At 53.4% G+C, this 57,671-nt stretch carries 34 protein-coding genes, 2 pseudogenes and 1 riboswitch (1 of these 37 only partly in view); of the genes and pseudogenes, 26 read left to right on the top strand and 10 right to left on the bottom strand.

Annotated features, from left to right (window positions below; all coding sequences use genetic code 11):
• Positions 1 to 408 (bottom strand): annotated as a pseudogene (locus ACFSX3_RS13415) (hypothetical protein); the annotation flags it as partial.
• A gap of 183 nt (positions 409 to 591) precedes the next feature.
• A complete protein-coding gene (locus tag ACFSX3_RS13420; protein ID WP_209984921.1) occupies positions 592 to 1,419 on the bottom strand; it encodes an AraC family transcriptional regulator in 828 nt (275 codons plus the stop codon).
• A gap of 225 nt (positions 1,420 to 1,644) precedes the next feature.
• On the opposite strand from ACFSX3_RS13420, the gene ACFSX3_RS13425 reads away from it, so the two are divergent.
• From ACFSX3_RS13425 to ACFSX3_RS13525, 21 genes are all read left to right on the top strand, one after another.
• On the top strand, positions 1,645 to 2,304 hold the full coding sequence (locus ACFSX3_RS13425) for a ThuA domain-containing protein (RefSeq protein WP_209984919.1): 660 nt from the start codon (positions 1,645 to 1,647) through the stop codon (positions 2,302 to 2,304).
• 24 nt (positions 2,305 to 2,328) lie between these two features.
• Positions 2,329 to 3,432, top strand: coding sequence for a Gfo/Idh/MocA family protein (locus ACFSX3_RS13430; RefSeq protein WP_209984917.1), 1,104 nt, complete (start codon positions 2,329 to 2,331; stop codon positions 3,430 to 3,432).
• 905 nt (positions 3,433 to 4,337) lie between these two features.
• Complete coding sequence (treC, locus tag ACFSX3_RS13435; protein WP_209985186.1) at positions 4,338 to 6,062, top strand: alpha,alpha-phosphotrehalase; 1,725 nt, start codon at positions 4,338 to 4,340, stop codon at positions 6,060 to 6,062.
• Between the two features lie 92 nt (positions 6,063 to 6,154).
• A complete protein-coding gene (treP, locus tag ACFSX3_RS13440; protein ID WP_209984915.1) occupies positions 6,155 to 8,140 on the top strand; it encodes a PTS system trehalose-specific EIIBC component in 1,986 nt (661 codons plus the stop codon).
• 130 nt (positions 8,141 to 8,270) lie between these two features.
• Positions 8,271 to 8,990 carry a trehalose operon repressor gene (treR, locus tag ACFSX3_RS13445; protein ID WP_209984898.1) on the top strand — a complete coding sequence of 240 codons (720 nt, stop codon included), beginning with the start codon at positions 8,271 to 8,273 and terminating at the stop codon, positions 8,988 to 8,990.
• A gap of 219 nt (positions 8,991 to 9,209) precedes the next feature.
• On the top strand, positions 9,210 to 15,170 hold the full coding sequence (locus tag ACFSX3_RS13450; protein ID WP_209984896.1) for an immunoglobulin-like domain-containing protein: 5,961 nt from the start codon (positions 9,210 to 9,212) through the stop codon (positions 15,168 to 15,170).
• 309 nt (positions 15,171 to 15,479) lie between these two features.
• The gene (locus tag ACFSX3_RS13455) at positions 15,480 to 17,003 is read left to right on the top strand and encodes a glycoside hydrolase family 43 protein (RefSeq protein ID WP_379255883.1); all 1,524 of its coding nucleotides are present in this window, start codon (positions 15,480 to 15,482) and stop codon (positions 17,001 to 17,003) included.
• On the top strand, positions 17,000 to 17,995 hold the full coding sequence (locus tag ACFSX3_RS13460; RefSeq protein WP_209984894.1) for a glycoside hydrolase family 43 protein: 996 nt from the start codon (positions 17,000 to 17,002) through the stop codon (positions 17,993 to 17,995). Before ACFSX3_RS13455 ends, ACFSX3_RS13460 begins: the two co-directional genes overlap by 4 nt.
• A gap of 759 nt (positions 17,996 to 18,754) precedes the next feature.
• Positions 18,755 to 21,553, top strand: a complete 2,799-nt coding sequence (locus ACFSX3_RS13465) for an endo-beta-N-acetylglucosaminidase (protein WP_209984891.1) — start codon at positions 18,755 to 18,757, stop codon at positions 21,551 to 21,553.
• A 144-nt stretch (positions 21,554 to 21,697) separates the two neighbouring features.
• On the top strand, positions 21,698 to 23,524 hold the full coding sequence (locus tag ACFSX3_RS13470) for a cache domain-containing sensor histidine kinase (protein WP_379255889.1): 1,827 nt from the start codon (positions 21,698 to 21,700) through the stop codon (positions 23,522 to 23,524).
• Positions 23,517 to 25,034 (top strand): response regulator, encoded by a 1,518-nt coding sequence (locus ACFSX3_RS13475; protein WP_209984888.1) that lies wholly within the window; start codon positions 23,517 to 23,519, stop codon positions 25,032 to 25,034. The genes ACFSX3_RS13470 and ACFSX3_RS13475 overlap by 8 nt, the downstream gene beginning before the upstream one ends.
• A gap of 206 nt (positions 25,035 to 25,240) precedes the next feature.
• Positions 25,241 to 26,746: an ABC transporter substrate-binding protein gene (locus ACFSX3_RS13480; protein ID WP_209984885.1), complete on the top strand. Its 1,506-nt coding sequence runs from the start codon at positions 25,241 to 25,243 to the stop codon at positions 26,744 to 26,746.
• Positions 26,747 to 26,836: 90 nt separating this feature from the next.
• Complete coding sequence (locus ACFSX3_RS13485) at positions 26,837 to 27,763, top strand: ABC transporter permease (protein WP_209984881.1); 927 nt, start codon at positions 26,837 to 26,839, stop codon at positions 27,761 to 27,763.
• A gap of 29 nt (positions 27,764 to 27,792) precedes the next feature.
• Positions 27,793 to 28,710 carry a carbohydrate ABC transporter permease gene (locus ACFSX3_RS13490; RefSeq protein ID WP_209984878.1) on the top strand — a complete coding sequence of 306 codons (918 nt, stop codon included), beginning with the start codon at positions 27,793 to 27,795 and terminating at the stop codon, positions 28,708 to 28,710.
• 238 nt (positions 28,711 to 28,948) lie between these two features.
• Positions 28,949 to 31,243, top strand: coding sequence for a glycoside hydrolase family 3 N-terminal domain-containing protein (locus ACFSX3_RS13495; RefSeq protein WP_209984875.1), 2,295 nt, complete (start codon positions 28,949 to 28,951; stop codon positions 31,241 to 31,243).
• Between the two features lie 17 nt (positions 31,244 to 31,260).
• Positions 31,261 to 34,410 (top strand): alpha-mannosidase, encoded by a 3,150-nt coding sequence (locus tag ACFSX3_RS13500; RefSeq protein ID WP_209985176.1) that lies wholly within the window; start codon positions 31,261 to 31,263, stop codon positions 34,408 to 34,410.
• Positions 34,411 to 34,430: 20 nt separating this feature from the next.
• A complete protein-coding gene (locus ACFSX3_RS13505; protein WP_209984872.1) occupies positions 34,431 to 35,750 on the top strand; it encodes a glycoside hydrolase family 125 protein in 1,320 nt (439 codons plus the stop codon).
• A gap of 38 nt (positions 35,751 to 35,788) precedes the next feature.
• Positions 35,789 to 36,787, top strand: coding sequence for a glycoside hydrolase family 130 protein (locus tag ACFSX3_RS13510; protein ID WP_209984869.1), 999 nt, complete (start codon positions 35,789 to 35,791; stop codon positions 36,785 to 36,787).
• A gap of 6 nt (positions 36,788 to 36,793) precedes the next feature.
• A complete protein-coding gene (locus ACFSX3_RS13515; RefSeq protein ID WP_209984866.1) occupies positions 36,794 to 39,577 on the top strand; it encodes an alpha-mannosidase in 2,784 nt (927 codons plus the stop codon).
• 29 nt (positions 39,578 to 39,606) lie between these two features.
• Positions 39,607 to 41,097, top strand: a complete 1,491-nt coding sequence (locus ACFSX3_RS13520; RefSeq protein ID WP_209984864.1) for a beta-N-acetylhexosaminidase — start codon at positions 39,607 to 39,609, stop codon at positions 41,095 to 41,097.
• Between the two features lie 255 nt (positions 41,098 to 41,352).
• A complete protein-coding gene (locus tag ACFSX3_RS13525) occupies positions 41,353 to 42,234 on the top strand; it encodes a PhzF family phenazine biosynthesis protein (RefSeq protein WP_209984861.1) in 882 nt (293 codons plus the stop codon).
• Positions 42,235 to 42,256: 22 nt separating this feature from the next.
• Here the strand turns inward: ACFSX3_RS13525 and ACFSX3_RS13530 are convergent, their stop codons facing one another.
• Entirely contained in the window at positions 42,257 to 42,844 is a 588-nt protein-coding gene (locus ACFSX3_RS13530; RefSeq protein WP_209984858.1) for an NAD(P)H oxidoreductase, read from the bottom strand.
• Positions 42,845 to 43,013: 169 nt separating this feature from the next.
• Here ACFSX3_RS13530 and ACFSX3_RS13535 point away from each other — a divergent pair, with 169 nt between their 5' ends.
• Positions 43,014 to 43,385, top strand: coding sequence for a winged helix-turn-helix transcriptional regulator (locus ACFSX3_RS13535; protein ID WP_209984855.1), 372 nt, complete (start codon positions 43,014 to 43,016; stop codon positions 43,383 to 43,385).
• A gap of 36 nt (positions 43,386 to 43,421) precedes the next feature.
• Positions 43,422 to 44,864: a cardiolipin synthase gene (cls, locus tag ACFSX3_RS13540; protein ID WP_209984852.1), complete on the top strand. Its 1,443-nt coding sequence runs from the start codon at positions 43,422 to 43,424 to the stop codon at positions 44,862 to 44,864.
• Between the two features lie 899 nt (positions 44,865 to 45,763).
• Here the strand turns inward: cls and ACFSX3_RS13545 are convergent.
• Both ACFSX3_RS13545 and ACFSX3_RS33310 read right to left on the bottom strand, forming a co-directional pair.
• Entirely contained in the window at positions 45,764 to 46,738 is a 975-nt protein-coding gene (locus ACFSX3_RS13545) for a hypothetical protein (protein ID WP_209984849.1), read from the bottom strand.
• A gap of 234 nt (positions 46,739 to 46,972) precedes the next feature.
• Positions 46,973 to 47,250, bottom strand: a pseudogene (locus tag ACFSX3_RS33310) (IS4 family transposase); the annotation flags it as partial.
• A gap of 13 nt (positions 47,251 to 47,263) precedes the next feature.
• On the opposite strand from ACFSX3_RS33310, the gene ACFSX3_RS13550 reads away from it, so the two are divergent.
• Positions 47,264 to 47,689, top strand: coding sequence for a DUF1877 family protein (locus tag ACFSX3_RS13550; protein WP_209984846.1), 426 nt, complete (start codon positions 47,264 to 47,266; stop codon positions 47,687 to 47,689).
• 29 nt (positions 47,690 to 47,718) lie between these two features.
• Here the strand turns inward: ACFSX3_RS13550 and ACFSX3_RS13555 are convergent, their stop codons facing one another.
• The 3 genes from ACFSX3_RS13555 to ACFSX3_RS13565 all read right to left on the bottom strand — a co-directional run bounded on the left by ACFSX3_RS13555 (position 47,719) and on the right by ACFSX3_RS13565 (position 51,565).
• Positions 47,719 to 48,153 carry a GNAT family N-acetyltransferase gene (locus tag ACFSX3_RS13555; protein WP_209984843.1) on the bottom strand — a complete coding sequence of 145 codons (435 nt, stop codon included), beginning with the start codon at positions 48,151 to 48,153 and terminating at the stop codon, positions 47,719 to 47,721.
• 296 nt (positions 48,154 to 48,449) lie between these two features.
• Positions 48,450 to 50,918, bottom strand: coding sequence for an MMPL family transporter (locus ACFSX3_RS13560; RefSeq protein WP_209984839.1), 2,469 nt, complete (start codon positions 50,916 to 50,918; stop codon positions 48,450 to 48,452).
• Between the two features lie 29 nt (positions 50,919 to 50,947).
• Entirely contained in the window at positions 50,948 to 51,565 is a 618-nt protein-coding gene (locus ACFSX3_RS13565; RefSeq protein WP_209984837.1) for a TetR/AcrR family transcriptional regulator, read from the bottom strand.
• Between the two features lie 582 nt (positions 51,566 to 52,147).
• Positions 52,148 to 52,330: riboswitch (cyclic di-AMP (ydaO/yuaA leader) on the top strand.
• A 712-nt stretch (positions 52,331 to 53,042) separates the two neighbouring features.
• On the opposite strand from ACFSX3_RS13565, the gene ACFSX3_RS13570 reads away from it, so the two are divergent.
• Both ACFSX3_RS13570 and ACFSX3_RS13575 read left to right on the top strand, forming a co-directional pair.
• Entirely contained in the window at positions 53,043 to 53,597 is a 555-nt protein-coding gene (locus ACFSX3_RS13570) for a hypothetical protein (protein ID WP_209984835.1), read from the top strand.
• An 18-nt stretch (positions 53,598 to 53,615) separates the two neighbouring features.
• Positions 53,616 to 55,046 (top strand): flotillin family protein, encoded by a 1,431-nt coding sequence (locus ACFSX3_RS13575; protein ID WP_209984832.1) that lies wholly within the window; start codon positions 53,616 to 53,618, stop codon positions 55,044 to 55,046.
• Positions 55,047 to 55,181: 135 nt separating this feature from the next.
• Here the strand turns inward: ACFSX3_RS13575 and ACFSX3_RS13580 are convergent, their stop codons facing one another.
• Together ACFSX3_RS13580 and ACFSX3_RS13585 are read right to left on the bottom strand one after the other, a co-directional pair.
• A complete protein-coding gene (locus ACFSX3_RS13580) occupies positions 55,182 to 57,476 on the bottom strand; it encodes an alpha-galactosidase (protein ID WP_209984830.1) in 2,295 nt (764 codons plus the stop codon).
• 82 nt (positions 57,477 to 57,558) lie between these two features.
• Positions 57,559 to 57,671, bottom strand: partial view of a LacI family DNA-binding transcriptional regulator gene (locus ACFSX3_RS13585; RefSeq protein WP_209985173.1) — the 3' end only. Its footprint extends 883 nt past the window's final position; the window shows 113 of its 996 coding nt (coding positions 884-996); its start codon lies off the right edge, out of view; the stop codon is at positions 57,559 to 57,561.

The raw sequence follows: 57,671 nt of genomic DNA on the forward strand, positions 1-57,671 counted from the left end.
TGGACCGGTAGGTCCGGTTGGCCCCGTGGTCCCTCCACCGTTATGTTCTCCAAGCAGTTCTTCAGATACTAAGCGGTGAGCGGTGACCAGTTGACCAGTACTACTCTTGCCCCACACCGAAATTTGAACGACATTGCTCAACTCAGTCACACTATCAGATGTAACAAATATAAATTCAAAACCATTAAAATCAGCATAATAATTCTTCGTAATGACTTGATTTGCTGCAAGCTGGACAACTTCGCTAACGTACAAGACCCTTGTTCCCGCATTTAGATAATACCCCTGAATAGATACAGAGAACGCCGAGCTCACGCTGCGATTATCGATTTTAACGGTAACCTGCTGAGTAGGCCTCACTCCGCTAACCGGGTTATTTTCGATCGGTCCTGTTGATAAAAAGGCCATTGCTTGATCACTTCCTGTCCGTATATTTGAATTTCGTTCCATCAGCAGCACACTTAATGATTAATATAGTAATATTCAGACTTACTGGTTTGGTGTGGACTTAGGAAACCCCATATAACCGCAAAAAACCCGCAAGGATACTCTCCTGTGCAGGCTGTTACTTTTTCTTTAGCCTATTTCAAGTTAACGCAGCTCGCTCGGTGTCCGCTGCTTGACCTGCTTGAATACACGGTTGAAGGTGCGGATATTGGTGAAGCCGCATTCCAGGGCGATATCCAGAATGCTTTTATCGGTGCCCAGCAGCAGCCGTTCCGCCTGGTTGACGCGGATGCTGTTCAGGTACGCTATGTAGCTCATGCCTGAGATGCTTTTGAAGAAGCGGGAGAAGTAGAACAGACTCATATTGGCGTGACGGGCAGCGTCGGCCAGGGTGATGGGGTGCATGTAATGGACATCCAGGTACTCCAGCACCTCCTGCATAATCTTCATATTGGTAATGCGCCGTTTATCCTTGTGCGGATTGACGATGTCCAGCGGCATCTGCCGCAGAATGAGCGCACACAGCTCGTGCAGGAGGCCGGTCACCAGCTGTTCGTGATGCGGAAGCTTCTCCAGATGCTCCTTAAGCAGCTCCTGCATAATCACGGGCAGCCGGGGGTTGCCTTCAACCGGGTCAGATTGGGTCTTGTCTACAAAAGGGGAGGTAAGCCGCATATTCAGCGGCCAGCCCGCAGGAAACCCGATCAGTGAAGGATTGAAAATCACCAGCAGCAGCTTGGACTCGCTGTTCTTGCTGTCATAATAATGAATATCTCCGCTGCTGCATACGGCCAGATCTCCTGCGGTCAGCACCCGAGTCTCGGAGTTGATCCCCATCCGGATCGAACCCTCCAGTACATAGACAATCTCCAGATCATGGTGCCAGTGGGCCAGGAAATCGATATTGCGGCTCACAAAGGCAGTGAAGGGGAACGCTGTTCCATACGTCCGGTTCTCGTGAAAAGCTCTCATGGTTACTCCTGTTCTCGTCCTTCCCGGATGTTCAGCAGGAAGCGGTTTCAGTGATTAGATGCTTTGTGCATAATGCAGTCTTAAATTTAGCAAAAAATGACCATTCCTACAAGCAAAATGACGAGCAAGAAGGCTCGTAATGGATTACAATTTCTTCAGGAAGACCTGATCTGAATCAATCTATAACCCAAACTTGGATAAATAGGACAAAAAGGAGAGCTTGATATGGCAAAGAAGGCATTGATTGTAAAAGGTGGATGGGACGGGCATGAACCGAATGAGGTAGGGGCGCTTTTTGCAGATATCCTTACGAATGAAGGCTTCGAGGTTGAAGTCTCTGATACGCTGGACAGCTTCAATGATGCGGAGGCGCTGAAGGCGCTGAACCTGATTGTACCGGTCTGGACCATGGGCGAAATCAAGGGGGAGCAGTGCTCGGCGGTTCTGGCGGCTGTGGCTTCCGGTGTAGGCATCGCGGGCTGTCACGGCGGGATGTGCGACTCCTTCCGTACCAATACGGAATGGCAATTTTTGACCGGATCGCAATGGGTGGCACATCCCTTCAACGATGGGGTGGATTATGAAGTGAACATCGTGAAATCCGGCTCCAGCCCGATTGTAGAAGGCATGCAGGACTTCATGGTGAAGTCGGAGCAGTATTATCTGCATGTCGATCCGGCGGTGAATGTACTGGCTACCACTACTTTTGTAATGAGTGAAGGGGAGCATTCGGCCAATGGTGTAATCACAATGCCGGTGGTCTATACGAAGAAATGGGGCCAGGGCAAGGTATTCTATAACGCGCTTGGACATCATGCGGATGTGTTCGATATCCCGGAGGCCAAGGAACTGATGCGCCGGGGCTTCTTGTGGGCAGCCAAATAAACGAAGGACAAGGTGGGAAACAGCGTGCGTAAAGTAAAAATCGGGATTGTCGGCTGCGGGAATATCAGCGGCATTTATTTTGAGAATTTGACGGGAACCTTCAAGAATACAGAGGTCTACGCTTGTTCGGATCTTAACCTGGAGCGGGCGCAGCAGGCCGCAGAACAGTACGGGGTTCCGAATGTGTGGACGACAGCGGAGCTGCTGGCTTCGGAGGAGATTGAGATTGTCGTGAATCTGACCACGCCCAATTACCACTTCGAGGTGTGTAAGCAGGCGCTGCTGTCAGGCAAGCATGTATATGTGGAAAAGCCGCTGTCCCTGTCGCTTGAACATGGGAGCGAATTGGTGGAGCTGGCTAAGGAAAAAGGATTGTTCATCGGCTGCGCGCCGGACACCTTCCTCGGAGCCGGCCTGCAGACCTGCGCGAAGCTGATCGCGGACGGATATATCGGAGAGCCGGTAGCGGCGACAGCCTTCATGCTCTGCCACGGACATGAGAGCTGGCACCCGGACCCTGAGTTCTATTACCAGGCCGGCGGCGGCCCGATGTTCGATATGGGACCGTATTATCTGACGGCTCTGGTATCTTTGCTTGGTCCGGCCACTACGGTATGCGGCATGACCAAAACCTCCTTCCCCACCCGGACGATTACGAGTGAGAAGAAGTTCGGCAAGGTGGTGGATGTCGAAGTGCCTACGCATGTGGCCGGAACGATTCAGTTCGCCAGCGGTGCCGTGGCTACGATGATTACCAGCTTCGATGTCTGGCACAGCACGCTGCCGCGAATCGAAGTCTACGGCTCGCTGGGCACCTTGATTGTGCCGGACCCGAATACCTTCAGCGGACCCATCCTGCTGCGTCCGGCCCATAGTCCGGAATTCAAGGAAATCCCGGTGGTTCACAGCTATGAAGGCAACAGCCGGGGCATTGGCGTGGCAGATATGGCCCGCTGCATCGAGACCGGAGAGACCCCGCGCGCAAATGGCGAGCTGGCGAATCATGTGCTGGAGATCATGCACGCCTTCCATACCAGCTCCGATTCGAAGCGCTATGCCGAGCTGACCACCACCTGCGAGCAGCCGAAGCCGCTGGCTCCGGGACTGATTAAGGGATATTTGGAGTAAACGAGAGTAAGAGAGTTATAGAGATAAAGAGGTATAGAAAGATACAGAGAGATACAGAGAGATTCAAAGAGGTATAAAGAGGTACAGTGAGGTAAAGAGGGCTAGTAATAGGCAGCGTTTCTGTCTCCGGCATTCGGGGAGGGGGCGCTGTTTTTTTTATTGATTGGGAAATTATGAGTGTGCACCCGAATTCACCTAACGCTTGCTAAATAAGCTAATGAGGAGCAATAGTGCACCTGAATTTAGTGAGCGCGGGCTAAAAGAGGCAATGAAGAGCATTAGTGCACCTCATTATGCCGGATGCCGCCAGAAGTAGACGAATGGAGAAGGGGGAGGGCAATCAGCTGTGCACTTCGTCGCGCCAACTGCGGAACAAAGTCGTTGTCCCTCGCCACGCCACCGCTCCGCTAATTCTGCTTCAAATGCCCAGAGGCAGGGGAATGGAACCTAGTAGATGCTGTTTATCCAATTAAATTCCCTCTGAAGCCTATTTGACGGAATTTAAATGTACAATTTCCACCTACTGACCTTATATCCGCGAGCTTCCTGCCGCCAACTATCAATCAACTAACTACCCAGTAACTAACTATCTACCACTCCACCATCTACCAAATCACCCGTTAATCCCATGCTAATTATACTCCGCAAGGATAATTGGTAACCTGATTTGAACTGGCGGCAGCAATGCTGCGACTGCAGTTCGCTCTTGGCAGTCAGTATTACTATGCATCATCCTCCAATAGTCAGCTAGTCAACTCTGCAACATCTTCCAATAGTAAGCTAGTCAGCCATATTGACAACCTGTATATACAGGTTTACACTGTGTGAGGTGTTTGATCTTGTATATACAAGTGTAATGAATGACAATAAAGCGATTTTTGCTGGAGGACAACACAGAAATCTACATGGAGGTGCTAACTTTGAGCCAAGCCCGGCATTCGGAATGGTGGCGGCGGTCCACAGTGTATCAGGTGTACCCGAAGAGCTTCAAGGATACGACGGGTAGCGGAACAGGAGATATAAGAGGTCTGACGGAGAAGCTGGATTATTTGCAGGAGCTAGGGATTGATATCGTCTGGCTGCAGCCGGTATATGTCTCGCCCGGACATGATAACGGTTACGATGTTGCCGACTATGAGCGGATTAACCCGGATTTCGGTACGATGGAGGATTTTGACGAGCTTGTGGAGGAGCTGCACCGGCGCGGAATGAAGCTCATGACGGATATCGTTGTCAATCATACCTCGACGGAGCATGAGTGGTTCAAGCAGTCCATTTCCAGCAAGGATAATCCGTACCGCGATTATTATATCTGGAAGGACCCGGCGCCAGGCGGAGGAGTACCAAACAATTGGCAGTCGAAGTTCGGCGGTCCCGCCTGGCAGTACGATGAGGCGTCAGGCCAATATTACCTGACCCTGTTCGACAAGACTCAGGCGGATTTGAACTGGGAGAACGAGCAGGTCCGCCTAGCGGTGAACGGGATGATGCTGTTCTGGGCCCGCAAAGGGGTGGACGGCTTCCGTATGGACGTCATTAACTTAATCTCCAAGGACCAGCGTTTCCCGGATGATGACGGGAGTGTGCCGCCGGGCGACGGGCGGAAATTCTACACCGATGGTCCACGTGTCCATGAGTTCATCCGGGCAATGTACGACGAGGTATTTGGCCCGCATGAGTTGATCACGGTCGGGGAGATGTCCTCTACGACACTTGAGCAGTGCATTCGTTATTCCAATCCTGAGCGGCGTGAATTCTCTATGACCTTCAACTTCCATCATCTGAAGGTGGATTATCCGAACGGCCGGAAGTGGGAGCTGATGCCCTACGATTTCGAAGCACTCAAGCGGCTGTTCAGCGAGTGGCAGAGCGGGATGCAGGAGGGCGGGGGCTGGAACGCTTTATTTTTCAACAATCACGATCAGCCTCGCGCGCTCTCCCGGTTCACAGACGACACGGCGTACCGCGAGGAGCGCGCCAAGCTGCTTGCGACCACACTGCACGGATTACAGGGTACACCCTATGTCTATCAGGGAGAAGAGATCGGGATGCCAAATCCCAAGTGGCGGGGTATTGAAGAATTCCGTGATATCGAGTCGTTGAATATGTACCGGATTCTGTGTGAGCAGGGAGCAAGCCCCGGGGAGGCCCTCGCGATTCTTCAGGAACGTTCAAGGGACAACTCAAGGACGCCAATGCAGTGGGATGACAGCGTGAATGCAGGCTTCACCACCGGGACTCCTTGGCTAAAAGTGGATGAGCGGTATCCGGACATCAATGTGCAGAAGGAGCGGGAACTGCCCGATTCCATCTTCCATCACTACCGCAAGCTGATCGCTCTGCGAAAGGCGCATGCGGTCTTCACCGACGGCATCTACCGCAGACTGGACGAAGCACATCCCGAGGTGTTCGCTTATGCACGGATGGGGGACGGCGAGGCGCTGGTGGTGGTCTCGAACTTCAGCAGTAAGGAAATCACCTTCCGGCTCGCGGATCATCACTGGGCAGACTTAAGCGCAGCGGGTCAAGACAAGCTTCTGCTCGGCAATACGGGAGAGGGTCTTGCATTCACGCAAGAGCTGCGGTTAAGCCCGTACGCCTCATATATGTGGCTGATTAGTCAGAACTGAGGAAGCCATTCCTAAGGAAATATACTTATAGAAGCAATATCAACAAAAGCAATATCAACTAAGCATTTATCAACTACGCGAGGAGTGACAATATGGCTATAGACCGCAAAAATGTTGAAGAGATTGTCCGGGCGGTTGGAGGCAAGGAGAATATTGAGGTTGCGACGCATTGTGTGACCCGGCTAAGATTCTCACTCTATGACGAGAGTAAGGTGGATTCGGCGGCGCTGGACGCAAATGACCTCGTGAAAGGACAATTCTCTTCCCAGGGGCAATTCCAGATTGTAATCGGTCCGGGCACGGTAGATAAAGTATATGACGAGATGATTCAACTGACCGGCGGCTCCCGCTCCTCCAAGGATGAGGTGAAATCAGCCGCTGCCCGCAAGCAGAACCCGCTTCAGCGGGCGATCAAGACACTGGCCGATATTTTCATTCCAATTCTTCCGGCCATCGTTACGGCGGGTCTGCTTTTGGGGATCAATAACCTGCTGACCGGCCCGGGGATCTTCTTCAGCCAGTCACTGGTGGATGTCTATCCGCAGTGGAAAGATATTGCAGCGATCATCAATACGATTGCCAGCACGGCGTTTACCTTCTTGCCTGCGCTGATCGGCTGGGCCGCCGTGACCCGCTTCGGGGGCAGTCCGCTGCTTGGGATTGTGCTGGGTCTGATTCTGGTGCATCCAGACTTATTAAGTGCTTACAGCTATGCTAACGCTTCTACGGAAGGGACGGTTCCAACCTGGAATCTGTTCGGCTGGCATCTGGAGCGGATCGGTTATCAGGGGCAGGTCCTGCCGGTCCTGGTATCGGCCTATATTCTGGCCAGCATTGAGAAATTCCTGGATAAGCGGGTCCATGATTCGATCAAATTGCTCGTGGTCGCACCCGTGACTCTGCTGATTACAGGGTTCCTAGCCTTCACCATCATCGGACCGGTTACGTTCGGCATTGCGAATGCCATTACCTCCGGGCTGATCTATGTTTTCGATCATTTCGCCATACTCGGCGGCTTAATCTACGGCGGATTCTATTCGTTGCTGGTCATTACGGGCATGCATCACACCTTCCTGGCCGTGGATGTTCAGCTAATCGGCAGCGAAGGTGGTACCTTCCTCTGGCCGATGCTGGCGCTCTCCAACATTGCCCAGGGGGCGGCCGCACTCGCTATGATGTTCGTGATTAGAGAACAGAAGACGAAAGGGCTGGCGGTGACCTCCTCCGTCTCGGCCTTCCTTGGAGTCACTGAGCCTGCGATCTTCGGGGTGAATATCCGCTACCGCTATCCGTTCATCTTCGGAATGATCGGCTCCGCAATAGCCGGTGTGCTGCTCACCGTGAATCAGGTCCGGGCCACTTCCATTGGGGTAGGCGGGATTCCCGGCTTCCTGTCGATCTTCCCTAACCAGTGGGGCGTATTCTTCATCGGGATGGCGATTGTACTGATTGTGCCGTTTGTTGCCACGGTGCTGTATGGCCGGGCAGTTGTGCAGCGTGCAGCGAAAAGCCCGTCAGAGACAACAGACCTGACGGATGCTAAGCCTGCGGCCAAAAGCGGGGAACTGAACAGCCGCAGCTCCGTTCAAGGCTCGCAGGAGCAGGAGCCAGTGAATATTCTGGAGCTGGCGTCACCGCTGAGCGGAACTGCGGTACCGCTGGAGCAGGTTCCTGATCCTGCTTTTGCCGAGAAGCAAATGGGTGACGGGATTGCCATTGAACCATCGGAGGGCAAGGTATTCGCTCCATTCGATGCTACCGTTGCCCATGTGATTAAGAGCAAGCACGCGCTGATTCTGGAGCACGCCAGCGGAGTCCAGGTGCTGATCCATGTCGGGATTAACACCGTGTCGCTAAAAGGCGAAGGGTTCAAAGCGCGCAAGGAGAGTGGCGATAAGGTACAAGCCGGGGAGCTTCTCCTGGAATTCGATATGGAGGCCATCCGCGCCGCAGGATATCCATTAATCACTCCAATCATTATCCCTGCCGGGCAGGAGATGGTGGAGCGGATTGAGGAGCGGACCGGACCTGCCACCGCGAAACAGACAAGCATTCTGACCGTTCACCTGAAGGGTTGAGCTGAGCGGATCAGGCATACAATATAAGGAATGGAGGACAGCCCTGCGGGGCTGTTTTTCTACAATTATAAGAATTTATATACTCTGTCCTGCAGCCAGGGCGTGTTACAATATAGGGCGGTGATTATAAATGAGAGAGAATATATATTTACAGATCTATACGGAATATAGCAACCGTATTCATTCCGGCCAGCTTGCGCCCGGAACCAAGCTGCCCTCCGAGAGTGAGCTGGCGGAGGCTTATAAGACATCGCGGGAGACGGTGCGCAAGGCGCTGAATCTCTTGTTCCGTGAGGGCTATATTAACAAGATCAAAGGCAAAGGCTCGTTCGTGCTGGATATGACGCGGATGGATTTCCCGGTGACCGGACTGATTTCATTTCAGGAAATGTCCGGGACGCTGGGGGTTCCCTCGCGGACACTGGTGGAGGAGACGGTCCTGGAGCCGGCAGGCTCCCTGCTGGCCAGACAACTGCATATCGCCGAAGAGACTCCGGTGTGGAAGGTGATCCGTGCCAGAGAGATTGAAGGCGAGCGGATTATTCTGGACAAGGACTATTTCCGGTCCGATATCGTTCCCCTCCTCAGCAAGGAGATCGCAGCAGGCTCTATTTATGAATATCTGGAGACGGATCTGGGTCTTAAGATCAGTTATGCCAAAAAGCTGATTTCCGTCGAGCCCTCGACCGGGGAGGATCAGCGCCTGCTGGACCTGAAGCAATACCAGCATATCGTCGTAGTGCGGAACTATGTGTATCTGGAGAATACGGTGCTGTTTCAATATACGGAATCCCGGCACCGGCTGGACAAATTTCAATTTGTGGATTTTGCCAGAAGGGTTAGGCGGTGAATGCTCAGGAACAGGCTGGCGGATAAGCATTCCTAACCTAGCTGAATATGAAGCACCATAAGGCAGGGCGTTCACGTATAATCGTGCGCTCTGCTTCTTTTTTATGACTTTTTGTAGGGATAGTCGACAATTTTCGATCGTTTGTGAGAATTTTGTGAGAATGATTTGCTTTTATTAGGGATAGGCTTGCATTTCAATGATGAAGAATGGAGTGAGACAATGAAGCGTAAGAAGCTGCTCGCACTGCTAATGGTGCCCACAATGATCCTGTCTATGTTTCCTGCACCCCTGGCTGTACATGCAGATTCAACAGATTGGGGAGCAAGGGCTGCCTATGGCGGGGAAGGCGGAACAGAGCTTTTCCTGGGAGGCAAATTCATTGAACTGGGGATAAGCAACTGGGGGAATTTCGGTACGATGGGCAGTAAGCCCGCTAATTTCCGTGGAACGAGTTCCAGACCTTATCTGGGAATGAGTGCGGATCATGACGGATATGGAACAGGCAAAGATCTGCCAGTCGATTATTATTTGCCGGGTACCCCTGAAGAACGGTTCGCGGTAGGATACCAGATCGGCGGAAATACATATGCGAAGTCCAATTCAGCGCAGATGCGCTCGATGGATATGCCGACCACCGTTGTAAATACCTCGCAGACGGATAAAGGAATTCTGAGTGCGACTACGGTATCCACATGGACTGACACTATGGAGATTAAGCAGGTGATCAGCTTTGGGGAGAACCAGAAATTCTACCGCAATGATGTGACTATTACCAATCTTACAGATAAGAATTGGGACGGGGCGCGGTATATGCGCTCAATGGACCCGGATAATACGGTGGATCAAGGAGGGGCATATGTCACCTCTAATATTGTGACCCACACCATTGAGGAAGATCGCGCTGCAGTCGTGAAGGCGAGTACGATTGCTGATAATGATCCGCTGTACAAGGCTTTTAATTCAAGAGCCCCAATCTTCTTCTATTCCAGTGATCCACGGGCTAAGGCTTCCGTCTTCGGGTTTACCAATACAAACCCTTATGCGCTGGAAGCTTACAACAGTCCGAAGGCGAAGAACGTGGAAGTCAAGGCTGATGCAGGGATTACCATGACCTGGGATTCTGGTACGCTGGCTCCGAACGCGAGCAAGAAATTCACCTATTACACGAGTCTCGATGAGCGGGATTTCAGTGAAGTCATCTCTGACATTGAGCTGGATGAAGGCGCCAGCACCGAGCTGGTGGAAGCCAAGGCGAATGATGGGACAGTTACCGGTAACCAGAAGGTTAAAATAGTCGGTGCAACCCTTGTTGCTCCTATTGATCCAAGCCATATCCGTATCAACAATCTGCCGGAAGGACTTAATTTCGCAGTAACCCGGCTAAGTGATACGGAGCTTAACTTCACACTGACTGGTGCGGCGGTTGATCACGGCAAGGATGCGACAACGAAGAACCTGTCCGTTACGGTTGATAAGGAGAATCTGCTGGGGATCTCCTCCGGTCTGACGACCAAGACCTTCAGTGTAACGTTCAGAGATCCTGCTACGCTTAGTGTGAACAAAGGGATTGTATCCGAAGCCGTCTACGGCACAGGTGAGATCACTGAGACGCTTGGCGTGACGCTGACTGGCGGCAAGTTCGCCGAAACGGTTGGTGCAGAGGATGTGTTGATTCATGGTCTGCCAGCTGGTCTTGGCACTAGCGTGACAAGAGTATCCGACACAGAGCTCACGCTTCAGTTCACCGGTGCAGCTACGGTGACCAGCGATGTCTACGGAGCTTATGTAACCGTAGCTTCCGGCAAGCTTGCAGGAAGCCCGGCGGACTTAAGCACGAACACCTTCAAATTCGATTTCATGGACAAAGAACCTTATCTGGTGGTCAAGACACCACAGCTCTATGAATCAGATCTGAATGACGGCACGGTCGGGGATGTGCTTGTTCTTGAACTGAAGAACGGTTCTTTCGATGAGTCGGTTATGGATGCCATCGAAGCGGTGAATTGGCCGCCGGGCCTTACGCCGGGCAAGATTAACGTGGATTCTCCGACACAGATTACGGTAGCTATTGCCGGACAGGCAACCAGCCATAAATCTGCTGACAGCGTGGATCGGGCGGCGGTTACGCTAGCAGGCATTCCGTCGGGAACCTTCGCTATTCTGTTCCGCTCTCCTCCGGCAGTGATTGCCGCGTCTCCTGATGTAATCCACGATGCGGGTGACGGCTCAGCGGCAGAGACGCTGACGGTGACCCTGCGGAACGGATTATTTACTGAAGAGGTCGAAGGCGGCGTAAACGTCAATAATATGCCTGAAGGCTTAAGCTTCAGCGTGGTGCGGGTTAGCAGCAAGGTACTGGAGATTCATTTCAGCGGTCAGGCGGCTGGAAAATACGAGGCATCTGCTTTTGCTTCAGTCACGGTAGATCCTTCTATTATTGTAGACGGGGTTAAGCCTGTGACCTCCAATAACGTTGATCTGCAGTTACCGGGTGCTGGTGCGTTGGTGAAACGCGATATGGAATCCTTAACCTGGGAGTTGATCCGTAAGGACAATGCCCTGCAGAGCTCTGTGCTGAGCGGATTAGATTTACCGCGAAAGGGAGCGGGCGGCAGCACGATTACCTGGACCTCCACCAATGGAACGGTCGTTGCCACAGACGGGACGGTGACAAGACCGCTGTTCAATACAGGCGATCAGCCGGTTACATTGACAGCGGTGCTGAAGAATGGGACATTCGAGCTGACGAAGACCTTCGAGCTGATTGTCAAAAAGCAGGCCGGAACCGACAAACAATCGGTAACCGAAGACACTTACCTGCTTACCTGGAATACGATCCGCGAGGAAAATGTGAAGCAGGAATCCGTAACCTCTGCGGTGTATTTGCCGAAGAATGGGACGAATGGCAGCACGATCACCTGGACCTCCTCGGATGAAGAGGTGATTGCCACTGACGGAACGGTAACACCACCTTCCTATGAAAAGGGGGACCAGACGGTAACCTTAACAGCGGTCATCCGTAAGGGAGACAGCGTGCTGACCAAAGAATTCGTTCTCACGGTCATCAAGCGTCCCATGACGGACGAAGAGTCTGTAAATGAGACCTTGGCCAAGCTGAACTGGGACATGATCCGGGCAGATAATGAGAAGCAGGAGCAGGTCCTGACGGATCTTGACTTGATTACCGAAAGCACCAGCGGCAGCACGATCACCTGGACCTCCTCCCAGGAATCGGTTATTACGCCGGACGGTGGCATGAAGCGCCCTGCCTATGCAGATGGAGACCAGAAGGTTACCCTGACAGCAACGGTGACCAAAGGCAGTGTGACCTATCTCAAAGAGTTCGTAGTGACCGTGAAGGCTAAGCGGGAGAGCATCGACGATCAGCTTGATGAAGCTATGAAGCTGCTGAGAATCGGCTATAAAGGACAGGATTCGGCCAAGAGTGTAACGCAGGATGTTGAGTTGATCTCGAAGGGCTACTATGACTCCGAGGTCGTATGGACGAGCCACCGCAGCGATATTGTCAGCAGCACTGGTGAAGTTCAGCGTCCGCTCAAGGATACAGTGGTAAGATTGACAGCACGTGTTGCGAAGGAAGGCTTCTTCCGGGAGCAGGACTTCTACATTACGGTCAAAGGAACGAGCACGGTCGATCTTCCTCAGGATGAGGTGAATATCAAGATCGGTTATGCTCCGGGAGATTCAGAGGAGTCTGTAACCCGTAGTCTATTCTTGCCTAAGACCGGTGACACCGGATCTGTGCTGACCTGGACTTCGAACAAGCCGGATATTCTGACGAATACCGGACGGGTTAAGCGACCGGGGCCGGATGAAGAGGATGTTACGGTAGAGCTTACTGTACAGCTCGCAGACCCGGAGCATCCGGGCGAGACCATAGTCAAGAAGTTTACCCTTCTGATCAAAAAACTCAGTGACCAGGAAGCGGCAGAGGAAGCGGCCAGAACTACAGGAATCCATCCTGCGGCAACGTTCGCTGAGGGAGATACCTGGGAGAGTGTCACTGAAGCCTTCGTATTGCTTCAGACTGGCAAATACGACACTAAGATTACCTGGACCTCAAGCCTGCCTTCGGTGATTGCCGTCCAGCAGGATGCGGACGAGGCCAAGGGCAATGTAACGCCTCCGGCCCAGGATACGAATGTCATTCTGACCGCTACCTTCACCCGGAACGGTAAGAGTGCAGTGAAGCAATACCTGCTGATTGTGAAGGCGAAAGGCGTAGTCAAGGAAGGTGCCGTTCGTGAAGCAACGTCCAGACAAGCTGGACTGTCCACCCTTAATGACGGCAAGCCGCTGGAGCAGGGCGTGATGATTCTTAGAACGAACCTGTCAGATGGAACGAAGATTGACACCATTGTGATTGATGAGAATGAAGTATATAACCTTGTGGAAGGCGTGAATCCGGATGACCCGGATGCAGCCAACCGGAGTGTAACTATCACCCACGTGGACGATATGGCTGCTCGTGCGGATGAGATTGCAGTTGAAATTCCATCCACCGCCGTTTCGATTCTGGCCGGGCGTAAGGCTTCACTGGACATTGTAACTGCACTCGGTTCGATCCATCTGGATGCAGCCAGCCTGGCACAGCTCGATGCCACCACTACCGACTTGTATTTCCGGATTGTACCGGTGAAGAACGCGCAGGCGAAGGAGAACGTCCAGAGCAACGCGATCCTGAATGGTACCTCCAAGCTGGGGCTGGCCAGTGACAAGACACTTCAGAATCTGGGTTCGCCTCGCGAGATTGAGACGAACTATGACAAGATCAATACGCGGATTCAGCTTCCGTTGTCCGAGTTCGCGGATCAGATTCCGCTGCAAAGCTCCGGGGTGCGCGACGCCTTCCTGGATAGCTTACGGGTGTACGTTGAACACAGCGATGGCGAGATTACATTCTACACTCCAGAAGTTGTGTATAATCGGGGCGGTGAGCCTGTAGCGCTGGAGATTCAGATTAACAAATTCAGTACCTTCCAGATTGTGCGGATTACAGATAAGGCTGCGGAGCCTGTTAAAGAAACTGAACCCGCACCTACAACTGCACCTGCAACTGTCCCTGGGGTAAAAGGCGAGATAGTTCCTTGGGCCAGTGTAGAGCTGACTGCGGATCAAGTGAAGGAATTGCAGAATAAGCGCGGAGAGATCGTGGTGGAGTCTGGTCAAGGTAAGGTTAGACTGGATGCTGCTGCTATCGATCTGACAGAGGTCAGCAAGCAGTTTGGCCTTGCGAATATGAAGACGGAAGACATTGTCTTCTATGTCGAGCTGGCAGCCTCTGCTCCGGGCAACCTGGAGGCCTTCAAGCTTGCAGCCGCGAAGCAGAAGGTGCAGCCTGGTAACACTCTGGTGAACTTCTCTATTAAGGCGAAGTATCAGGGACAGACGGTACAGGTAACCAGCCACGGCTGGGCGAAGTACGAGCTTCAAGTGCCAGCAGATATGAAGATTACGACTGGCGTACTGTACCGGGATGGTAGAATCTATCATCAGCCAACCTATGTAACCGTTAAAGACGGACGTTATTACGCTAGGATCAACAGTCTGGAGAGCGGGGAATTCGGCTTGATCTGGAATCCGCTCGAATTCCCGGATGTGGTGAAGCACTGGAGCAAGCCGGATGTGAATGATATGGGCTCAAGACTGGTGGCGAGCGGCACGAAGGAAGCGGTCTTTGAACCGCAGCGGGCGATCACACGGGCTGAGTTCACAGCTATGCTGGCAAGAGCGCTTGGCATTGTTACCCATGGGGAGCAGCCAGTCACGTTCAGTGATGTCTCCGCAGACGGATGGTACGGGCTGGAGCTTCAGGTTGCCATCAAGAACGGCCTGATTACCGGTTATCCGGACGGAACCTTCAGACCAGGCAACAACATCTCCAGACAGGAAGCTATGGCGATTGTCAGCAGAGCCTTAAGTATTACAGAGCTGAAGTCTTCGCGCAGCGAAGAGCAGACTCAGCAGCTGCTGAAGTCCTTCGCCGATTCTGCATCCGTAGCCAAATGGGCGATTGCTAATGTGAAGCAGAATCTGGCGTCCGGCATTATTCTGGGCAGAGACGAACAGCGTCTTGCGCCGAACGAGAATATTACTCGTGCCGAGGCATCGGCGGCGATCCGCAGATTGCTGATTCAATCGAATCTGATTAATCCGTAAGTATAAGCATCACATAACCATTGTATAAGCAAGATCAGGGTCGTCCCTCAAGCCAGATTATGGTTGGGGGACGGCTTTTTGTTAACTTTTGAGACTACTATAGGGCAGACGGTAAACTCCGCAAAAAATGACCATTTCCTCAAGCAAAATGACGAGCAAACGGTGTGTTTTTCCAGTACAATCGATTGTAGACGGGAATTGTACATTTTTTCGGGGGAAGTTCTTTAGTCTGCGCATAGGAAAGTTCAATTCGGGCTTGTAAAATAACACTAGCGATTGTAAACGCTTGCTTTCATTCCAGAGGAGGGTATGATGCAATCCATGAATGTGCGGAATCCCGTTATTGCCGGGTATTATCCGGACCCCAGTGTGGTCCGTGTGAATGAAGATTTCTATCTGATTAACAGCACCTTTGAATATTTTCCGGGTGTGCCTATCTTCCATAGCAGGGATCTGATCGACTGGACCCCGATAGGGCATGTGCTGACCCGCCAGTCCCAGCTGGATCTGCGGGCGACCAAGAGCTCATCCGGCATCTACGCCGCCACCATCCGTTATCATGCCGGGCGTTTCTACATGATTACCACCGATGTGCGGGGCATCGGCAATTTCTATGTGACTGCGGACAAGCCCGAGGGTCCCTGGTCAGATCCGATTCTGCTGCCGCACGGGGGCATTGATCCGTCCCTGTTCTTCGATGATGACGGGCGCGCCTATGTTACGGTGCAGAACGGTGCAGGCTATGAGTCGCATATTATCCAGTATGAGATTGATCCGTTGTCCGGCGAAGTGCTGTCAGAGCCGGTCAACATCTGGAGCGGAGATGACGGCCCGTGGGTCGAAGGCCCGCATCTGTACAAGATCAAGGGCGTCTACTACCTGATGACCGCCTCCGGCGGCACGGCGGGTGATCACCGGGAGATTATTGCCCGCAGCAGCAGTCCTTACGGCCCGTTCGAGGACAAGCCGGAGCCGATCCTGACCCACCGGGGACTGAAGGACCACCCGGTACAATGCCTTGGACATGCCGATCTCGTGGAGGATACGTCCGGTCAGTGGTGGGCATTCTTCCTGGGCATGCGTCCCGTGGAAGGCCGGTATTCCCCGCTGGGCCGGGAGACCTTCCTGGCTCCGGTCACCTGGACAGAGGACGGTTGGCCGATGATTGACAATAATGAAGGCACCGTTATAGCCGCGGACGAGTCCAGCCTGGAGGAACAGGTGCAGCGCTTTACGCCAGAGGACGGCTTCGGGCCGGAGTGGGCCTTCCTCCGCGCCTATGAAGCGGAGCGTTATTCCTGGACCGAGCGCGAAGGCAACCTCACCGTGCGCGGGAATGCTTACACGCTGGACGATGAAGCACCGGCTGTGTTCGCGTGTCTCCGCCAGCAGCATCACCGGATGGAGCTGGGCGTCAGTCTCGACTTCACGCCGGTGACCGAAGGCGAGCATGCGGGCCTGGCTGCGCGGCTTAACAACCGCGGATATCTTTTCTGGGGACTTACTTGCCGCAGCGGCCGCCGGGTGATGGAGCTTGTAGTGAAGAACGGCGAGGAGCGGCAGGTTCACCAGTATGAGGTAAGCGGTCAAGGTGCTGTTCAGCTTCGCCTCCGCTGCGACGGCCATCACTACCACTGCTCCTATTCGGCAGATGGGGTGTCCTGGCATGAAGTCCCGGAGACGGTTCATGTATCGGTCCTGTCCCCGGAGGTCAACGGCGGCTTCACCGGTGTCTGCCTCGGCGTACACGCCTCGGGCAACGGTACAGAGGATGCCAGCCCTGCTTATTATGAAGGATTCTATTATTCCAATATCAAAGGAGATGCCTTATGAATCAGCAACAACCCCCTAAGCCTAATCAACCGATCGTAACTCACATCTATACAGCGGACCCGTCCGCCCATGTCTATGAAGGTAAAATCTATATCTATCCTTCCCACGATCTGGATCATGACGAGCCGAGCAATGATAACGGCGACCAGTATAAAATGGAAGACTACCATGTTCTCTCGATGGACAGCTTCGATTCTCCGGTGGTCGATCACGGCGAAGCGCTGCATGTGAGAGATATTCCATGGGCCTCCAAGCAGCTCTGGGCTCCAGATGCCGCACATAAGAACAACACCTACTATCTGTTCTTCCCGGCCCGCGACCATGACGGCATCTTCCGTCTTGGTGTAGCAACGTCGGAGTCTCCCGCAGGCCCGTTCTCCCCGCAGCCGAATTATATGGAAGGCAGCTTCAGTATTGACCCGGCCGTACTAGTGGATGAAGACAACCAGGCGTATATCTATTTCGGCGGACTTTGGGGCGGTCAGCTGGAGAAATGGCAGACTGGCAGCTTCGTAGCGGATGCAGAAGGACCGGCACCGGATCAGCCTGCACTTGGACCGCAAGTTGCACTGCTTAGCGACGACATGCTGTCCTTCCAGGGCAAGCCTGCCGAGATCTCCATTGTCGATGAAGACGGGAATTCGATTCTGGCCGGGGATGAAGAGCGCAGATATTTTGAAGGCCCATGGATGCACAAATATAACGGCGATTACTACCTGTCCTACTCTACAGGAACCACACATAAGCTCGTGTATGCAATCGGAAAGAACCCGATGGGACCGTTCACGTTCAAGGGTGAGATTCTCTCACCGGTTATCGGCTGGACAACCCATCATTCCATTGTGCAAGTGGAAGACAAATGGTATCTGTTCTATCACGACAGCTCCTTGTCTGAGGGCGTTAACCACAAGCGCTGCGTGAAATACACCGAGCTGAAATACAACGAAGACGGCACGATCCAGAGTATCAATCCTTATCCGGATGCGGAGTAAGCTGGCAGATAGATTAGCAGAGTAGATAGGGTTACAAGAATAGCGTGGAATGAGGTAACATAGGATAAGACATGAGGCAGCTCCTGGCGGGGCTGCTTTTTGTCGTGGGCAAGATGCGAGTGGAGCGAATGTGTGCGAAAAACTGAATACATTGGGCAGCGCGGGTGTGTTTGGCATGAGGAGATGTTAGTCGGGTTCGGCTATACGGGATACAGTTGGATTTTCTCCACTTGCTATTTGAGGAATGGAACAATCCAGAACAATAGTTGGAAAAACGTCACTTAATTCCTGCTAATTCTCCCAAAACAGCAAAAGTGCCAATTTTAGTTGTTGTTTCTCCACTTGTTTCCTGGCATCTGTCCGAAATCGGAAAATTAAGATACGTTTCTCCACTTGCTTCCGGCAAGTACTAAGGCTGGAGGGTAGGAGTAGAGCAGATCGCAGGAGAAGAGGTGTAGAGTAGCAATCAGCAGAGCCAGCCCCCAATCACTCATTACGAGATACCACACTACTTTCCTTTAATTTGACCCGCGAATCTTTAATTTGGCTTCTATTAAATTGGGTTAGAGCTGCTATATAGTAAACTTGGATGAACAATAAATAGGAGGTAAATGTAATTTATTGTTAATTAGTAAGTTGCAATGTTATTTAGTATGTGTAATCAGTTAGTGCGAGTAGTTAGTGTGATAATTTCGATGGTCAAGAAGCCGGTTGTTATGAATGCGTTCTCATTAATCTGAAGAATGAGGAGTGTGAACAATGGTAGCTACATCCCGAACACACAGAATTCGTAAGCTGACTTCAGCGGTATTAGGCACAGCGCTGCTGGTGACCCTGCTGCCGCAGACAGCCATGGCCGGAGACACCTGGCCGTTCAAAGGTGAAAGCGCACATGGTGCGAATCAGCCCAGCGTACATGGCTATACCAGCCAGCACATTGCGGACTGGAGTCCGCAGAGAGATCAGGACGCGGCACTGCTGCGCTCCAGGGTACCCTTGCAGCAGCGGATAGCGCCCTTCCAGCAGACTCAGGCCAATCCGGCGCTGAATCCGGCGGTGCAGATGATGAATGTTGCAGGCGATTATGGCAATGCTTTTATCGAGAATGCCCCGTACACTAACAAGTTCGCCCAGTATCACTTCAACTTCTGGCAATACATTGACTATTATTCCTACTGGCATGGAACAGCAACGGCGTATACACCGCCGGAATATTACGACGATCTGGCCCAGTCCGACTGGCAGCAGAAATGGTTCGAGTTCGGCATGCTGAACATTCCGAATCCCACGTACACGGATGCCGCGCACAAGAATGGGGTTATGTCGCTGGCCGGGGTGTTCTTTTCGAACAATGACCGGGGGCAGCAGACCTATAAGCAGATGATCGTCAAGGACGCAGCCGGGAAGTTCCCGGTAGCTGAGAAAATGATTGAAATGGCCGAATATTTCGGGTATGACGGGTACTTCCTGAATCAGGAGGAGCAGAATCCGAATGTGGCGACAGCGGATATTCCCGATTATATCGCCTTTATGAAAGCGCTACAGGATGGCGGATTGTATGTGCAGTGGTACGATTCTCTGAATACGGCCACGGGAGCCAATATCTTCGCCAGAACCTTCAATAACAATAATATCTCCATGCTCTACGATAAAGCGGCCAACAAGCCAGTCTCGAATTCGTTTTTCTTCGATTATGGCATGGGCAGCTCGCAGATTACCTCAGCAGCGAATTACTTGAATACCCTCAACGCAGCTCAGGGGACGAGCTACAATCTCTTTGAGACCGGCTTCGCGGGCCTTGAAGCCGGGCGCGACCGCTTCAAGAGCGTGCAGGGCTCAGCGCTGAGCAGCAAGCTGTCCGGGGGAATTCCACGGACCAGCCTGGCGACACTGGGCGCGGACTTTGTCCATGCCGGTCTGGATGAGGATATGAACAAGTCCTGGCCGATCTCGAACCGTACGGATAATAACTACCAATGGATGACGAACCTGCGCGAGCAGCTATGGTGGTCAGGACCACAGGTGAATCCGAAGAATACAGCGGTGTCTTCCAATAATATGGTAGCCGATGTGTATGCCGATAACCGCTACTGGCCGGGGATTGCTTCGGTCATTGCCGAGCGCTCGGTGGTGAAGGATTCTAACTTCTATACGAGCTTCAATACCGGCCACGGCCTCTCCTATTACAAGGCTGGAGCGGTATCCAGCGCAGCGGAGTGGTCGAACATGAGCCTGCAGGATGTTCCGGTCACCTGGCAATGGTGGCAGGATACTACAGGCAACCGCCTGAACGTGGACTTCGATTATGGTCCGGGTTATAACCAGACCGCCAATTCGCGTATGAACTACCAGCAGCTTGGCGGTTACAACGGCGGGAGCTCGCTGGCGGTGAGCGGAAATCTGAACAGCGAGAACTTCCTGCGTCTCTACAAGAGCGATCTTGCCGTAAAAGCTGATTCTAAGCTGTCCATCGTCTACAATAAGCCGTCTGCCGATGATGGCTCTGTCCTGAGTGCCGGACTGATCTTCCGTGACCAGCCTGCCCAGGTAGTGAAGGTTCCTGTTGCAAATAGCGGGAAGCATACCACGGGCTGGACCACAGCCGAGCTTAATCTTGGCGCTTATGCCGGACGGGAGATGGCGGCCTTCGGCCTGGTATTCGCCCCTGGAGCCACTCCAATAGCCAATTACCAGATGAACATCGGTCAGCTGCGGGTTCATGACGGCTCGGCAGTCCGGCCTGCGGCTCCAGCCGGTCTCTCCATAGCGCAGGCGCTGCCGGGCACGAATGAGATGATCGTGAAGTGGAGCATGGACACCGATTACTCCAAGGTGAAGCAATATAATGTCTACGTGAACGATATCTATATGGGCGGAAAATATGATGAGACCTTCTATATCAAGAAGCTTCCGGCCAAATCCGGCGTGCTGAAGGTGGCGGCGGTAGGTGCAGACGGGCTGGAGGGTGATCCGGCGACGCTGTCCTTCGACCTGAATGCTGCGGTATCCAACGTGACTGCCGAATCCGCAGCGAATGGAGACTTCCTGGTGAAATGGACGAATCCCTCCGCAGCTCAGGGCAGTATCAAGGTTACAGTGAAGTCGGTGAACTGGACTACCACACCGCAGCCGGTATCGAAGGAATTGACCGTGCCGCAGGGGGCGACCTCAGCGCTGTTCCAGAATATGCCGGTGAACGGGGATGAGTATACGGTTACCGTTCAAGCCGGAAATACCGATAAAATAACCTATAACGGAACGTTCACCGACAAGGTGTCCGAGCCTTATGCAGAGAACTGGTCGTGGAACGGCAATACGCTGAATCTGCCGATGCCAAGCACCCGGGACTGGCGGTATATGTACATTAAGGAAGACGGCCAGAACCGGTCGTTCCCGGTCACCTATCTGTCCGGTACTGCGGGCATGAAGCCGATGATTATCCGTGGCCGCACGACCAAAGCCGCGCTGAGCTTCACCTCTACCGCAGCAGTAGTTACAGTGGTCATGGAGGATTACAGCGGCAACAAATCGCAGCCTGTATATCTTAGAGGCCAGTAATGTGAAGTAACCGGGAATAGGTACCGCCCATTCTGCACAACATACACAAAGCGCTCACCCTCTGGCAAATTTAGCAGGGGGGAGCGCTTCTTGTGTATCCCGGCTAGGCGTGCCTGCAAGGCTATCAACTATGTAAGGAGGTGAATGATGCGAAGCCTTTCGCTGTACCGCAAATATTTTAAAGACAATATGTTCCTGCGCTTCACGCTGATCGTGTCCTGCATCTTCATAGCCACCATTATCGCCTTCTCTTATCTGGTGCTGCTGCTAATCTCGGATTCGGCGGTGCAGCGCCAGATGGATATCCAGCGCAAGAGTATGGAGAGCATCAGCAATTATGTGGAGAACAAATATCAATCCGTTCAGGATATGCTCCGTGATGTGTACAGGGACGCGAGTCTGGCCAGTAATACGACCTTCCTGCTGGAGAATCCCTTAAGCGATTATATCGAGCACCGGCTGGACCGTTATCTGCTGGGAGAACAGTCCACCTCGAACGCCATTCAGTATTTCCAGAACAAGATTGACGATGATCCCGATATCCGCGGCCTGATCCTGTACAGCGCCAACCAGCAAGTGATGTATTATTACGACAACCGCAGGCAGTTCGAGCGGATCTCGACCAATGCGGCACATTCTTTTGTCCCCGATTCGATGGTGCTGGGTGAGGAGAGTGTCGTCTCTGTTCCGAATATCTGGGTGCTGAAAAGTATAGGGATGCCGACAGCCCCACTGTTCTCTGTGAAAATACCCATCAATAATAAGTCCTCGCTGCTCAATATCGGCCAGCTGCTGGTCTACTTCGACTCCGAGGCAATCTGGCAAGCCATGAATAACTATAAACAGGATTTCAAAGGCGATATCCTCGTGCTCTCGGCCCAAAATGAAGTCATCTTCGATTCCTCGGGTAAGGGGTACGGCCGGAAGCTGCCGAAGCTTCAAGGGATTAACGCCGGTGAGGAGTTTACGATAGAGGGAATGGTTGTCACGAGTCAGACGCAGAGTCAGGCGGGGTATACGGTGGTCAGCCTGATCTCGAAAAAGGAGCTGGCCGAGACCTATAGCAGTGCGCGGAGCACCATTGTGTCCATCGCACTCGTCTGTATTCTGTTTGCCGTGCTGCTGCCGGCGATGTTCATTTCTAATTTTGCCAAACGGACCCACCGCATTATCCGCTTCACCCGCAAAGTCAAGAACGGGGATCTGAACACCCGGATTGTGGACGGCAAGGAAGATGAATTAGGCCAGATTGCCAAAAGCTTCAACAGCATGCTGGATGAACTGAACCAGTATATCGACCAGGTCTATAAGGCGGAAATCAAACAGAAGCATACGGAGATCGCTACGCTGGAGGCCAGGGTGAATCCGCATTTTCTGTATAATACATTAGAGGTTATTCGGATGAGGGCAATTTCGAGCGGGGCGAAGGATGTGGGGGAAATGATCTACAGCCTGTCCATGCTGTTCAAGTCGTACGTCCGTCCGAAGCTGAAATATACGTTCAAGGATGAGCTGGAGGCCTGCCGTCTGTATCTGGAATTATTCCGTATCCGGTACAAGGACAGGTTCGCTTATACCATCGAATGCAGTCCGGAGCTGGAAGAGCTTCCTGTGCTCAAAATGTCGCTGCAGCCGGTCATCGAGAACTATGTTCTGCACGGCATGCGGACAGGGCAGACTGATAATGTGATCCGTATTGGGATCACAGCGGAGCCGGAGAATATCCGGGTCACGGTTACGGATAACGGCAAGGGGATTGCGGAGGAGCGGCTGGCCCTGCTCCGCGAGGTGCTGGAGGATCACGGCGAATTGTCCGGGTCCGAGTCGTTCGGGCTGCGCAGTATTCATGAGCGGCTGAGACTGATGTACGGCAAGCCCTACGGCGTAGAGCTGGAGAGTGAGGAGGGCAGCGGAACAGTGGTTACGATTACTTTTCCATACCCGCTGAAGGAGGAGAACGCAGATGTATAAGGTATTTATTGTGGATGATGAGCCGTTCATTCTGAGCGGTCTGCAGGATATATTGGATTGGGAGGAGCTGGGCCTCACGATTGCGGGGCAGGCGGAGAACGGGCAGGAAGCGCTGGAGCAGCTGCGGGAGATTCCCGCCGATATTCTGATTACCGACATCTCCATGCCGGTGATGACCGGCCTTGAGCTGATCCGCGCCGTCCGGGAATTCCGCCCGGATCTGAAGGTGGTGGTGCTGAGCGGCTTCGATGAATTCATGTATGTGAAGGAAGGCCTGTCGCTCGGGATCGAGAACTATCTGCTGAAGCCGATTAATCTGGAGGAATTCCAGCAGACGCTTGAGACGATTGTGGAGAAGCTCAACGTCTCCAGGCTGGATATGCAGTGGTGGGAATATACGAATTCCGTGCTGAAGGATAATGTGCTGCTGCGCTGGCTGCGGGGGCAGATTGATCCGCAGGAGCGCTCCGAACGGCTGAATCTGATCGGCCTGCCGCTCACAAGCCGTTATGTGCAGGTTGCCCTGCTACAGGTAGAACCGGCAACGGATACATTCAGGAAGAGGGTATCCGAACTGGCCGAAGCCGAGGCTTCGTTCTTCATGTTCTGGGATTCGGACAATGATCTGGTGCTGATACATAACTATGAAGAAGCCTCCGCCGGTGCGGCGGAGATGGCGTTCATGCTGGAGGAGATTACCGGCTGGTGCACCGGCGGAGAGAAGCTGCGCGCAGCAGTAGGCTCGTCTGTATACGGGGTGGACGCGGCTCCTTCCAGCTACGAGCAGGCGAAGCAGGCACAGGAGTTCCTGGAGATTCACCCGGAGCGCAGCATTATCTATTATGAGCAGCTGAGGGACCGGAAGGAGGATCTGCAATCGGTCCTGCCCGGGGACTGGAGCGATTATGCCAAGCTCATTATGTCCAAGAATGTGGCGGGGCTGTTGGAGCAGCTGGAGCTATACTTTGCAGCCCCAAGTATGGACGGGTTAACACCAGCAATGCTGGAGGAGATCTCGCTGGAATGGATTCTGTTCTTCCGCGTGCTGATTAAGGATATCCGCAGTGAAACGGAGCGGGAGTGTATTGCCGAGGGCTTGACGGCGATCCGCCGGGCGAATTCGCTGCCCGCATTGTCCGCTGCGCTCAGGCAGACCTCGGCAGGCATCATCGAGCTGCTGGACCGGGAGCTGAAGAGCCCGGTGGTGAACCAGGTGCTGAATTATATCGCGAAATCGTACAGTGAGGATCTGTCGCTGAAGAAGCTGGGCTTCATGTTTAACATTCATCCGGTGTATCTGGGACAGCTGTTTCATAAGACGACCGGCGAATCCTTTGCGGAATATATGAACCGCTACCGGATCGATAAGGCCAAGGAACAGCTCCGCACGACGAACCTGAAGGTGCATGAAATCGCAAGAAGCGTGGGATACTGGGAAATGGGATACTTCTACAAGCAATTCAAGAAATATGTCGGGATCTCGCCGACGGAATTCAAGGGGCTCCTTTGAAGGCGGCTCTTTTTGAAAAGAAAAGAAATTATATGTTAGGTACGGAGTTATTTTTCTTTATTTCATACCTGAAAATATATAGTTTCTCTTCTATTTGAAACTGCTTTCATCTTATAAAGTTAAGGTATAGCCCAAGGAAACCAGCAGCCGGAAATGACCGGCAGACCTGAACTTTCCGGACAGCTAATTAAAAGGGGGTACGGCAAATGAGTAAGACAAAGAAACACTTCTCCTTGTTGTTGACAACGCTTTTAACCGTTTCACTGGCGCTAACGGCGTGCGGGGGAAACAGTAAGAACAATGCAGGCGGGGAAGCAGCTTCAGGCGGCAACAAAGCCTCGGAGGCTACCGAAAAGCCAGTAGAACTGATCTGGTACACGATCGGGCCACCGCAGAAAGATATGGACAAGGTGCTCACAGAAGTAAATAAATACACGCTTGAGAAAATCAACGCAACACTCGATATCAAAATGCTCGACTTCGGGGACTACACGCAAAAAATGCAGGTTATGGCAGCTTCGGGCGAGCCAATGGATATTCTGTTCACCTCTTCCTGGGCCTTCGATTATGTGCAGAATGCACGTAAGGGTGCCTTCCTGGAGCTCGATGAGCTGCTGAAGAATCAGGGCAAGGGCATTGTGGATACGATTGATCCGGCCTTCCTGGAAGGCTCCAAGGTAGACGGACATAACTATGCGATTCCGGCCAATAAAGAGCTTCCGGCGCAAGAAGTCTTCCGCTTCAACAAAGAGCTGCTCGACAAACACAAGCTTGATCTGACCAGCGTGAAAACAATGGCCGATCTGGAGCCGCTGCTCAAAACGATCAAGGAAAACGAGCCTGGAATCACTCCTTACGCGATGGTCAAGGATTTCATGCCGATTATGCCTTTTGACTATGTGATCGAGAAGATGCCGATGGCTGTCTATATGGACACCAAGGACTACAAAGTGGTCAACATCCTGGATACTCCTGAGCTCAAGGAAGCGCTTAAGACGGTCCGCAAATTCTATCAGGCGGGTTACATCTCCCCTGAAGTAGCGACTACCTCGTCGGTAGATGACTTGTACAAAGCCGGCAAATGGTTCACTGACCGTGCATCCACCCAGCCGATGGCCGACAATCTGTGGTCCGTAAGCTACGGGTATCCGGTCGTGTCCACACCAGCCAGCCAGCCTTATATCTACAACTGGTCGGTAATGGGCTCCATGCAGGCTATCTCGGCCAACTCAAAGTATCCTGAGAAAGCGATGGAATTCCTGAACCTGCTTAACACTGATCCTAAGCTGCGCAACATGATTGACTCTGGTATCGAAGGCGTACATTACGAGAAGATCAGCGACAACATGATCAAGAACCTCCCGGATGCGAAGAACTACGATATGCCTACATTCTCCCTGGGTAACATCATGATCAACTATCTGAATGAAGGCGACCCTGAGAACAAATGGGAAGAATTCAAGAAGTTCAATGATGCCGGTATCAACGCACCGCTGCTCGGCTTCAACTTCGATACGTCCAAGGTGACGAATGAAATCGCCGCCGTCCAGAACGTGAAGGAAGAATTCTGGGCACCGCTGATGACCGGATCTGTAGATTCGGAAGAGTACCTGACCAAGGCTAACGAGAAACTCAAAGCAGCCGGTCTGGATAAAATTATTGCCGAAGCTCAAACACAGATCGACGCCTGGAAAGCAGCGAATAATAAGTAGCATTCTATTAGAGGATCGGGCGGGTGATTAGACTTGGCCCGATCTTTTTTGTAAATATAAGAATTTTCCGGCATAGGAGGAACTAGAAGTATGGGGAAAATAGGAAAGTCCGCCAAGGATATATTGAGAAATAAAGTGCTGCTGTTTATGGTTCTGCCGGGCACGCTGTGGTTTTTATTCTTCTCTTACCTGCCGATGGTGGGTACGGTTATTGCGTTTAAGGAGTACCGCTTCAGCCGGGATGGCTTCTGGGCCAGCATCATCAACAGCAAGTGGGTCGGCTGGGATAATTTCAAGTTTCTGTTCAGCACCAATGATGCCTATCTGATCACACGCAATACTCTTTTATATAACATAGCCTTCATCATCCTGGGCCTGATTCTGTCCGTGCTGATGGCGGTGGTGCTGTCCGAGATTGCCAATAAGAAACTGGCCAAGTTCTATCAGACAGGCATGTTCCTGCCGTACTTTCTGTCCTGGGTCGTTGTGGGCTACTTCGCGTTCAGCTTCCTGAGCTCGGAGCGGGGCCTGCTTAACGCTATGTTCGGCAGCAATATCTCCTGGTACTCGGAATCGAAATACTGGCCGTTCATTATTATATTCGTATTCCTCTGGAAGGCCGTCGGCTATAACAGCGTGGTCTATCTCGCCGCCATTATGGGCATAGACAAGTCCCTCTACGAAGCCGCGATGATCGACGGAGCCAGCAAGCTCCAGCAGATCCGCAGTATCACACTGCCGATGCTGAAGCCGATCATTATCATTATGACGCTGCTTGCGATCGGGAAGATTTTCTATGCCGATTTCGGGCTGTTCTATCAGGTGCCGAGAGATTCGGGGACGCTCTACAGCGTGACCAACGTAATCGATACGTATGTATACCGTGGACTCAAGACTACCGGCGAGATCGGAATGAGTACAGCTGCGGGCTTATATCAATCAGTGGTCGGGTTCGTGCTGGTTCTTACCTCTAATTACATCGTGCGCAAATTCGATAAGGACAGTGCATTATTCTAGGGAAAATGAAGGAAAGTGAGGTCATCCAAATGTCTGCTAATGCTGCGAAATCGCGCGATTTCCATCGGCTGTCGCCGGTGCTCAACACCATCTTCAACTGTATCGCCGGAGGCTTTGCCATTCTGTGTATCTTCCCGTTCCTGTTCGTTGTCCTCATCTCGTTCACGGACGAAGGGGCGCTTGCGCGGGACGGCTATCGGTTAATCCCGGCCAAATGGAGTCTGGAAGCCTACAAATATGTATTTAGCTCAGGGGACACGCTGCTCCGTTCGTACGGAGTGACCATTGCGGTAACGGTCATTGGTACGATTGTCAGCCTGCTTATTATTTCACTTTATGCCTATGCCATTTCACGTAAAAGCTTCAAATACCGCAATTTCTTCGCGTTTTTTTCCTTCTTCACCATGCTGTTTAACGGCGGGCTGGTTCCGACCTATATTGTGGTAACACAGATGCTGGGCCTGAAGGACAGCATTTGGGCGTTGGTGCTGCCGCTGGCGGTGAATGCTTTTTACATCATGATTCTGCGTACCTTCTATATTACCAGTGTGCCGGATGCGCTGATCGAATCGGCCAAAATCGACGGCGCCGGAGAGTTCCGCACCTTCCTCGGAATCGTGCTGCCGTTGTCTTTGCCGGGTCTCGCTACGATCGGTCTGTTCAGCACCTTGGGGTACTGGAATGACTGGTTCAACGCGCTGCTCTATATTGACAATCCGAACCTGGTGCCGCTGCAGTCGATGCTGATGCGGATCGAGACCAGTATGCAGTTCATTCTGCAGAACTCGCAGAACAGCTCGCTCAGCCTGGAGGCCCTCCGCAACATGCCGCAGGATACCTCGCGTATGGCGATGGTGGTACTGGCTACCGGGCCGATTATTTTTGCGTATCCGTTCTTCCAGCGTTACTTCATCCAGGGTCTTACGGTCGGGGCGGTTAAAGAGTAGGTTTCTATATAAAATTTATAGATATTAATGAAAAGCAAAAAAGGAGCGGAGGGGAAATTTGGAACTGTAGGAGCGGTAGCGACCGCCTTTGTCACCGGATTTCTACCGCGGACAGCGGTTTAAATCAAGAAATCTGGGGACAACAGCGGCCGGAAGTCCAAATGTTCACCGCAGTAACGACCAAGCTTTGAATGCAATTTTATATAGAATGATACCTACAGGAGAGGGTGGAGCCAGGATGTTATATAGAGACCGTACACAGCCCGTCAAGGAGCGGACGAAGCATCTGCTCGGGCTGATGACGCCGGAAGAGAAGGTCGGTCAGCTGGTGCAGCTGTTCGGGTGGCAGACCTATGATCATACAGATGGAACGATTGAACTGACGGAAGAATTCAAACGCCAGATCCGCGAAGGCGGTGTCGGCGCATTATACGGAACCCTGCGTGCCGATCCCTGGACAGGAGTTACGCTGGAGAGCGGGCTGGATGCGCGGGCCGGAGCAGAGGCTGTGAATTCGATCCAGCGTTATGCGCTGGAGCACTCGAGGCTGGGCATTCCCCTCATGATTGGTGAGGAATGCTCGCATGGACATATGGCTATCGGGGCCACAGTATTTCCGGTTCCGCTGCTGATCGGCAGCACCTGGAATGTGGACCTTTACCGGGAGATGTCCCGGGCAGTGGCGCGGGAGACCCGTGCTCAAGGCGGAGCCGTGACGTATTCCCCTGTGCTGGATGTGGTGCGTGATCCGCGCTGGGGCCGGACCGAGGAATGCTTCGGCGAAGATCCGTATCTCATCGGTGAATATGCCGTAGCGTCAGTGGAAGGACTACAAGGCGACCGGCTTGACAGCACGTCCAGTGTCGGGGCAACCCTCAAGCACTTCGTAGCCTATGGCAGCTCAGAGGGCGGCCGCAATGCCGGTCCGGCACATATCGGCAAGCGGGAGCTGCTCGAAGTCGATATGTACCCGTTCCGCAAAGCGGTGGAAGCCGGGGCGGTCTCCATCATGCCGGCCTACAACGAGATTGATGGCGTGCCTTGTACCACCAATCACGAGCTGCTGGAAGATATTCTGCGCGGCGAATGGGGCTTCGAGGGCATGGTCATTACCGATTGCGGCGCGATCGATATGCTGGCCTCGGGCCATGATACAGCGGACAGCGGGGAGGATGCAGCCGTACAGGCACTCACCGCCGGAATTGATATGGAGATGTCTGGCGTCATGTTCGGCGGATATCTGCTGGAGGCGCTGCGCTCTGGGCGGCTCGACGAGAAGCTGGTGGATCAGGCGGCAGCGCGTGTGCTGGAGCTGAAGTTCCGGCTGGGCCTGTTTGAACAGCCATATGCCGATCCCGATGTGGCAGAGCAGGTAATCGGCAGCGCAGAGCATGCGGAGCTGGCGCGTAGCGTGGCGGCAGAGGGAATTGTGCTGCTGAAGAATAACGGAGTGCTTCCGCTGTCTAAGGACAAGGGGACGGTTGCGGTTATAGGGCCGAACGCGGATATTGGCTACAATCAGCTTGGCGATTACACCTCCCCTCAGCCGCGTGACCGGGTGGTTACAGTGTTGGCCGGGATACGGGCCAAGCTTGCCTCGCAGCTGGAGCGGGTGGGTTATGCGCCGGGCTGCCGGATCAAAGACAGCTCCACCGAGGGCTTCGAGCTTGCTCGTAAGGTGGCAGCCGAAGCGGATATCATTGTGCTGGCCCTGGGCGGGTCGAGCGCCCGTGACTTCGGCGAAGGCAGCATTGATCTGCGGACCGGAGCCTCGAAGGTGACGGAAAATGCGCTTAGCGATATGGACTGCGGCGAAGGCATCGACCGCATGTCGCTTCATCTGTCCGGCGTTCAGCTGGAACTGATGAAGGAACTGAAGGCGCTCGGCAAGCCGGTAGTCGTCGTGTATATCAACGGCCGTCCCATTGCCGAGCCGTGGATCGATGAGCAGGCGGATGCTATTTTGGAAGCCTGGTATCCGGGTCAAGAGGGCGGTCATGCCATTGCGGATATCCTGTTCGGCGATGTCAATCCGTCCGGCAGGCTGACCCTCTCCCTCCCTGAGGATGTAGGACAACTGCCAGTGTATTACTTAGGAAAACGTTCCCGGGGAGTACGCTATCTGGAAGGGAATTCGCAGCCGCGTTATCCGTTCGGCTTCGGACTCAGCTACACCGAATTCAGCTATAGCGGACTTCAGGTAGAGCCGGCGGTGATCACAGCAGACGGAACGGCTGAAGTTACAGTGGAAGTGGAGAATACAGGCTCCCGCAGCGGTGCGGAGGTCGTGCAGCTATATATTTCCGATCTGGTCAGTAAGGTGACTAGACCGGCCAAGGAACTCAAGGGCTTCCGCAAGATCGTGCTAGAGCCAGGCGAGAAGCAGAAGGTGAGCTTCACGCTGAGTGCAGAGCATCTGAGCTATATCGGGACGGACTATAAGCTGGTGGTCGAGCCGGGAAGCTTCCGCATCGGTGTCGGCAGGAATGTGAATGATACGCTGGATACCGATCTTGCGGTCATGGAGGACTAAAGATGGAGCAGATAAACATCGAACGGATTAACCGGTTCATTCGGGAATGTTCGCAAGCGCAGTGGCTGGAATACCGGGTGCTTAATGACTGGAAGGTCTTCTCCACCATCTACCGGCAGCCTGGCCACTACGACGAATCACAGCCGTATTCGGGCAGTGAATCGTTCGGATTGTTTCCGAGCGTGCAAGGCACCACCTATTACTTCCGCACGACCCTGGATATCCCGGTGGACTGGACCGATGCCGACACCGGGCTAATCTTCCACTCCGGCGGCGAAGGGCTGCTGCGGGTGAACGGAGCCTCACGGCAGGGACTGGACCGCAATCATACCTATGCTTCTCTTAACCCGGAGACGGGCGGCAGACACCCCGAGATTGAGATTGAGCTGTATGATCCGATCCCTGAGCCGGATGATCCGCTCAATAAGCAGGCGGTCATTCAGCCGCCGGTCCGGTCGATCACCGCAGCGCTTGTCAGAGTGAACCTGCCTGTACAGTCGCTGATGTACACCGTGACTGTCATCCGGGATTCAATGCTGCTGTTGCCGGAGCAGGACTTCCGGCGCGTCCGTATGCTTGAGGCACTGCATCAGGCGATGGATGCTTATGTGAATTTGGGACCGGCAGGCGCTGTGGACAGCAGTGGAATACAGGCGATTGAGCAGGAGTTGGCGGTAAAAGTAAAGGCCATCGGCGGCAACAGCGAAGGCTTCATTCATATGATCGGGCAGTCGCATATCGACATCGCCTGGTTATGGCCTACCCGGGAGACGGTGCGGAAGACCAGCCGGACCTTCTCTACGGTACATGCCCTGATGGAGGAGTACCCGGAATACCGCTATGCCCAGAGCCAGCCGCAGCTATTCGCTTATCTGAAGGACAATGATCCCGAGCTGTACGCGAAGGTGAAGGCGCGGATTCAGGAAGGCCGCTGGGAGCTGGTCGGCGGCATGTGGGTCGAGCCGGATCTGAATATTCCCAGCGGGGAATCCCTGATGCGGCAGATGCTGTACGGGCAGCGGTTCTACCAGGAGGAGTTCGGACAGCAGTCCGAGATTGAATGGCTGCCGGACACCTTCGGCTATTGCGCTTCCCTGCCGCAGATTCTGAAGCACGGCAAGGTCCGTTATTTCATGACCACGAAGCTAGGCTGGAATGACACTAACCTGTTCCCGTATGATCTGTTCCACTGGGTCGGAATTGACGGGACAGCGCTATTATCTTATATGAATCATGGCGTGAATGAGAATACGCTGCCGAAGGATATCCACGAGCACTGGCAGTCCTATCGTGAAAAAGCCGTTCACAGCGAACAAATGCTGCTCTACGGACACGGAGACGGCGGCGGCGGCGTGACGCGGGAGATGCTTGAATACCTGTCGCGCTCGGAGCTGATGGTCGGTCAGCCTGCCTCCGGCTACAGCACGGCGGCAGATTTCTTCGCCGGCATCGAGCAGGCAGCACCGGAGCTGCCGGTCTGGCAGGGCGATCTCTATCTGGAGCTGCACCGGGGAACCTATACGACCCATGCACGGAACAAGCGCAATAACCGCAAGGCTGAAATTTTGTACCGGGAAGCGGAGCTATGGCAGACTCTGACTGGACACCAGCTGACCCCGCAGCGGCGGGAAGAGGTAGGCGAGGCCCTGCATGAAGGCTGGAAGCTGATTCTTCTGAACCAGTTCCATGATATAATCCCCGGCTCGTCGATTCCCGAGGTCTATGAGACTTCGGATAAGGAATACAAGAACATCTTCGCCCTTGGGGAGGGCAGCCTGAAGTCCGTCATGGAGGCAGCCGTATCGGATATTGATACCCGTGGAGAGGGACAGCCTTATGTCATCCTTAACGGCTTGGGCTGGACCCGGGATATGGTGGCCGAGCTTGCTTTTGCTCCTGGAGCAGCGCTAACCGCTCCGGCTATATATGACGGGAACGGAACACAGCTTCCGGCAGAGATGACTACAGAAGGAAAGCAAATGGTGCTGCGTGTGCGGGTGCCGGAGGTTCCGGCATTCGGGTATGCAACCGTATGGCTGCGGGAAGAGGAGCAGCAGGGTGCGGACGCATCGGATGCAGGCAATAACTCAATTTCTGCGGCGGACTCCGCTACGTTCGATGATCGCTGGGAGACCGGCTACTACCGGCTCCAGTTCAATGAGCTGGGCGAGATCATCAGCCTGTACGACAAGGAAGCCGGGCGTGAGATTGTGAAGTCCGGCGAAGCGCTGAACCGGCTGCATTTCTTCCATGACCGTCCGATTCTATGGGATGCCTGGGATATCGACAGCCGTTATGAGGAGCAGCCTGCCGGAGCAGCAGTTCTGCTGGAGAAGCGGCTCATGTCCGCAGGTCCGGTCTGCGATGTGCTGAGCTTCCGCTGGAGTCTAGGCCAATCGGAAATACACCAGGAGCTGATCCTGTACCACACCGACAAGCGGATCGACTTCAAGACAAAGGTCCAGTGGCACGAAGCCCACAAGCTGCTGAAGGTTGGCTTCCCGATTGATGTAGTGACCAGCAAGGCTACTTATGAGATTCCGTTCGGCGCACTGGAGCGGACCACGCACCGCAACACGAGCTGGGAGCAGGCGCAGTATGAGGTCTGCGGGCACCGGTATGCCGATGTGTCGGAGCATGACTATGGCGTCAGCCTGCTGAACGACTGTAAATACGGTTACGACACGCAGGGCAGCACCATCCGTCTGTCTCTGCTGCGCGCACCGCGCTGGCCGGATCATTCGGCCGATCAGGGAGAGCATGAATTCACCTATTCGCTCTACCCGCATACCGGAGACTGGCGTTCGGCGCATACCCAGCGCAAGGCCGCTGAGCTGAACCATGCCTCGTATGCTGTAGCCTGTGAGGCAAGTAAAGGCCAACATCCGTCCACTGGTTCTTTCCTTTCCTACGAAGGGAAGCAGGTAGTGCTGGATACCGTCAAGCTGGCGGAAGACGGAAGCGGCAGCATCCTCCGGCTGTATGAATCAGCCGGTGGACGCGAGACCGTGCAGATCAGCTGGCCGCTGCCGCACTCGGCTATCTATCTGTCCAATGCGCTGGAGGAAGAGACCGAGCTGTTGCCGGATGAAGACGGCGTGCTGACGCTAGACTTCCATCCGTTCGAGATTAAGACGATTAAGATTATTCATCCTACTATAGATTAAGCGAGAAGGAGACTACTACCTTGGAACAATTCAGACTTCCCCGCATCGAGATGCCGGAGCTTACGCTGCCGTCATCCATTCAGGCCGTGCTGGCCGACGCCGAAGCGAAGCTGGCCCACCGGCCTAAGCTGCAGCGCCTGTTCCGAAACTGCTTCCCGAATACACTGGAGACCACTACCAAGCTGCTTGATGACGGAACCACCTTTGTCATTACGGGGGACATCCCCGCCTGCTGGCTGCGCGATTCGGTGGAGCAGGTCATTCATTATGTGCCTTTTGCCGCGGAAGATGCTGACCTGCAGCGGATTATCGGCGGGCTGATCAAGCGCCATACGGAGTACGTGCTGATCGATCCTTACGCCAACGCGTTCAATGAATCGGCCAATGACTGGCACTGGAATGCCGCCGATGTAACGGAGATGTCGCCCTGGGTGTGGGAGCGCAAATTCGAGATCGACTCGCTGTGCTTCGTGATCCGGCTGGCCCATGCTTACTGGGAAGAGACGAAGCAGACCGATTTCTTCACCTCTGATTTCAAAAAAATGCTCCGCGTCATCACCGACCTGTTCAAGCGCGAGCAGCATCATGCCGAAGAGTCCCCGTACCGCTTCACGCGGAATAACGGGATTATGGAGGATTCCATCCGTAACGGCGGCCTGGGAATGCCTGTGAATTACACCGGCATGATCTGGTCCGGCTTCCGCTCCAGTGATGACGCCTGCGACTTCCATTACAACGTTCCGGGGAACATGTTCGCCGTGGTGGCGCTGCGGCAGATGCAGGATTTTGCCGAGTGGGTCTTCCGGGACCTGAATTTCCTGGCTGAGCTGAAGGAACTGGAGCAGGAGGTCGATCACGGCATCAAGCTGTACGGCACCTACCGCCATCCTGAATTCGGACCGATCTACGCCTACGAGACAGACGGGTATGGCAATTACAGCCTGATGGATGACGCCGGAACGCCGGGTCTGATGTCCATTCCGTATCTGGGTTATTTGAACAATGACGATCCGGTCTACCAGAATACGAGACGGTTCGCGCTGAGCAGCGAGAATCCGTTCTACTTCGAGGGCAAGGCCGCCAAGGGAATCGGCAGTCCTCATACCCCTGCGGGCTACATCTGGCATATGGCGCTGTCGATGCAAGGCATCACGGCAGACAGCAAGGAAGAGCGGCTGGCGGTGATTGCTATGCTGGAAGCGACCGATGCCGATACCGGCTATATGCATGAAGGCTTCCACGCCGACGATCCGTCCGTGTTCACCCGCAAGTGGTTCGCCTGGTCGAACAGCTTGTTCTCGCAGCTTATTTTGCGGGCGCTGAAGGAAGATATTCTCTAAGACAAACATACTTTTTCACAGATAAAGGAGACCTGATCATGAGTACAATTATTGGAGAAGCACTACCGAACATCCCTTGGCAGGAGAAGCCTGAGGGCACGAATTCCCCGGTATGGAGATATTCCGCTAACCCGATCATTCCGCGCAACGCCATTCCGAACTCGAACAGTGTGTTTAACTCGGCAGTCATTCCTTTTGAGGGCGGCTTCGCAGGGGTGTTCCGCTGTGATTCGCGGTCGGTCAGCATGGATATCTTTGCGGGATTTAGTGAAGACGGCGTGAACTGGAACATCAACCATGAGCCTATCGTATTCGAGGGCGATGAAGAGATCACCAAGCGCGAGTACCGCTATGATCCACGCGTCTGCAAGATTGACGACCGTTATTATGTCTCTTGGTGCAACGGCTACCACGGCCCAACGATTGGACTAGCGTACACATTCGATTTCAAAACCTTCCACCAGCTGGAAAATGCCTTCCTGCCGTATAACCGCAACGGAGTGCTGCTCCCGCGCAAAATCGGCGGCAATTATGCGATGCTCAGCCGTCCGAGCGATACCGGGCATACGCCGTTTGGCGATATTTTTTACAGTGAGAGTCCTGACCTTACCTTCTGGGGCAAGCACCGCTATGTGATGGGTACGGTGGATGGTGATGCTTCGGCATGGCAGTCCAAGAAGATTGGCCCCGGTCCGATTCCGATTGAGACCGACAAGGGCTGGCTGCTGATCTATCACGGCGTTATCAACACCTGTAACGGATTCGTCTACCGCATGGGTGTCGCGCTGCTGGATCTGGATCAGCCTTGGAAGGTGAAGGCCCGTTCGCGCAACTACATTCTCGGCCCGGAAGAGCTGTATGAATGTGTGGGCGATGTGCCGAATGTGACGTTCCCTTGCGCGGCATTGACCGATGCGGCTACCGGACGGATTGCCATCTACTACGGCTGTGCGGATACGGTGACGGGGCTGGCCTTCACGACGGTGGATGAGCTGATCAGCTATATGGATGAATATCCGCTGGAGATTGAGGGGTAACCGGTTATGACCAAACAACAAACGGCACATATTATCTCGCATACGCACTGGGACCGGGAATGGTATCTCCCTTATGAGCGCCATCACATCCGGCTGATTGAGCTGGTGGACACTTTGCTGGACACGCTGGAGCAGAACCCGGACTTCCGCAGCTTTTTCTTCGACGGCCAGACAATTATCATCGAGGATTATCTCCAGGTCCGCCCGGAGAACCGGGAGCGGCTGGTACGGCAGATCCGTGAGGGCCGGATATTTATCGGACCTTGGTACATTCTGCAGGATGCTTATCTCACCAGCCCGGAAGCCAATGTGCGTAACTTACAGCTAGGACATCAGGATGCGGCAGTCTATGGGGAAGTGTCCAAAATCGGTTATTTCCCGGACACCTTCGGCCTGACCGGACAGATTCCGCAGCTTATGCAGCAGGCTGGCATCACTAACGCCTTCTTCGGGCGCGGAGTGAAGCCTACGGGCTTCAACAATATGGTCTCCGATGACGGCTATGAATCCTCGTTCTCGGAGCTGGTCTGGGAAGGGCCGGACGGCTCGCAGGTGCTCGGCATCCTGTTCGCCAACTGGTATTCCAACGGGAATGAGGTTCCCGTGGATGAAGAGGAAGCACGCCGCTTCTGGGAGCGCAAGCTGGGCGATGCCCGGCAGTATGCGGCGACCGATCAGCTGCTGTTCATGAACGGCTGCGATCACCAGCCGCTGCAGACCGACCTGCCGGAGGCCATCCGCATGGCGGAGAAGCTTCACCCGGAGGTCAACTTCGTTCATTCCAATTTCCCGGACTACATCCGGGCTGTGGAAGCTTCGCTGGCTGGACGCAGCCTGTCCACCGTGAAGGGCGAGCTGCGGAGCCAGCGTACGGACGGTTGGGGCACGCTGGTTAATACCGCTTCCGCCCGGGTATATCTGAAGCAGCTCAACCAACGCGGCCAGGCGATGCTGGAGAAGGTAGCCGAGCCGCTGGCCGTTATCGCTAAGCTGCATGGCGGGGAATATCCGCATCATCTGCTGGATTATGCTTGGAAGACGCTGCTGCAGAACCATCCGCATGATTCCATCTGCGGCTGCAGCGTGGATGAGGTGCACCGCGAGATGGTTACCCGCTTCGACAAGAGTTATCACACGGCCGAAGGTATTGTGGAAGGCAGCATACAGGCCATCACCGCAGCGGTGGACACCTCCGGCTTCGCCGCTTACGGCGAAGAGGCACTTCCGCTCATTGTAACGAATACCAGCGGCTGGAGCCGCACCGGTACCGTGACCGTGGAGCTGGATGCAGCCCGACAGTATCTGCGCGACGGTCTGCCGCTGGACGAGAATGCCCGGCGGATGAAGGCTGTGGAGCTGGACGGACGGGTCCTGGTCGATGAACAAGGCCAGCCGATTCCATGTACGGTTGAGGATCTCGGCTTGTCCTTCGGCTATGATCTGCCGGATGACCGGTTCCGCCAGCCTTATAGCTGCCGCAAGGTGCGGCTGACCTTCGAGGCGGCGGCTGTGCCTGCCTTGGGGCTGCGCACCTATGCCTGGGTTCGCCCTCTTGGAGCGAACGGCGCTGATGTTGCCGGAAGCGCTCCGGCGGCGAACCTGGAAGCTATGGCTTCCGTTCCAGCTTCGCTGGTTCACGGCGCGCGCGTGCTGGAGAATGATACGCTGCGGGTAGAGGTTATGGCTGACGGCTCCTTCACACTGGAGCATAAGCCGAGCGGCAAGATCTACCGTGACCTTGGTGTCTATGAGAACACAGGTGACATCGGGAACGAATATATGTACAGACAGCCTGCGGGCGAAGTGCCGCTGACAACTCTCGGCCTTAACGCAGATATCGCTGTTATTGAAGATACGCCATACCGGGCTTCCATCGAAATCGCCCATGAATGGGAGATTCCGGCTTCGGCCGATGCCCTGCTGGAAGAAGAGCAGCGGGCGCTGGTCTATTACCCGGAGCGGCTGGCGCAGCGCGCTGCCGCCACGGTAACCTTGAAGCTGCGGACCGTCTTAAGACTGGAGCGCAGCGGCCAAGGACTGGAAGTGAAAAGCTATATCGATAATGCGGCTAAGGACCACCGTCTGCGGATGCTTTTCCCTGCGGATCTGGCCGCAGCCTCACACCGCGTAGATTCGATGTTCGAGCTGGCGGAGCGTCCGAACGAGCCGGCGCCGGAATGGCAGAATCCTAGTAATGCGCAGCATCAGCAGTGCTTCGTGGATGTTGCCGGGGAGAACGTAGGCCTGACGGTCGCTAACCTCGGATTACATGAATACGAGATTCTGCGGGATGGCCGCAATACGATCGCCGTGACGCTGCTCCGCAGTGTCGGTGAGATGGGTGACTGGGGCTGGTTCCCTACGCCTGAAGCCCAGTGCCTGGGAGAACAAACAGCAGATCTGCTGCTCCTGCCGCATAGCGGGGATGCCGTAACCTCCGGTGCCGCTGCTGCTGCCTACCAGTTCCAGATTCCGTGGACCTGTGCGCAGGCAGAGGTTCATGCAGGGTCAATTCCCGCCGTATATTCGGCTGTCCACTGGAGTGGCGGGACCGCTGCGTTCTCCTCTATGAAGCTAAACAAAGAGCGTGGCGATGTGCTGCTCCGCTGGTTCAACCTGACCGCTGAACCTTGTGAGCTGGAGCTGGAATCCGCGCTGCCGGCCGCTGCCTTCTATACTTCGAATATACTGGAAGCAGAAGGTGAGGAGCTTCAGCCTGAAGGAAACGCCTCGCTTAAGCTTCCGCTTGGCGGGCATGAGATTACAACGGTTGGCATCCGGCTGCGCTGATACAGGCGAAGGGGAAGAGGTGGGATAATATGGATAAACCATTAGATAAGTACTCCTCGAATAACGGCCCGCTCACAGTTGTGCAGCAGCATATATCGGCGGCATCCGGGGAGCCATGGCGTCTGTCTGCAGAGTCCAGGGTTCGGATTGCAGACAATGCCAGATCAGAGGATAACAGGGTTCTGAATGACACCCTCTTCATTGTTCTCACGGAATTCATTGGCAGTCTGACGCCAGCGGATCAGCTTATGGCTGTTCTCTATGGACAGTGTGAGTCAGCCGCTTCAGGAGATATCGTCATTGAGCTCATGGAGCTTGAAGCAGCGGGCCACTTGGACAGCCAGGAAGCTTACGTCATTGACATCGGACGTTATGCGAAGATTACCGCGTCAAGTGAACGGGCGGTGATGTATGGATTGCGGATGCTGCTGCAGAGGCTGGCGGCAGACGGCTTCGTGCCTTGCGGAACCATGAGCGATTCTCCCGCAGTGGCGGAACGGGCGCTGCATATCGACATCGGCCGTAAATTCTATACCGAAGATTGGATCTTGGACAGAATCAGAGAGATGTCTCAGCTCCGGCTCAATACGCTGCAGCTTCATTTCTCGGAGAACGAAGGCTTCCGCTTGATGAGTGAGAGCCATCCCGAGGTAGTGTCGGAGCAAGCTCTAACCAAACAGGAGATGGCAGCCATTATCCATGCCGCCCGGCGGTATCATATCGACATTATCCCTTCACTGGATTCACCGGGGCATCTGGGACAGGCGCTCCGCACTCATCCCGAGTGGTTGCTTAAGGATGCATCGGGAACTCCGGCTCCGGGGGCGCTGGATATTACGAATCCGGCTGCCCGCCGGTTCGTGCTGGATTTGATTGACGAATACGCCGAGTTATTTGCCGGCAGCCGCTATTTTCATATTGGCGGGGATGAATTCATCAACTTCGCGGAGTTCGATAAGTATCCACAGCTCGCGGAGTATGCCCGGAATGTCCTGAACATCAGCGGCGGCACGGGCGTGGACACTTATATTGATTACCTTAACGAGGTTGCTGAGCATCTGGAGTCGAAGGGCTGGACCGTCCGTGCCTGGAATGATGGTCTGTACCGTGCGGATCTGACCCAGCGGGTCGCGCCTAAGCCATCGATTCAAATCACGTATTGGACGAAGTGGCACCCGATGATGGCCCCGGTGGAAGACATTCTAACCAAGGGACATCAGGTGGTTAACTACAACGATGGCTACTTGTATTACGTGCTGGGCGAACATGCGGGCTACACGTATCCGACAGGCGAGAAAATCCGCGCCTCCTGGCATCCCGGCCTGTTCCCAGCCCGTACCGGGGAAGCCAAGCAGGAGTATACTGGAGTGTATCCGCGCGAACTCATCGGCACCACCTTCTCCATCTGGAGTGACAAGCCGGAGGCGCAGACGGAAGCGGAAGTGGCGTCAGCCCTGCGCGGCCCGCTGCGGGCAATGGCGGAGCTGGCTTGGTTGGGGAAGCGAAATGCGGCTGAGTAAATGGCTGAATAGACAGCAGAGTAGACAAATTGTATAGCTTTCTATAATTGCAGCAACGGATACCTTCCTCTTTAGGTGGAGGTCCGTTGCTGTTTTTTTGTGTGAATGCCAAAAACCGAACACATTGGGCACACGCAGCGTCCAAGGACCGAATGTATGCGGAAAACCGAACATATCATAATGCCTAAATATCTTAAATTCATTTTATATACATTTATGCTATCATATTACTCAAAAAAGACAGGCGGTGCAGGTGTGCAGAATATCAAAGTCTATCATTATGATGCGTTCAGCAGCATTACAAACAAAGGGAATCCGGCAGGGGTTGTCCTGGACGGCGGAGCACTCTCGGAGGAGCAAATGCAGGACATTGCAGCGAAGGTTGGTTTCAATGAGACGGCGTTTCCGTTAAAATCCAACCTGGCGGATCTCAAAATCCGCTATTTTACCCCAGGGCATGAGATTAATCTCTGCGGCCACGGGACCATGGCGTTGTTATATGCCATGAAGACAAAGGGGCTGCTGGGAGACGCCAGTGAGTTGACCATCGAGACTAAGGCAGGGATTCTCCCGGTCCGTTTCACTGAAGAGAGCGGCGGACTCTATATGACGATGAGGCAGGCCAGCCCGCAGTTCCAACCCTTCAACGGATCACTTGAAGACCTGGCCCGCTTGATCGGCCTTGAGCCCGGTGATATTGATCAGACCCTGCCGACCATGTACGGCAGCACTGGAACATGGACCTTACTGGTCCCAATTGCTAGCCTTGATGCCTTCACACGGATGGTGCCGGACAACAAACGGTTCCCTGAGGTGCTGAAGGAGATGCCCCGCTCGTCCGTTCACCCGTTCTGTCAACAGACGTATGATCCTGAGGCACATATGCACGCCCGCCATTTCTCCTCCCCGTTCTCCGGGACCACCGAGGATCCGGTCACTGGCACCGCCTCCGGGGTGATGGGGGCTTATTATTCCAGGTACATCGGCGGACAAGCCCCCTCCTTGGAGCTGCTAATTGAGCAGGGCCTTGAGATCGGCAGGGACGGCAGAGTCAGGGTGTCCGTGTCAGACAATGGCAACACAATAGAAGTGACTGGCAACGCGGTTTATGTGAATGAATTTGATGTGATGCTGTGATTTCCCTCATTCCTGTGATGTGTCAGTTCTCCCCCTTGCCATAATGTAATCCCGCCTGATAGGCCTGTTCAAGCAGTGCTTCATAATGCGCGGGCGGCGAATCCAGGGTCTCGTAAAAGAATTCAACCTTGGAGTCTGTGATTCCGCAGTAATCGGCAATTCCCACGTTCAGCAGACGAGTGGTGGCCTCATCATAATTACGTTTCTTCATCTGCTCCTCCGATACGCCTGCCAGAGCCAGCCACAGGGCACGATAACCATGCAGGTTACTTGTGCCGTAGGCAACCCTGTTGTTCAGCACCCGGTCGATATACCCCTTCAGCATGGCCGGCAGATGCCACCACCACAGCGGAAAAACAAATGCCAGGCCGTCATGCTGCCGCAACCGCTCCATTTCCCGCTCTAATTCAGGAGAATAGGGCTGTTCCTGTTCACCTGCGGTCATATTGAGTTCCTCCCTCCCCTGCAGAACAGGGTCAAAGCCAATTCCATGCAAATCCAATATCTCATAGCCGTGTCCGGCTGCGGTAAGTCCCTCTGCGAAACGGCGGGCGACCTGGAAGGTCAGGGAATCTTGTCTTGGGTGCGATACGACGATTAATACGCTCATGCTTGTATCTTCACTACCTTTCTTAACAGCAGGTTTGTAGCCATGTTCCGTGGCTGATGCTATTATAAACAGGAATAAAATAATCTGGAAGTACGCACTTTGCTGTTCTATAGGAAGGTGTATGTTCCATAGGAACTTTGAGGTACCCTACATAATGGAGGCAGAAGCAATGACTGAACAGAATGGCGATAGCGTTCCCAAAAAGTACAAAGTAGGCGTAGAGGCGGCGCTGGAAGTGATGGGCGGCAAGTGGAAGCCGTTAATTATCTACCATCTTATGACCGGACAGAAGCGCACCTCCGAGCTGCTGCGGCTCATCCCCGGCTTAACCCAGAAGGTGCTGACCGCCCAGTTAAGAGGCCTGGAGAGCGATGAGATTATCTCGCGGACCATCTACCAGGAGATTCCACCTAGAGTGGAGTATGAGCTGACGGCCTACGGCTGGGGGCTGAAGCCCGCGCTGGATCTGTTATGCTACTGGGGAGAGGAACACCTGGACAGGATTCATGGCGACAGGTCCAAGGTGCTGGAGGACTTTTAGGCAGCAGAGAGAGACAGAGAGGAAAGGGGTAAGAGCATGGAGTTTGCAAGTCTAACCACAGTCGTCACCCTCATTAACATCGTTCTGGCACTGGGCTTTCTGTTCATTGAGCGCAGGGAGGCGGGGTATACCTGGGCTTGGCTGATGGTGCTGTTTTTCATCCCGATTCTGGGATTTGTTTTGTATATCTTTTTCGGGCGCAATCTCAAAAAGAAGAATTTCTACAAGCTCTTCATCGAAGAGCAGGAATATGTCCAGGCTGAAGCGGACAAGCAGCTGGCGGCCTTCGCGGAAGGGGTGGACGACAGGTCGCAGCTGATGCAGAACTATGCCCAGCTGATTAACATGAATATCCGTTCATCGCACGGCCTGTTATCCAGCGATAATGAGATTGTCATTTACAGTGACGGCCACCAGAAGTTCGCCGCGTTATTCGAGGATATCCGCTCTGCCCGCGCAGAGATCAACATTCAGTATTACATCATTCAGCCGGACCAGCTCGGCACGAAGCTGAGGGACGAGCTGATCCTGAAGGCGCGTGAAGGCGTGAAGGTGCGGCTGTTATATGATGAAGTCGGCTCGAAGCGGATTTCACGGCATTTCTTCAAGGAGCTGCGTGCGGCCGGGGGAGAGGTCGAGGTGTTCTTCCCGTCTCTGCTGAAGCCGCTGAACTTCCGGATCAACAACAGAAATCACCGCAAGCTGTGTATTATTGACGGAAGCATCGCCTATATCGGCGGCTTCAATGTGGGGGATGAATATCTCGGGCAGGTTCCGAAGTTCGGCTACTGGCGGGACACTCATCTCCGGATCACCGGAAACGCAGTCAGCCATATCCAGGGCAGATTCATCCTCGACTGGCATCAGGCCGGGAGTCATGAGCGCGGGGATTACGGGGAATTCGTCTTCAACATGGAGCAGCACACAGGGACAAGCCCCGTCCAGATCATTACCAGCGGCCCCAATTCGGCGACGGAGCATCTTAAGAACATGTATATTAAGCTGATTTTGTCAGCCAAGGAGAGCGTGTATATCCAGACCCCTTACTTCATACCGGACACAAGCTTCATGGATGCCTGCAAAATCGCCCTGCTCTCCGGAGTAGATCTGCAGATCATGATCCCGAGCAAGCCTGACCATCCGTTCGTGTACTGGGCCACCTGGGCGTATGCCGGAGATCTGCTGAATTACGGGGCCAAAATCCTGCTCTACGAGAACGGCTTCCTGCACGCCAAAACGATTGTCGCAGACGGGGAGGTTGCCTCTGTCGGGACGATGAACATCGATTCGCGCAGCTTCCGGCTGAACTTCGAGGTCAATGCCATTGTGTATGACCGGGCGATTGCCGAGCAGCTCCAGGACATTTTCCTGAATGATGTCAGGCTGTGCTCGGAGCTGACCGCCAAACGTTATGCGCAGCGCTCGCTGGTGATCAAGCTGAAAGAGGGGATTTCCCGGCTGCTGTCGCCTATTCTGTAAGGAGAGTGGAGCGTGGGCAGCTGTATTTTATTGAGGGAGGGTATATGAACTATGGTTTGAATGCAGACTTTTCATCTCACCGAGAGCAGATGCCTGAACCTCTGAAACCTGACCCGGGGAATTCACGAGAGCTGTGATGGTTTATGTCTGGTATCCGGCCGCAGGCAAGAGCAGTAAGCAGAGGGAAGCTTTTGCCGGATCCTTGGGAATCCCATCATTCTCCCTTGATTATTACTGTTACATTCATACGAAGGCTATTCCTAATGCCGACTGACTGCGCTCAGAAGATCTTATCCGTTGATCCTGATCAATTCTGGTCTCGGTACCTCCAGTTTGCTGCATACCTCGCTTACAGACAATCTGGAAACAAATGGTTATGATGTAGCGGCTGTAGATCTTACCTACAGTATAGCAGCAACTCTATTTTCATAGGGCACAGTTGCCGGATTTTAATCAGCGATCATTTCAAAGCAGTAGATACGCAACTGGGCAAAGTATGAAACGACGATAATCGCTTTGTCCTGAGTCAATTGAAGCAACAAAATTGTGGAATCTACTTGTGCTGGATTTCTTCAACGGGCATTCGAAAGAAATTCATGAGGAAGGAGAGGATTTCGGGACTGGCAGGCATGAGGAGGAGGTTACAGCCACAAATATTAAGATTATTACATATTGATTTAAAAAGAGGGAAGCGATCTTCCGGTGAAATACCAGGAAAGATCACTTCATATTTCAGACTCTATTTATTTATTATTTTTTAACTTAAACTTTCTTAATAATGCACCGACAGCTTTAACGATTGAAAACACCAATATCCCTAAAATAATTAAAGATAATATGAGATTGGGCCACATTATTTCCAAAGTTTTCACTCCGTCTCAGCGATTAAGTTTTTTATATTATTCATTATATGCCATTATCTTCGCTAAATGAACAACTTCATACAAATCATTAATATATAGAGTAGAGTTCTCGTAATTGGACTTATTATTTTTTTTAAGATAGTTATCTATATATTCTAGCGTTTTCTCTTTGTTCTTAGAATTATTAATTCCATTGATATCTTTCAATACTTCATTTGCTAAACTTGTAGATAAAATATCTCCATATTCGCTTCCATTTATTTCTATTTTTTTCTGCTCTTCAACTGGTAGAAAGAGATAACTGCCGTCAGCAAGTTTTAACTGATTGAGCTTTTCAATTATATCTTTCTCATTTATCGGTATCTCCAACCATTTTTTTATAAAATAAGTATAATAGATGGCTTTCATACTTTTTTGCTCTATTTGAGTTAAATTATTTTCAACTTTTATTAAATTATCTTTAATAAGATTCATAACAGGTGTAGATATTTTCATATTTAATATCTTATTAATGAATAAGTAATTGTAGTGAATTTGTAGTTTATATTGATGATTAATATTTATCGTTGTTTGATCAGATTCAGGAGTTTGCTTTAATTCGTTTTTTAAATGCTCTTCCAAGGAATTATTAATTTTATTTTTTAAATCACTATCAAATTGAACCTTTAACTCTTCTGCAAGAGAAATCGTGTTTTTTTCTTCTGCGAGTGACCTACTAAGATTTTTTTCTTCTGTCATGTTTAAGATTTTAGACAACACTATTAACTTGAGTTTTTCTTCATCTATCTTTATTAAACTTCCAAAAAACTGATTGATTTCAAAAGAATAGTATGTCGTAGTAATATCAATTTGATTTGTAAATGTGTTTAAAAATCCGGCTACTTGATCATTTTCAAAATAAGTTTCTTGGAGTGATTCAACGAGTCCATTATCACGACTTGTAGAACTACAGGCAAAAGTAAAGAGCATAAATATAAAGGTTAAAGCGACTAGTAAAATTTTTCTACTCAAAGCATTCATCCTTCGTTAGATAAAGTAGCTATGTCAGAAAATTCGTTCTGACATAGCTCTTTATATAATAATTATTCAGATTATTATTGTTTTGTCGCTGTTCCAGTTACATTTAGTATCCCACCAGCGTGAGTGAAAACAGCTTCGGGATACATCATATAAACAGAAACATTTGCGTATGTGAGTTTTGAAATGCCTACGCTTGCTGATGTACTACCACTTGCTGTCTGAGTCAGTTGTTTTGTTTTTCTTTGTTTTCGCTTGGGACATTTCGAGAAATAAACTTATGAGCTGCTGAAGCGCAGACTGGTTTTCCAAGTTGCTGATTTCATCGGTAAAGTGGAAAAATAATCCTCCCATTCACGTTTTTGACTACGGTTGCGGACAAAGACAAACTTTACGGGTAACTCACAAGCCTTTTGTACAATAATCGAGCCTTTAATGTCTTTTTCATTCGAGGCAGGAAGGCTTTGAAACACTTCAAGTAGCGTAATTCGTACGCGTTGCACCAAGGGTCAATATGTCATGGTGGATGAGTATACGCTGGAACGGATGATGGAGATGGACGGGGCGGAGATGATGGATACGCTGGAGAAGCTGATTGAAGGCGGGAGTGAATACTACGATATTGACAAGCTGTGGGAGGAGCTGCATCTCACGCTAACCGGAGTCTCGGCCAGTGAACCTGTTGAAGGGGACCCGTTAAGTGAAGCTGTTGTCGGCGTCCATGTGTTTGAGCTGGAAGAGGAGGACGGGTTCTTCGCCTGCACGGAGCAGGATGAACTGGAGGACATTATTGCGGCGATGCAGCAGGTGGACTTGGAGAAGCTGGAGACTGGTGACGTTGAAGAGGCGCTGAGGCAGCAGGTGACAAGTGAGTTTACCGGACTTTTGGACTTTTACAGGAGGGCAGCGGCTGCGGGGAAGCATGTTATTTTCAGTGTAGTTTGAACGGAATAGCGCGAAGCGCCGGGACCTCCTTAGGAGGGGGAACCGGGCTTCAGTTGTTTCTGGAGATAATATTTCGTCTGGCCTTCATTCGGACAATCCTTGATTTCACCGAAGATCTCATACCCCTGCTTCTGATAAAAATGCGGTGCCTGCCAGCTCATGGTGGTTAATTCGCTAACCTTACAGCCGCATTGTGAGGCTCTGTGCTCCAGCTCTTCCAGTAGGGTCTTGCCGAGTCCATGCCCCCTGTATCCGGGGTCAACGGCCAGCAAGTGCACGTTCAGGATATTCCAGACCAGTTCCCCGGTAATGCCGCCAACGAAGATGCCGTTCTCGTAAGCGGCGAGGGAGAGTACCTCACGCTGATAAGGCGGAATGCTGCTGTCCATGCGGCGGCTGTGTTCCTCCAGCAGTCTGGAGATTTCCTGCTGATTCTGAGCAAGATCCAGTTCTATGATGTTCATGAGTATGCCTCCTTAGTATCTGAATTCAATTATAGTCATTATATCAAAATAGAGCCTGCGGACGATGCCGCAGGCTCTATTTGTACCGGGACAACGGCTGGAGTGCCGTCCGTTATTCCGGGGAGATGTACAGGTCTTGGGGTCCCGCAAAGTACCTGAGTATTCATCGAAGTCAGGTCTCCACTTTGTGTGGCGATTTTAGTGCAAATAGAAGAATTTATATGTTTTACACGATAATTTATCCTTCTATTTCTCGCTGAAACGGTACCGTCCTTACTAGGACGGCAAAGCCGTTTCTACTTGTTTTGTCCGCTCTCAGCATTCAGCTTGGCGATCAGCTTATCGCCTTCGACATCGAGATTCGGCAGCAGGCGGTCCAGCCATTTCGGCAGCCACCAGGCTTTGTCGCCGAAGACGGCCATGACGGCCGGAACGAGCGTCATCCGGATGATGAAGGCATCGATCAGGATACCGAAGGCCAGGGCGAAGCCGATCTGCTTAATCATCGCATCCGGGGCGAAGATGAAGCCGGCGAAGACGGATACCATGATCACACCTGCGGCCAGTACGACCCGGCTGGCCAGATCATAGCCGTGAATAACACTCTCCTTGCCATGGCGGCCGTGGACATAAGCTTCACGCATCGAGCTGACGAGGAAGACCTGATAATCCATAGCGAGTCCGTACAGAATACCGGTGACCAGGATCGGCATGAAGCTCAGCAGCGGTCCGCCGGTATCGAAGCCGAACAGCGAATGCAGCCAGCCCCATTGATAGACGGCGGTGGTTACGCCGAAGGTGGCAATAATACTTAACACGAAGCCGACGGTTGCTTTGATAGGTACGATAATCGACCGGAACACCAGCAGCAGTATGATCAGCGACAGGATAACGATGATCCCGATGTACACAGGGAAGGCATCGGACAGCTTCGAGGACATATCAATATTGATGGCCGTGAAGCCGGTCACGCCAAGATTAATATTGTTGCCGGTGGTCAGGCTGGACGCTGGATCGCGCAGCTCCTGTACAAGGTCTCTGGTTGCGGTATCTGTGGGCCCTGTCTTCGGAATCAGGCTGATAATGGCGAGCTTGCCGGTGGGATTCAAGCCCAACGGGGACACGAGTGCAACGTTATCATGCATTTGCAGTTCCTGCACCAGCTTGCCTACGACCTGCATCGAGAGGGTATCAGTCGGATTCTTCGGCTCTGCTACGAGCAGGAGCGGGCCGTTGAAGCCTTCGCCGAACCCTTTGGAGATGACATCATAGCTCTGGCGGGCCGGAGTATCCAGGTTCGCCGAGGCGCCGGATGGAATACCCAGCTCCATCTTGGTCACCGGGATTGCGGCTGTGCCCAGAACCAGCACCACGAGTATAATGATGGCCCAGCGATATTTCACCGTAGCATTTGCCCAGCGGTGAGAGAAGCTGTGCTGGGATTTTTTGGCGGCTGTGCTGTGCTTGGTCCGGGCTTTGGCGGTTACGATCCGTTCACCGACCAGGCCGAGCAGCGCAGGCAGCAGGGACAATGCCAGCAATACATTGATGAGAACACTGGCCGCAGCCACCAGTGCCATTGTCGATAAGAAGCCGATGCCAATGACGAGCATGCCGCACAGGGCGATAATTACGGTCAGACCGGCGAAGAATACCGCGCTGCCGGCGGTGCCGAGTGCCCGGCTTGCTGCTTCTGCTGCGCTTAATTTCTCATCCAGGATCAGACGGCGCTGCCGGTTCACAATGAAGAGCGAGTAGTCGATCCCTACCGCGAGACCGATCATCACGGCAAGAACCGGTGTAATATCGTTCATCTGGATCAGGCTGCCGAGGGCAAAGGCACCTCCGACGCTGATGCCGACTCCGAGAAGCGCGGTCAACAGCGGCAGGCCTGCGGCTACAACCGAGCCGAGCGTCAGGAACAATACGATGGCAGCAACGGCCACGCCGATAGCTTCCGTGGAGCCGATGGCCGGCATGCTTTTGAGCGAGTCGCTTGGAATCGCGGTAATGCCTGAACCGGACTGTTCAACCTCAGTTACGGTATCGATGATATTATCCGGCACCTCCGATGGCAGAGATGTCTGTTGAACCGTGAACTGGAACTGGAATAGGGCAATACTGCCGTTAGCCGACAGCATCACGCCGGGAACGGGAGCGCCATCAACGATCAGCGGACCGAACGGTGCTGCCTGAGCGGCAGCGGCAGGATCGGCGGCAGCTTGACCAGCGGCGGCGGAAGGATCAGCAGCGGCTTGGCCCGCAGCAGCTTGCCCAGCGGCGGCGGAAGGATCGGTGGCGGCTTGGCCCGCAGCAGCGGCAGGATCGGCAGCGGCTTGGCCCGCAGCAGCGGAAGGATCGGTAGCGGCTTGACCAGCAGCAGCGGAAGGATCAGCAGCGGCTTGCCCAGCGGCTGCCGCTGCTTGTGCTGCCAGCTCTATAGGATTGATGACATATTCCATGTTGTACACATCATTAATAGCTTTTAGAAGCAGCGCTGTACGCTCAGGCGTATCCAGACGTTCTCCGTCCGGAGCCGTGAAGGCTATACTAGCCTGGCCTCCGGCCGCAGCGGGCAGCTCTTTTGTCAGCTTATCCAGCACTTTTTGCGACTCTGTGCCTTCAATTTTCATCTCGGAGCTTGATTGAATGCCATTGACTCCAATCAGGGTGCCTACAACTCCGAGTACAATGATCCAGACTGCAATGAAGGCCCAGGGCTTGGCATAAGCCGATTTACCTAAGCGGTATAGAAAGGTAGACATGTAATGGTTTCTCCTCTTTATCTGTGAATTTAGAAGCCGTTGCGTAAATAAGCGAACATGGAATTCAGGTATTGGTCAAACGGCATGGCATCGGAGCCTTCGCTCTGCTGTTCACCCGGGAGCATAACATTGAGCCGTCCGTCCACTATAGGTACGAAGGCACCATAGACGGCACCAGCCAGCAGATGGGTATACCCGTCGGAATAGCGCCCGTGGGAGAACTGCTCAAGCACCTCTTGGGCTGCGATCTGCAGACGACGGAATACGCTGAGAATATAAGGCTCCAGGGACGGGTACTGATTCGCCAGCGATACGAACTGCCGCAATTTATGCAGGAACTCAGAAGTAAATTGCAGCTGTAGCAGATTGTATAGAGCGTCCAGCGGTGTAGCATCTGCCGGAAGCCCGGCAAGCAGGAGCTTATCATCTTCTTTGTTGGCACTGCCGATGAAGTAGGCGGCGACTGCCTCCTCCTTACAGGAGAAGTAATTCGCAAAAGTCCGCCGGGAATACCCGGCCTTCTGAACAACATCGTCCACAATGAAGCCGTCCATGCCATGCTCAAGCGCAAGCTCGAAGGCCGCTACGGCTAAGGCGTAGGAGGTGGCTTCCTTTTTTTTGTCCCGCAAATTCAGTTTCGAATTCAAATTTCAACGTTCCTCCTTTCCCTAAGATCTATAAGCTCTATAGAATCTATAGGTTCTATTATTGCTCAAAGGGAAAGATTGCACAATGAGCATCGAGTGACGGAAATGTGAATGTTTTAAATTTGGAGAAGTGGGCTGGAGAAGATGATGGAGGTTTAGGGGATTAAGTTAGGAGGGCGTGGGGAAGGGAGTGAAGTGGGAAATAGTTGTGAGGATAATGAGAAGTTAGTGGAAGGCAATTGAGTAAATGAGTGAGCAAATGAGTGAGTGAGAGTTACTGTGGGAGTAAGAGTAGGAGAATAGGAGAGTAGGAGAATAGGAGAGTAGGAGAGTAGGAGAGTAGGAGAGTAGGAGAGTAGGAGAAGAATAGGTGAGTAAGTGAGTAGTACGTGAGAGGAAGAGTAACATTGGTGTAAACAGACGATAGCACGAGCAAATCCCCGGGCGGATAAGAGCAGAGCTGAAGAATGCGCCTTCATTCGTGAAGGGACAGCATTTTTGACTTCTTTTGTCATCCGTGAGGTTTTACATTAAATGGCTGCAGGCGTAAGATTCAATCAACAACCGAATGAAATGACACTGTTCTTGAAATGGCTGAATTCCGTAACGGGAACGGGGGAACCAACTGGTGCAAGCGGCTTAAGGATTGGCTGCTGAGTACCCGGGGTGAATCCTTGCCAGTGTGCTATTATGGCTCCGGTGAGGTAGGGCAATCTCGCTGCCCGAATCCGTCAGCTAACCCCGTAAGCCTCGAAGAGAGAGGATGAGCGCCATGATCGATTAACCGACCACGGAGAGCCCTGCTGCTGCTGTGGTCTTTTTGCTGTGCAGGAAGGGGATAATCCCACTGATTGCGCTGAAAGTGGGCTGGATGCGGAAATGAGAGGGGTATATCCCTCTGATGGTGGCGAGAGTTTGCTGGGAGGCGAAGAGCAGGCAGGTGCGAGAGCAAATGAAGAGCACAAGTGCCCCTGATTCCCGGCAATGTTAGCTAAACGAGCAAATGAAGAGCACAAGTGCACCTGATTCCCGGGAAAGTTGGCTAAACGAGTAAATGAGGAGCACAAGTGCACCTGATTCCCGGCAATGTTAGCTAAACGAGTAAATGAAGAGCACAAGTGCACCAGAATCCCGGAAATGTTAGCTAAACGAGCGAATGAAGAGCACTAGTGCACCTGATTCCCGGCAATGTTAGCTAAACGAGCGAATGAAGAGCACAAGTGCACCTGATTCCCGGCAATGTTAGCTAAACGAGCAAATGAGGAGCACTAGTGCACCTGAAGCAAGTAGCGTCTCAGCCCCCACCTGACCAAGCAGCTCAAAGTGGAAATTAGGGGCAATAGTGACGGAAAGAAGCACAATTAAATCATATAACAACATTAATTAGTCATTTTAAATTCGAATTAGTCTTTTCATTTACCACAATAGTCAGTTTCCGCATCGCCACTACAGTCAGTTTTCTTATAGCCATATTACATTGAAAGGAGGGGTTACCATCGCTACTGTATTTATCATCTGCTTCTGGGTGGGCCTCCTGCTTATCCTCAGCGGTAGTATTCATGGGCACGGCCTGGCGGGCCACCTGCATGTCGGGGGAGGGGATGCCGGTGGGCCGGGCTTTCTACCGATTCTACCACTGATGGTGTTTGTCACCGTCTGGGGCGGCACGGGGTATATGCTTGTCAAGTACAGCGGGATGCAGCTGCTCGCTGTGGTGCTGGTCTGTACCTTGATCGCCCTGCTGCCGGGCATTCTGCTCTACACGGTGCTGGCCCGGGTGATGACCCGGTATGACAGCAGTATGAGTGAACTCGATTATGAGCCGGCCGGCCAGCTCGGCTATATCAGCATTGCCGCAGCGGATGGGGCCGTGGGAGAGATGAAGTATGTGCTGCACGGAACCATGCGCTCCATCGGCGTGCGGGCCGAATCCGGTCAGTCGCTATTGCGGGGCGATCGGGTGATTATTGTGAAGACGGATAAGGGGATCGCAGCGGTCACTTTGTTCGAGAGGGAAATGGAACAAAACTAACGGGGAGTGTCGGAGCAAATGTTAATTTTATATGTAACCGGAGCTATTGTATTAGTGATTCTGCTGGCGTTAACCAGTATTGTGACCGCGTATAAAAAGGTTCCGCCCAATCAGGCCATGATCGTATACGGCCTCGGCGGCAAAAGAGTGGTCCAGGGTGGCGGGACGTTCGTCATCCCCGGCTTTCAGAACAATAAAACCATCTCCATGATGCTGATGAGCTTCGATGTTATTCCGGCGCAGGCCATGTTCTCCCGTCAGGGCATCAAGCTCAACCTGGAGGCAGTCGCCCAGATTAAGATTAAAAGCGATCCAACCGCTATTCTCACAGCCAGCGAACAGTTCATTGACCGGCCGGAAGAGGACCGTGAGACGATTATTTTGCATTCGGTGGAGGGTCATCTGCGGGGCCTGATCGGCCAGCTCACCGTAGAATCTATACTCAAGACCCCTGACGAGATCAACAGCAAGATGCGGGAGACCTGCTCGGAGGACCTCGACAAAATGGGGCTGGAGGTGGTCAGCTTTACCATCAAGAAGATTACCGACGACAAAGGGTACATCGACAATATGGGGGTGCCCGAGATTGAGCGCATCCGCCGCGACGCCAGTATTGCCAGGGCTGAAGCCGAACGCGACATTCAGATCAAACAGGCCGAAGCAGAGAAGGAATCCTCCATTGCCAAAGCCAATGCCCATCAGGCGACCATAGAAGCGGGAACCGCTGCCCGTGCGAAGGAATCCCTGTTCGAGAAGGAGCTTAACATTAAGCAGGCGGATTTCAAGCTGGAGACCGAGGTGAAGAAGGCGCAGGCGGATCTGGCGTATGAATTGCAGCAGAACAAGATCAAGCAGTCACTGGTTACGGAACAGGTGAAAATCACTCAGATGGAGGCCGAGGCCAACCGCACAGTCCGGGAGATCGAGGTCGAGCTGAAACAGCGGGAGCTGGAGGCAACGGTGATCAAGCCTGCGGAGGCGGAGAATCAGGCGACGATCATGAGAGCAGAAGCCGCCAAGCAGCGGAAGATTCTGGAAGCGGAAGCCGAAGCAGCTACTACGACCAAGCGTGGACTGGCAACAGCGGAGACTGATCTGGCAAAGGGGAAAGCGAATGCGGAGATCGTCCAGCTCGCCGGAGCTGCGGAAGCGGGAGCGCTGCAGAAGAAGGCCGAGGCGTACAAACAGTTCACCCAAGCCGCCTTAACCGTGGAATTCCTGAAAATCCTGCCCGAGCTGGCTGAGAAAATCGCTTCCCCGCTGGCCAAGGTAGATAAGATCACCGTCATCTCCCAGGATGGGGCGTCCGCAGGCGTGAACAAAATTACCGGCGATATCGCCAAAATCATGGCGCAGGTGCCTGAGCTGACCAAGACGCTGACCGGCATGAATGTCACAGAGGCGCTTAGCGGGTTACTTGGCCGGGAGCATGAGCAGGAACAGGAATAGGAGTAGGAGGAGAGGCAGGTAGTAAGTAGTTAATGAACCGGCAGCAAGCCGCCTTCCTGACTGCATCTCTCCACAAAAAACAGGCGTCAATCTCCAAAAGGAGGCTGACGCCTGTGGTATGTCTGAAGCTGTAGATCAGCGCTGCACCACTCTCAGGCGGTAAGTGCAGCTTGCGTAATCTCCGCGCAGGTCGGAGACTACCAGACCCATACGCATCAGGCGGTCACCGCCGAGCGGTGTGCCGCCGAAGGCCGTCTGGAACGGAGCAGAGCTGTCGCCTCCAGCGGCCGCAGAAGCTTCTGCGCCGCCGTGGACATGCTCGTTGCTGCCGGCAGCTCCGGTCTCGATTACGTAATCAACCTCCGGGTTCAGCCCCTTGAGCGTAAGGCGTGAGATAGGCGGATTCGGTCTCGCAAGTACGCGGAAGTAAGCGACGAAGGCTTCGGTCTTGTCCTCGCTGACGAACATCCAGGCGGTCTCACCGCTGCCCTCGAACGGACTCAGCAGACGGTACATATCCCCTTGCTGTACCAGTGTGCGGATCTCCTTGTACTGGGCAATCTGCCGGGCGGCCAGGTCCTTCTCGGCTTCGGTGAACTTGGTGAGGTCCAGCTCATAGCCAAAGTTACCGCTCATTGCCACATCGCCGCGCGTAGCGAGGGAGGTAATGCGGTCCACCTGATGGTTCGGAACGTCAGATACATGCGCGCCCATGCTGCTGGCCGGATAGACGATGCTTGTGCCGTACTGAATCGCCAGACGCTCAACCGCATCGGTGTTGTCGCTGGTCCAGGTCTGCGGCATATAGAACAGCATGCCCGGATCAAACCGGCCGCCGCCGCCGGAGCAGCTCTCGAACAGAATGTCAGGGAAGCGCGAGGTCAGGCGTTCCAGCAGATTATACAGGCCGAGCATATAGCGGTGGGCGGTTTCTTTTTGCCGCTCTGGGGCGGCCTTCACCGATGCAATCTCGGTCATATTGCGGTTCATGTCCCACTTGATATAGCGGATCGGGGCACTGGAAAAGACCGTGCTTAACGTCTCATACAGATAGTCGCAGACCTCCGGGCGGGAGAGATCCAGGATCAGCTGGTTGCGGCCTTCTGTGCGGCGGCGTCCTTCGGCATGCAGGCACCAGTCCGGGTGCTTGCGGTAAAGCTCACTGTCCGGCGAGACCATCTCCGGCTCCACCCATAGACCGAACTGTACGCCTTCCTTGTTGACCCGGCCGGCCAGATCCGCCAGACCTTCAGGCAGCTTGCGGCGGTCCTCGAACCAGTCGCCGAGTGAGCTGTTATCCTTGTCGCGTCTGCCGAACCAGCCGTCGTCAAGGACGAATAGCTCAATGCCGAGCGGGCCTGCTGCTTTGGCGATGGTTGCGATTTTGTCCGCATCGAAATCGAAGTAAGTCGCCTCCCAGTTGTTGACCAGAATCGGCCGGGCCTGATCACGGTGAACACCGCGGCAGAGCCGGGTCCGGTACAGCCGGTGATAGGTGCGAGACATGCCGCCGATGCCTTCGCTGGAATAGACAAGCACGGCCTCCGGGGTCTGGAAGGATTGGCCCGGCTCCAGCAGCCAGGAGAAGTCGAACGGATTAATTCCGATGCTTACACGGGTCTGTCCGAACTGCTCCACCTCGGCCGTAGCGCTGAAGCTGCCGCTATAGACGAGACTGAAGCCATAGACGTCACCCTGATCTTCATCTGCACCCGGGCGCAGCAGCGCAAGGAACGGGTTGACCTGATGGCTGCTTGATCCGCGCCGGCTCTCCAGGGACAGCGCGGCTCCGGGGTTAAGCGGGTGGCGCTGAACATGGCGTTCTCTCGCCCATGCGCCGCTCAGGTGCATGGTGTCATAAGCAGAATCGGCAAAATCCACCGATGCGCTAAGCGCCTGCTCCAGCCGGAGCGGGGCATCGCCGTTATGCTCGAAGCGCACAGAGCGGGTAATCGCCTGATGATCAGCGAATACCGTATAGAGCAGTCTGACCGTCAGACCGGCGTAGTCATCCTTCAAGGTGAGTTCAAGTGTAAGCGCTTCTGCTTCGTTCTCTGCATAGACCGCAGGCAGTCCATCCAGTGCCGGTTTGCCCGGCGTGATTACATAGCCTGCATATTGCAGCTCTGAGATCCGCGTGCCGTCCGCAAGCTGAACCTGATAAGCCGGCCGCCGGAAATCACTCGTCCCATACTGCGGATACTCCTGAGGCAGGGCATCTAGCGAGAGGGCGGGCTTCTGCGGCAGCGGGGTTGGTGAGAAGGAGGCGCGTTCACGCAGCTCCAGTGCTCCAGCCAGACTGTCATCATGACGGAGCCGTGCGCCCCAGTAGACATGGGCAGGGTAACCCTCTACCAGTTGGATGATATAGCTGGTGTCTTTGGACTGAAGGTGAAACAGCCCTTGCGATTCATCTGCATAAATGTTCATAATCTTAACACTCCTTGTGTGATGGGATAAGGTCCGGATATCTTGGAAAAGGCAATCAAGATTGCTGTGCAGCCGGGCTGCGTTAATCCATTGTTCCGCCGCTGGTCTCGCGGACAATCAGCTTCGTGCCGATCATCGAATGCGAAGGGGCTTCGCGTCCTTCGAACCGCTCGGCGAGCAGCTGAACCGCAGCTT

Source organism: Paenibacillus rhizoplanae, assembly GCF_042684125.1.
GTDB lineage: Bacteria > Bacillota > Bacilli > Paenibacillales > Paenibacillaceae > Paenibacillus_AQ > Paenibacillus_AQ rhizoplanae.

Bases quoted from the DNA above. Each gene is read 5' to 3' on its own strand.
- ACFSX3_RS13420 (WP_209984921.1), bottom strand. From the start codon at position 1,419: ATGAGAGCTTTTCACGAGAACCGGACGTATGGAACAGCGTTCCCCTTC.
- ACFSX3_RS13425 (WP_209984919.1), top strand. From the start codon at position 1,645: ATGGCAAAGAAGGCATTGATTGTAAAAGGTGGATGGGACGGGCATGAA.
- treC (WP_209985186.1), top strand. From the start codon at position 4,338: ATGGAGGTGCTAACTTTGAGCCAAGCCCGGCATTCGGAATGGTGGCGG.
- treP (WP_209984915.1), top strand. From the start codon at position 6,155: ATGGCTATAGACCGCAAAAATGTTGAAGAGATTGTCCGGGCGGTTGGA.
- treR (WP_209984898.1), top strand. From the start codon at position 8,271: ATGAGAGAGAATATATATTTACAGATCTATACGGAATATAGCAACCGT.
- ACFSX3_RS13450 (WP_209984896.1), top strand. From the start codon at position 9,210: ATGAAGCGTAAGAAGCTGCTCGCACTGCTAATGGTGCCCACAATGATC.
- ACFSX3_RS13455 (WP_379255883.1), top strand. From the start codon at position 15,480: ATGATGCAATCCATGAATGTGCGGAATCCCGTTATTGCCGGGTATTAT.
- ACFSX3_RS13460 (WP_209984894.1), top strand. From the start codon at position 17,000: ATGAATCAGCAACAACCCCCTAAGCCTAATCAACCGATCGTAACTCAC.
- ACFSX3_RS13465 (WP_209984891.1), top strand. From the start codon at position 18,755: ATGGTAGCTACATCCCGAACACACAGAATTCGTAAGCTGACTTCAGCG.
- ACFSX3_RS13470 (WP_379255889.1), top strand. From the start codon at position 21,698: ATGATGCGAAGCCTTTCGCTGTACCGCAAATATTTTAAAGACAATATG.
- ACFSX3_RS13475 (WP_209984888.1), top strand. From the start codon at position 23,517: ATGTATAAGGTATTTATTGTGGATGATGAGCCGTTCATTCTGAGCGGT.
- ACFSX3_RS13480 (WP_209984885.1), top strand. From the start codon at position 25,241: ATGAGTAAGACAAAGAAACACTTCTCCTTGTTGTTGACAACGCTTTTA.
- ACFSX3_RS13485 (WP_209984881.1), top strand. From the start codon at position 26,837: ATGGGGAAAATAGGAAAGTCCGCCAAGGATATATTGAGAAATAAAGTG.
- ACFSX3_RS13490 (WP_209984878.1), top strand. From the start codon at position 27,793: ATGTCTGCTAATGCTGCGAAATCGCGCGATTTCCATCGGCTGTCGCCG.
- ACFSX3_RS13495 (WP_209984875.1), top strand. From the start codon at position 28,949: ATGTTATATAGAGACCGTACACAGCCCGTCAAGGAGCGGACGAAGCAT.
- ACFSX3_RS13510 (WP_209984869.1), top strand. From the start codon at position 35,789: ATGAGTACAATTATTGGAGAAGCACTACCGAACATCCCTTGGCAGGAG.
- ACFSX3_RS13515 (WP_209984866.1), top strand. From the start codon at position 36,794: ATGACCAAACAACAAACGGCACATATTATCTCGCATACGCACTGGGAC.
- ACFSX3_RS13520 (WP_209984864.1), top strand. From the start codon at position 39,607: ATGGATAAACCATTAGATAAGTACTCCTCGAATAACGGCCCGCTCACA.
- ACFSX3_RS13530 (WP_209984858.1), bottom strand. From the start codon at position 42,844: ATGAGCGTATTAATCGTCGTATCGCACCCAAGACAAGATTCCCTGACC.
- ACFSX3_RS13535 (WP_209984855.1), top strand. From the start codon at position 43,014: ATGACTGAACAGAATGGCGATAGCGTTCCCAAAAAGTACAAAGTAGGC.
- cls (WP_209984852.1), top strand. From the start codon at position 43,422: ATGGAGTTTGCAAGTCTAACCACAGTCGTCACCCTCATTAACATCGTT.
- ACFSX3_RS13550 (WP_209984846.1), top strand. From the start codon at position 47,264: ATGGTGGATGAGTATACGCTGGAACGGATGATGGAGATGGACGGGGCG.
- ACFSX3_RS13555 (WP_209984843.1), bottom strand. From the start codon at position 48,153: ATGAACATCATAGAACTGGATCTTGCTCAGAATCAGCAGGAAATCTCC.
- ACFSX3_RS13560 (WP_209984839.1), bottom strand. From the start codon at position 50,918: ATGTCTACCTTTCTATACCGCTTAGGTAAATCGGCTTATGCCAAGCCC.
- ACFSX3_RS13575 (WP_209984832.1), top strand. From the start codon at position 53,616: ATGTTAATTTTATATGTAACCGGAGCTATTGTATTAGTGATTCTGCTG.
- ACFSX3_RS13580 (WP_209984830.1), bottom strand. From the start codon at position 57,476: ATGAACATTTATGCAGATGAATCGCAAGGGCTGTTTCACCTTCAGTCC.